54 protein-coding genes and 1 tRNA gene (2 of these 55 running past the window's edge) are annotated in these 57216 nt (G+C 63.2%); 17 read left to right on the plus strand and 38 right to left on the minus strand.

Annotation, left to right across the window (positions count from 1 at the left end):
- Positions 1-179 carry the final stretch of a hypothetical protein gene (locus Q9R31_RS05405; protein WP_311261726.1) on the plus strand. Its footprint begins 1849 nt before the window's first position, so the window shows 179 of its 2028 coding nt (coding positions 1850-2028); the start codon falls outside the window, past its left edge; its stop codon occupies positions 177-179.
- A 728-nt stretch (positions 180-907) separates the two neighbouring features.
- Here the strand turns inward: Q9R31_RS05405 and Q9R31_RS05410 are convergent.
- The 4 genes from Q9R31_RS05410 to Q9R31_RS05425 form a co-directional block, all read right to left on the minus strand.
- Complete coding sequence (locus Q9R31_RS05410; RefSeq protein ID WP_311261727.1) at positions 908-1177, minus strand: Txe/YoeB family addiction module toxin; 270 nt, start codon at positions 1175-1177, stop codon at positions 908-910.
- Positions 1174-1422 (minus strand): type II toxin-antitoxin system prevent-host-death family antitoxin, encoded by a 249-nt coding sequence (locus tag Q9R31_RS05415; protein WP_311261728.1) that lies wholly within the window; start codon positions 1420-1422, stop codon positions 1174-1176. Before Q9R31_RS05415 ends, Q9R31_RS05410 begins: the two co-directional genes overlap by 4 nt.
- Positions 1423-1874: 452 nt before the next feature.
- The gene (locus tag Q9R31_RS05420; protein ID WP_311261729.1) at positions 1875-2798 is read right to left on the minus strand and encodes an aminoglycoside phosphotransferase family protein; all 924 of its coding nucleotides are present in this window, start codon (positions 2796-2798) and stop codon (positions 1875-1877) included.
- 250 nt (positions 2799-3048) lie between these two features.
- Positions 3049-3837 (minus strand): hypothetical protein, encoded by a 789-nt coding sequence (locus tag Q9R31_RS05425; RefSeq protein WP_311261730.1) that lies wholly within the window; start codon positions 3835-3837, stop codon positions 3049-3051.
- 701 nt (positions 3838-4538) lie between these two features.
- Between Q9R31_RS05425 and Q9R31_RS05430 the strand changes: the two genes are divergently transcribed.
- Both Q9R31_RS05430 and Q9R31_RS05435 read left to right on the plus strand, forming a co-directional pair.
- Positions 4539-4664, plus strand: coding sequence for a hypothetical protein (locus Q9R31_RS05430; protein WP_311261731.1), 126 nt, complete (start codon positions 4539-4541; stop codon positions 4662-4664).
- A 57-nt stretch (positions 4665-4721) separates the two neighbouring features.
- Complete coding sequence (locus Q9R31_RS05435) at positions 4722-5108, plus strand: hypothetical protein (protein WP_311261732.1); 387 nt, start codon at positions 4722-4724, stop codon at positions 5106-5108.
- A gap of 25 nt (positions 5109-5133) precedes the next feature.
- Here the strand turns inward: Q9R31_RS05435 and Q9R31_RS05440 are convergent, their stop codons facing one another.
- Together Q9R31_RS05440 and Q9R31_RS05445 are read right to left on the minus strand one after the other, a co-directional pair.
- Complete coding sequence (locus Q9R31_RS05440; protein ID WP_311262189.1) at positions 5134-5928, minus strand: hypothetical protein; 795 nt, start codon at positions 5926-5928, stop codon at positions 5134-5136.
- Between the two features lie 511 nt (positions 5929-6439).
- Positions 6440-6634 carry a hypothetical protein gene (locus Q9R31_RS05445; protein WP_311261733.1) on the minus strand — a complete coding sequence of 65 codons (195 nt, stop codon included), beginning with the start codon at positions 6632-6634 and terminating at the stop codon, positions 6440-6442.
- Between the two features lie 201 nt (positions 6635-6835).
- Here Q9R31_RS05445 and Q9R31_RS05450 point away from each other — a divergent pair, with 201 nt between their 5' ends.
- Complete coding sequence (locus Q9R31_RS05450) at positions 6836-7216, plus strand: hypothetical protein (protein ID WP_311261734.1); 381 nt, start codon at positions 6836-6838, stop codon at positions 7214-7216.
- A 711-nt stretch (positions 7217-7927) separates the two neighbouring features.
- Here the strand turns inward: Q9R31_RS05450 and Q9R31_RS05455 are convergent.
- From Q9R31_RS05455 to Q9R31_RS05475, 5 genes are all read right to left on the minus strand, one after another.
- Positions 7928-9328 carry an MFS transporter gene (locus Q9R31_RS05455; RefSeq protein WP_311261735.1) on the minus strand — a complete coding sequence of 467 codons (1401 nt, stop codon included), beginning with the start codon at positions 9326-9328 and terminating at the stop codon, positions 7928-7930.
- A 229-nt stretch (positions 9329-9557) separates the two neighbouring features.
- A complete protein-coding gene (locus Q9R31_RS05460; RefSeq protein ID WP_311261736.1) occupies positions 9558-11738 on the minus strand; it encodes a glycogen debranching N-terminal domain-containing protein in 2181 nt (726 codons plus the stop codon).
- 242 nt (positions 11739-11980) lie between these two features.
- Positions 11981-13237, minus strand: coding sequence for an amidohydrolase family protein (locus tag Q9R31_RS05465; RefSeq protein ID WP_311261737.1), 1257 nt, complete (start codon positions 13235-13237; stop codon positions 11981-11983).
- Entirely contained in the window at positions 13234-13728 is a 495-nt protein-coding gene (locus Q9R31_RS05470; RefSeq protein WP_311261738.1) for a GAF domain-containing protein, read from the minus strand. The genes Q9R31_RS05465 and Q9R31_RS05470 overlap by 4 nt, the downstream gene beginning before the upstream one ends.
- Positions 13725-15119, minus strand: a complete 1395-nt coding sequence (locus tag Q9R31_RS05475; RefSeq protein WP_311261739.1) for an MFS transporter — start codon at positions 15117-15119, stop codon at positions 13725-13727. Before Q9R31_RS05475 ends, Q9R31_RS05470 begins: the two co-directional genes overlap by 4 nt.
- 107 nt (positions 15120-15226) lie before the next feature.
- On the opposite strand from Q9R31_RS05475, the gene Q9R31_RS05480 reads away from it, so the two are divergent.
- Positions 15227-16108 carry a MurR/RpiR family transcriptional regulator gene (locus Q9R31_RS05480; RefSeq protein ID WP_311261740.1) on the plus strand — a complete coding sequence of 294 codons (882 nt, stop codon included), beginning with the start codon at positions 15227-15229 and terminating at the stop codon, positions 16106-16108.
- A gap of 139 nt (positions 16109-16247) precedes the next feature.
- Here the strand turns inward: Q9R31_RS05480 and Q9R31_RS05485 are convergent, their stop codons facing one another.
- The 4 genes from Q9R31_RS05485 to Q9R31_RS05500 form a co-directional block, all read right to left on the minus strand.
- A complete protein-coding gene (locus Q9R31_RS05485) occupies positions 16248-16886 on the minus strand; it encodes a LysE family translocator (protein WP_311261741.1) in 639 nt (212 codons plus the stop codon).
- Positions 16887-17319: 433 nt separating this feature from the next.
- Positions 17320-18267, minus strand: coding sequence for a phosphoglycerate dehydrogenase (locus Q9R31_RS05490; RefSeq protein WP_311261742.1), 948 nt, complete (start codon positions 18265-18267; stop codon positions 17320-17322).
- Positions 18268-18360: 93 nt separating this feature from the next.
- Positions 18361-19734: a cation:dicarboxylate symporter family transporter gene (locus Q9R31_RS05495; RefSeq protein WP_311261743.1), complete on the minus strand. Its 1374-nt coding sequence runs from the start codon at positions 19732-19734 to the stop codon at positions 18361-18363.
- Between the two features lie 93 nt (positions 19735-19827).
- Complete coding sequence (locus tag Q9R31_RS05500) at positions 19828-20994, minus strand: mandelate racemase/muconate lactonizing enzyme family protein (protein WP_311261744.1); 1167 nt, start codon at positions 20992-20994, stop codon at positions 19828-19830.
- A 225-nt stretch (positions 20995-21219) separates the two neighbouring features.
- Here Q9R31_RS05500 and Q9R31_RS05505 point away from each other — a divergent pair, with 225 nt between their 5' ends.
- The gene (locus Q9R31_RS05505; RefSeq protein WP_311261745.1) at positions 21220-21921 is read left to right on the plus strand and encodes a GntR family transcriptional regulator; all 702 of its coding nucleotides are present in this window, start codon (positions 21220-21222) and stop codon (positions 21919-21921) included.
- A gap of 455 nt (positions 21922-22376) precedes the next feature.
- On the opposite strand, the gene Q9R31_RS05510 is transcribed toward Q9R31_RS05505, so the two are convergent.
- The 14 genes from Q9R31_RS05510 to Q9R31_RS05575 all read right to left on the minus strand — a co-directional run bounded on the left by Q9R31_RS05510 (position 22377) and on the right by Q9R31_RS05575 (position 36424).
- Positions 22377-22868: a ParB family protein gene (locus Q9R31_RS05510; RefSeq protein WP_311261746.1), complete on the minus strand. Its 492-nt coding sequence runs from the start codon at positions 22866-22868 to the stop codon at positions 22377-22379.
- Positions 22869-23143: 275 nt separating this feature from the next.
- On the minus strand, positions 23144-25264 hold the full coding sequence (locus tag Q9R31_RS05515) for a beta-galactosidase (RefSeq protein WP_311261747.1): 2121 nt from the start codon (positions 25262-25264) through the stop codon (positions 23144-23146).
- A gap of 34 nt (positions 25265-25298) precedes the next feature.
- Positions 25299-26210, minus strand: a complete 912-nt coding sequence (locus Q9R31_RS05520; protein ID WP_397428219.1) for a carbohydrate ABC transporter permease — start codon at positions 26208-26210, stop codon at positions 25299-25301.
- Entirely contained in the window at positions 26204-27127 is a 924-nt protein-coding gene (locus tag Q9R31_RS05525) for a sugar ABC transporter permease (RefSeq protein WP_311261749.1), read from the minus strand. Before Q9R31_RS05525 ends, Q9R31_RS05520 begins: the two co-directional genes overlap by 7 nt.
- Positions 27128-27131: 4 nt before the next feature.
- The gene (locus tag Q9R31_RS05530) at positions 27132-28352 is read right to left on the minus strand and encodes an extracellular solute-binding protein (RefSeq protein WP_311261750.1); all 1221 of its coding nucleotides are present in this window, start codon (positions 28350-28352) and stop codon (positions 27132-27134) included.
- A gap of 262 nt (positions 28353-28614) precedes the next feature.
- Positions 28615-29673, minus strand: a complete 1059-nt coding sequence (locus Q9R31_RS05535; RefSeq protein WP_311261751.1) for a LacI family DNA-binding transcriptional regulator — start codon at positions 29671-29673, stop codon at positions 28615-28617.
- A 457-nt stretch (positions 29674-30130) separates the two neighbouring features.
- On the minus strand, positions 30131-30760 hold the full coding sequence (locus Q9R31_RS05540; protein WP_311261752.1) for a DUF1345 domain-containing protein: 630 nt from the start codon (positions 30758-30760) through the stop codon (positions 30131-30133).
- A 354-nt stretch (positions 30761-31114) separates the two neighbouring features.
- On the minus strand, positions 31115-31705 hold the full coding sequence (locus Q9R31_RS05545) for a hypothetical protein (RefSeq protein WP_311261753.1): 591 nt from the start codon (positions 31703-31705) through the stop codon (positions 31115-31117).
- Positions 31706-31730: 25 nt separating this feature from the next.
- Positions 31731-32879 (minus strand): zinc-dependent alcohol dehydrogenase, encoded by a 1149-nt coding sequence (locus Q9R31_RS05550; RefSeq protein WP_311261754.1) that lies wholly within the window; start codon positions 32877-32879, stop codon positions 31731-31733.
- 57 nt (positions 32880-32936) lie between these two features.
- Entirely contained in the window at positions 32937-34085 is a 1149-nt protein-coding gene (locus Q9R31_RS05555) for a glutathione-independent formaldehyde dehydrogenase (protein WP_311261755.1), read from the minus strand.
- Between the two features lie 373 nt (positions 34086-34458).
- Complete coding sequence (locus Q9R31_RS05560) at positions 34459-35091, minus strand: MBL fold metallo-hydrolase (RefSeq protein ID WP_311261756.1); 633 nt, start codon at positions 35089-35091, stop codon at positions 34459-34461.
- Positions 35088-35330 (minus strand): hypothetical protein, encoded by a 243-nt coding sequence (locus Q9R31_RS05565; RefSeq protein WP_311261757.1) that lies wholly within the window; start codon positions 35328-35330, stop codon positions 35088-35090. Before Q9R31_RS05565 ends, Q9R31_RS05560 begins: the two co-directional genes overlap by 4 nt.
- Positions 35331-35408: 78 nt before the next feature.
- The gene (locus Q9R31_RS05570; RefSeq protein ID WP_311261758.1) at positions 35409-36230 is read right to left on the minus strand and encodes an SDR family oxidoreductase; all 822 of its coding nucleotides are present in this window, start codon (positions 36228-36230) and stop codon (positions 35409-35411) included.
- Between the two features lie 65 nt (positions 36231-36295).
- Complete coding sequence (locus tag Q9R31_RS05575) at positions 36296-36424, minus strand: hypothetical protein (RefSeq protein WP_311261759.1); 129 nt, start codon at positions 36422-36424, stop codon at positions 36296-36298.
- A gap of 153 nt (positions 36425-36577) precedes the next feature.
- Between Q9R31_RS05575 and Q9R31_RS05580 the strand changes: the two genes are divergently transcribed.
- Complete coding sequence (locus Q9R31_RS05580; protein WP_311261760.1) at positions 36578-37471, plus strand: helix-turn-helix transcriptional regulator; 894 nt, start codon at positions 36578-36580, stop codon at positions 37469-37471.
- Here Q9R31_RS05580 and Q9R31_RS05585 read toward each other — a convergent pair.
- On the minus strand, positions 37468-38280 hold the full coding sequence (locus Q9R31_RS05585) for a DeoR/GlpR family DNA-binding transcription regulator (RefSeq protein WP_311261761.1): 813 nt from the start codon (positions 38278-38280) through the stop codon (positions 37468-37470). The two genes, Q9R31_RS05580 and Q9R31_RS05585, sit on opposite strands and share 4 nt — an antisense overlap.
- Before the next feature lie 92 nt (positions 38281-38372).
- Here Q9R31_RS05585 and Q9R31_RS05590 point away from each other — a divergent pair, with 92 nt between their 5' ends.
- The 4 genes from Q9R31_RS05590 to Q9R31_RS05605 all read left to right on the plus strand — a co-directional run bounded on the left by Q9R31_RS05590 (position 38373) and on the right by Q9R31_RS05605 (position 41887).
- A complete protein-coding gene (locus Q9R31_RS05590; protein WP_311261762.1) occupies positions 38373-39020 on the plus strand; it encodes a hypothetical protein in 648 nt (215 codons plus the stop codon).
- 67 nt (positions 39021-39087) lie between these two features.
- Entirely contained in the window at positions 39088-40386 is a 1299-nt protein-coding gene (locus Q9R31_RS05595; RefSeq protein WP_311261763.1) for an MFS transporter, read from the plus strand.
- 76 nt (positions 40387-40462) lie between these two features.
- Positions 40463-41062: an AAA family ATPase gene (locus Q9R31_RS05600; RefSeq protein ID WP_311261764.1), complete on the plus strand. Its 600-nt coding sequence runs from the start codon at positions 40463-40465 to the stop codon at positions 41060-41062.
- A 96-nt stretch (positions 41063-41158) separates the two neighbouring features.
- Positions 41159-41887: a PspA/IM30 family protein gene (locus Q9R31_RS05605; RefSeq protein WP_311261765.1), complete on the plus strand. Its 729-nt coding sequence runs from the start codon at positions 41159-41161 to the stop codon at positions 41885-41887.
- Positions 41888-41916: 29 nt separating this feature from the next.
- Here the strand turns inward: Q9R31_RS05605 and Q9R31_RS05610 are convergent, their stop codons facing one another.
- The 7 genes from Q9R31_RS05610 to Q9R31_RS05640 all read right to left on the minus strand — a co-directional run bounded on the left by Q9R31_RS05610 (position 41917) and on the right by Q9R31_RS05640 (position 48437).
- Positions 41917-42957: an AAA family ATPase gene (locus Q9R31_RS05610; RefSeq protein ID WP_311261766.1), complete on the minus strand. Its 1041-nt coding sequence runs from the start codon at positions 42955-42957 to the stop codon at positions 41917-41919.
- 114 nt (positions 42958-43071) lie between these two features.
- Positions 43072-43299 (minus strand): nuclear transport factor 2 family protein, encoded by a 228-nt coding sequence (locus tag Q9R31_RS05615; protein WP_311262190.1) that lies wholly within the window; start codon positions 43297-43299, stop codon positions 43072-43074.
- Between the two features lie 301 nt (positions 43300-43600).
- Positions 43601-44653: a biotin synthase BioB gene (gene bioB / locus Q9R31_RS05620; protein WP_311261767.1), complete on the minus strand. Its 1053-nt coding sequence runs from the start codon at positions 44651-44653 to the stop codon at positions 43601-43603.
- A gap of 166 nt (positions 44654-44819) precedes the next feature.
- Positions 44820-45425: a TetR/AcrR family transcriptional regulator gene (locus tag Q9R31_RS05625; RefSeq protein ID WP_311261768.1), complete on the minus strand. Its 606-nt coding sequence runs from the start codon at positions 45423-45425 to the stop codon at positions 44820-44822.
- A 65-nt stretch (positions 45426-45490) separates the two neighbouring features.
- Positions 45491-46357, minus strand: a complete 867-nt coding sequence (locus Q9R31_RS05630) for an alpha/beta hydrolase (RefSeq protein WP_311261769.1) — start codon at positions 46355-46357, stop codon at positions 45491-45493.
- A gap of 49 nt (positions 46358-46406) precedes the next feature.
- Positions 46407-47405, minus strand: a complete 999-nt coding sequence (locus tag Q9R31_RS05635; RefSeq protein ID WP_311261770.1) for an NADP-dependent oxidoreductase — start codon at positions 47403-47405, stop codon at positions 46407-46409.
- 492 nt (positions 47406-47897) lie between these two features.
- Entirely contained in the window at positions 47898-48437 is a 540-nt protein-coding gene (locus Q9R31_RS05640) for a hypothetical protein (protein ID WP_311261771.1), read from the minus strand.
- A gap of 200 nt (positions 48438-48637) precedes the next feature.
- On the opposite strand from Q9R31_RS05640, the gene Q9R31_RS05645 reads away from it, so the two are divergent.
- The 4 genes from Q9R31_RS05645 (at position 48638) to nrfD (ending at position 54758) form a co-directional block, all read left to right on the plus strand.
- A complete protein-coding gene (locus Q9R31_RS05645) occupies positions 48638-48901 on the plus strand; it encodes a hypothetical protein (protein WP_311261772.1) in 264 nt (87 codons plus the stop codon).
- Positions 48902-49335: 434 nt separating this feature from the next.
- The gene (fdh, locus tag Q9R31_RS05650) at positions 49336-52662 is read left to right on the plus strand and encodes a formate dehydrogenase (protein WP_311261773.1); all 3327 of its coding nucleotides are present in this window, start codon (positions 49336-49338) and stop codon (positions 52660-52662) included.
- Positions 52663-53670, plus strand: a complete 1008-nt coding sequence (locus Q9R31_RS05655) for a 4Fe-4S dicluster domain-containing protein (protein WP_311261774.1) — start codon at positions 52663-52665, stop codon at positions 53668-53670.
- Positions 53667-54758, plus strand: a complete 1092-nt coding sequence (gene nrfD, locus Q9R31_RS05660) for an NrfD/PsrC family molybdoenzyme membrane anchor subunit (protein WP_311261775.1) — start codon at positions 53667-53669, stop codon at positions 54756-54758. Before Q9R31_RS05655 ends, nrfD begins: the two co-directional genes overlap by 4 nt.
- A 15-nt stretch (positions 54759-54773) precedes the next feature.
- Here nrfD and selD read toward each other — a convergent pair whose 3' ends face one another.
- Positions 54774-55799: a selenide, water dikinase SelD gene (gene selD, locus Q9R31_RS05665; protein WP_311261776.1), complete on the minus strand. Its 1026-nt coding sequence runs from the start codon at positions 55797-55799 to the stop codon at positions 54774-54776.
- A 43-nt stretch (positions 55800-55842) separates the two neighbouring features.
- Here selD and Q9R31_RS05670 point away from each other — a divergent pair.
- A tRNA-Sec gene (locus tag Q9R31_RS05670) sits at positions 55843-55937 on the plus strand.
- A 37-nt stretch (positions 55938-55974) separates the two neighbouring features.
- On the plus strand, positions 55975-57216 hold the 5' portion of the coding sequence (gene selA, locus Q9R31_RS05675; RefSeq protein WP_311261777.1) for an L-seryl-tRNA(Sec) selenium transferase. 87 nt of this gene lie beyond the right edge of the window; only the first 1242 of its 1329 coding nucleotides appear in the window; it begins with the start codon at positions 55975-55977; its stop codon lies beyond the right edge, outside the window.

Genomic DNA, 57216 nt, shown 5'->3' on the forward strand with positions numbered 1-57216 from the left:
CCCGGGACGCCTGGGCCGTCACCGGCTTCGAATGGGGCAAACTCGGATACCCGGCTACCGATAACTACGTCATTGCCGATGGCAGCACCGTGCAGGACTACCAGGGCGGCCGCATCACTGTTTCGTCCACCGGCACCGTGAAGATCGAGTACGGGACGGGGCTCCCACCGGTGAAGTAGCAGCAGCAGGGTGAGCGGTGAGAGTGGTGCCGGCAACGGCCCCGGGGTCGATCCCGGGCAGTCTACGGTCTGGAACGGCCTATGCCAGGCAGGACGATGCAGGACGCGAACATTGCGCTAGGCTGGGCCGGTCGACACCACCCGGCTGGATGCGCCTTAAAACCCGAAAAGTGTGAGCGCGGACACCGGTAACGACGCGGCATAGGGATAGGGGTTTCAGCGTCACTACTGACCAGATCAGCACTTAGAGGAACCTGGTTATCGGTCAGCTGAAATGCACTACCCGTCCCTTCTGATTGCCGTTCAGTGAGGCCGGTACAGCGTTGCCGGCCACGTTCCCACCCCTTTGTCACCGTGAAGCCTCGGTGAGGCTTATTCGGGGCTCCGGACACATGGGGTGAGCAGGAAAATCCAAGCCGAGTCGAGTAACCCGACGTGGCTGCCGGGCAGTACGATGTAGGACCCTCCCAGCGCAAGCGGGGCCGTTCGAGGCCGCCTTGCTATCAACGCCCTTGAACCTGAAAAGTAACTGCGCAGTCAGGTTGGGTGGGACTGCCACGCCATCGCCGCCGCAACACCGTCGAACTCCTCGAGAAGTTCGCCGGGGCATCCGATGGTTGCGGGTTGCGGGCTGCCCTCTCAAGCTCATCTTTCCTGCACTGCCATGGGCCCTCTCGTAAGCACATGGAAGACGGCTGGCACAGGCGCATGTGCACCGGTGCCAGCCGTCAGTAGTGATAGCGGGCCTGCAAGATGGTTAGGAACTGGTCATCCGCGATGTAGACGAGTCTGTGTTCCTGGTCGATGCGCCTGGACCATGCTCCGGCCAGCGCGTGCTTCAGGGCCTCCGGCTTCCCGATGCCCTCAAAGGGATCATCGCGCAAGGCGTCTTCGACGAGGGTGTTGATCCGCTTGAGTGTCTTGCGGTCTTGGGTCTGCCAGTAGAGGTAGTCCTCCCACCCTTCGGCGGTCCATGCCAGCCTGCGGCCGGCGGTCACGGCTCGATCAGGTCGTGCTCGGAGACTTGACCATCCCGCACAGCAGCAAGGGATGACAGCAGCCGCTGGGCGTTCTTGGGCGAGCGCAGCAGGTGAGTGGTCTCCACCAGGGCGTCGTACTCATCTTTGGACATGAGGACTGCGGATCCGCGCTTGGACGTGATCTCCACTTCTGTGTGATCGAGGTTGACGCGTTCGATAAGACCGAAGAGGTCCCTTCGTGCCTCGCTTGTTGTGATTGCCACGGCTCCCTCCTTGTTGTACTGGATATGGTACCAGTGGGGCAGTGGCCGGGCTAGTTGTTTGACCGGGTTTCCTGCTCGCAGCCAAGTTCCCAAAAGGGGAACTCTCAGGGGCAAGGTTTGCCGTAGCCGACGAAGGGGTCGCCATGAGCTACAAATATCGAACTGTCCGGGTTCGCGGTACCGAGGTGGTCCGAACAATTGCCAGGAAACACGGGAGTGCGGCTGAGATCTACGAAACGTCCAAAGAGCCGAGTACATCAATAGTTCCGGTGTTCTTCGCGGCAACGGGCGAGATCCGTTTTTTCGACAGTCGAACCTGGTTCGCGGTGATGCGACGTCTGCTGGCCGGCTTGCAGCAATTCGATTTTCCGCGAGCTAGAGTCATCGACGATGGATCCGGGCGGGATCGGGAGCGCCTACGCCCCGTACCAAGGCGCGGATACCGGTCACTGTTACAAGAGCAGCGCCGTGAGCTCTCCAAGTCGCCCAAACAGGTCGGGGAGGCCGCCCAGACCGTTGCGTACGGACTCGTGTGAGAGCGCGAGGTCAGGGCCGGTGCTCGCCTCGACACCGGCGAGGCACCGGAGGATGTTCCACCTCGTGTGGCCCAACCAGCCGCCGATCATAGAGACAAACCAGCTTGGCCCTGGTGGCGGCAGTACTCCGCCTCCCGTGACATAGCCGTCGAGAACGGAGCGGAAAATGGCGGGCTTGATGTCCTCCAAGCCGGGTCCCTTTGCGAGGCTTAGCGCGGTCGAGCCGAGTTCACTGGACAGGTCGAGCATCCCCGAGAGCTCCCAATCGAGCACCACCGGCCGTCCCTCTCGAGCGAGCAGATTCCACGGTTGGATGTCCCTGTGGGTCAGCACGATGGGGCCTGGCCGTTCGCAGGTGTCGACGAAGTGGGCAATCGCGAGGAACGTCTCGACTTGAGAGGCGAGCTCGTCGGCCCATGGCTGTCCGGTTGCCGTCGCCCGCGCGGCGAGCTCGGACCAGTCTTGTGACGCCGGTTCCTCGATCGATACATTCGTCCACGTTACGTCGAGCGCATGGATGCGAGCGAGGATCTCGCCGACCTCAAACGCGTACGCCGCCGACACCGGCGCTTCGGGCACCTTTTCGCCTTCGACCCATCGGTGAACGAGCGTATATTGGCCAGCCGAGATTGGCTCCGGCATCGGAATGCCGGCAGCGAAGGCCGCACACTCAAACCTGAACACGTCCTCGACGCGATAGGTCCAGCGGCGGCCGACGAGGTTTAGCTCCTTTATTGCGAACGACCCTTGGTCGGTGTCGAGCCGATACATCCGGTTGGCGAACCCGCCATGCACGCGGATCATCGGCCCGATCGGGGCGCCGAGATGCGAAAGTTCCACGCACCCATTCTAGGAGCTGGCGCTTCACCGAGGCACCGGGCTTTCCCGCAATGCATGCTGACGATCACCGGCAGGCCGAGGAACGGCCACAGCCCGACCACTTACCAAACACGCCTAGCCCGATACGGTGTCTCGAAACCTCTGCGCCTCGAAACCCCAGGGATTCGAGGCGCCTCGGTTATGAGACATGCAGGTGGGTTCAGAGAAGGAGCCGGCGTCCGCGGGCGGGATCGCCTATCGGATCAGCTGGTCACTTGTCGGACTTGAACACGATCGAGTCGAAGACGGCGCGTGCCTCTCTCATCAGCTCCGGATTGACCGATTCGTCGATATGGGCCACCGCGACGACAGCCCGCTGGCCATTCAGGTCGACCACCCGGTAGGTTTCGTGTTCATTCTGAGTTGAGTACCAGCGGGAGCAGTCGGATCTAGTTTCTGAGTGGATGCATAACTTGCCGCCGTCGCAGGCTTTGATGTCCACGCCGCCCTCGACGGAGTGGTCGAACTCGAAGCCGGAGTAATTGCTCACCAGGATCTTGGCGGGAGGAGTGCTTGTCGTTGATGACTGCGCCGCCATCGCGTGAACGAAGGCCTCGGCCGACGGACCATCATCGGAAAGGGCGCCCCTCCACTTGCATGCGTCCATCGCCACATACTTCGCGGGCCAAAGAGTCAGGTAGACGGCCCATTCAGCCGGGTGATCCGGATCGTCCTTGCCCAGGCTGTCGCCGTCGAGAGCAAACCAACCGCCTGGGACGGTGATCTGGAAAGGCTCCTTGTAGCCGGCAATGGGGACTAGGTATGTGCCGGCGTCGATGTCGCCACTCTTCGGCAGCGGTCGGACCGTGCGCGTGTCGCCACTCTCCGGCAGCGGTGGGACCGTGCGAGCCTCCGTGGTCGGAGAACTGGCGGACGGGAGAGAGATGTTATCGGGCTCATACTGGCAACCGCTGAGACAGCCAATCAGTGCGATAGCCACCAAGGGCAAGAGATGGCGCGACCGCTGACCGGCCTTTTCGGTAGGTGCCATGGAGCTCATCGATCCACCAAGCCGCTACAGGGTACTGTGAGGCCCCGCAGCCGGCTGGCCCCGCGGGCGGCCCCAGGATGGGATGCCGTCGCCTCAAGTCTCCTCCGGCACAGGACCCGTGACAATGAAGAGTTGGACAGTGATCAGTTTCGACTCATGCAATCCCCCGAAGTGACAGGAGCGCCCTGAAGCAGCGGCGAGGAAATGCCAAATTTGAGGCAGCTTTCACCGGCCGGGTCTAACTAGCCAGTAAGATCTGGCCGTCCCTTACGTCTCGTAAGCCTTGGGAAACGAGATGTCTCGACGAGCGGATAGACGTCTGACTTATACGGTCGCTGATTTTCCAGTGAATCTTGGGCGCGCGATAGCAAAGGCGATTTTTGTAACAAGTCTCATAACTTCGTAGCCAATATCTTGTACTCATCCTTGGTTGTGAGACAGCGAGCGGGCGTCGGCTCGAGGAGATTAGAGCGAGGCCGCAATTGAACCCACTTCTGGGTTCAGCAGCGTAGCGTCTTGAAAAACAACAGAGCTTTCCAAGACGCCGCGACCCTGCTCGGGTGAGTCTGGTCCAGTTGGCGAGGCGTGCAGTCCAGTCAAGGGCGGGTACCGTTTTAGTACCACGGCGACATGGCTATGAATTTCCGTGTCCCTGAAGACCTCGATCGGCGGCTGGAAAAGTTGGCTGCGAAGAACAGACATCCAAGTCCGTGCTTCTGTTGCAGGGCGCAGAGTTGGTTCTGCTGCGCCACACGCGCCGGCGCGAAATCAGCCAGGGCCTTGATTTTGTTATGAGTCATGATGCTGATCTGCTGAAGCGCCTTGAGGACGCGTGACAGCGTAGCTAGACATTGAGGATGCACTTCAGGTAGTTGATCGGTACGGCTTCCATGATGGTGCTGCTGCTGTGGATCAACGGTTACCGGCATGGCTTCACCACGGATGAAGGCTTCGACCTCGTCGTCGGAGTCGCCGCGGACACTGTCGACTTGCTGGACTCTGCCGCCGAGATTCCACGCATCTGCTGCCCCGGTAGTCCTCCAGCGTCCCCGAAAGGGGGTGTGGACAATGTCCCTTTCATCTCGTACTGGGCCAAACAGCCTTCGGACTGGCCGGGATTCCGCATGTTGTCGCGGGTTCCCAGTCTTTGCAAGGCATGGAATGTAGTTCGAGTCCCACCTCGGGACAGTGTTAAGCGGCTGCTGGACGCCAACGGCCAGTCTTTCGAAATCGCCCAGCATGCCATCCTCGTCAATGAGAAGCGCACCGACCGTTGCTGAAGTCACTACTACCGGGCCGCGAGCGTCAGCCGACTTCGAGCATGAAATCGGCCATCAGTTGCTGGACAGCGTCCACCATATTGTCGCCATTGGCGGTCCTGCAGCCGGCGGCCTGCGCCGCCGCGAGCAAAGGGATTATTCCGTGCCCGGAGATGACATCGCCAACGAACATGCGAGATGAGAGCAGGCTGGGATCCACGGGGATGGGGTCCGAGTCGCCCATCCCCATGGGGCTGGCGTTAAAGATCAAATCGCATCCGCGAGGGTCCGCCGACCCAATCCGGGCACGGCTCTCGAACCGGACGAGGACCCGGAGGAGCGCCTGAGCTCTCGCCTCGTCTCGGTCGTGGATGATGAGTTCGGCGATCCCTGCCTCCAGTAACGCAATGGCGATTGCGCTGCCCGCCCCACCAGCACCAACGAGCAATGCCTTGGCGCCTTCGACGATTGCCCCGTGTTCTTGCTGCGCCTTGACGAAGGCCAGCCCGTCCAGCATGTCACCGTGCCAGGTGCCGTCGGTGTTCCTCCGAATGACACTTACAACGCCCAGAAGCTTGGCTCTTTCGGAGCTCGTGGTGCAGTGCGTGTAGGCGGCGAACTTATGAGGCATTGTGACGAGGAGGCCGTCGATGTTCGGCGTGGCAGCGAGTCCTGCCATAACGACGTCCAACTGTCCTTCAGGGACTTCCATGGGTATGCAGATGGCGTTCCTGCCACGTTCGGCGAATGTCCGGGTCAGTCTCGCGGGTGACTGCACAGACCGGACAGGGTCGCCAATGATAGGAAACAGCCGCGTGGCCCCGCTGAGTTGGTCAAACATTCTGGTTCCCGTCCACTCTCGCTGTCCGTGCCGGACATCGACGTTGTTGCAATCTTCCTGGCTCTCGCCCCAGACATGCTTGAGGCAAGACCTCTGATTGCAGCGGGGCGCGGAGACATTCAACCACGCCTCGTGGTCAATCAGCACGGGCCAAGGCGCGGTAATCCGCTACGCTTCCGGGCCGCGTACGTGGCGTTGCCGCTGGCCCTGCGTCGCAGGTCATCTGGGTCCGCGGCGCCGGCAGCAGTGATAGGCGCGAGCGTGTTGGCTGTGGGGAAACCGGGCAGCTTTTCCGAAGGCGGCTTGACTGGCATCGCTTACGCAAGCCGCAACGGGGGCGGCTGCTCGACTATCTGAATCTCGTCCCGGCTTTGGCCGAGGGAGGCTCATCCAGGCTATGCAGCATCTCGTCTTTTTAGGGTCCACCCGGCGTGAGGCGATGGGGGCGGGACTATAACTAGGGGCTGCATTCCCGTAGAGAGAACGCAGCCCCTGTCTTAATCATCTGAAACTAGCCCCTGGTGATCGCCGGTACTGTGGCGCTATGGGGGGGTTCCCGGTCGGCGAGGTTTCGCAGAACCATGGAGCAGGCGCTGGGCACTGGCTGGATGATCGCCGCCATGCCTGCTGCGGCGAGCCGCCGGGCCGTGTCGATGAGGGGCCCGCCAACAACGATGACCGCTTCGGCCCTGTCGTCCTCGCTCACTTCCCGTACTGCCGCCAGCAGTTCCTGGTACTGCTGCTCGGGATCCCCGGCTAACGTCAGAGGTTCTGACGGCGTTAGGCGGACTCCAGTGAACCATTGCTTTGTCCGTGCTCCTCAACCGGTGAGGCCAGGGATCCGGCCAGCAATTCGGGTTGCCTAAAGACTGCGGACTGGCTTGTGCGACCCGGTACGCTTCGAATCATGACGCCAGCAATCCCCCTCGCCTTCTGCGCAGTGCTCGGCGTCCTCGCCGTGTTCCAGTTGCTGCTCATCGTCGGGCTTCCCTTCGGAAGGTTCGCGTGGGGAGGTCAAAACACAGTGCTTCCGACGAGGCAGCGTGTGGGAAGTGCAGTTTCGATCGTGATTTACGCGGCTTTTGCCGTCGTTGCGCTGGAGCGGGCCGGGTTGATTTCGATCCTCACTTCCCCCTTTGTTGCAGTGGTCGCGATGTGGGTGATTGCGGTCTACCTACTGCTCAGCCTGCTGCCAAACCTTGCGTCCAAGAGCAAGTACGAACGGCGCGTTATGGCCCCGGTGTCGCTTGTGCTCGCCGGCCTCGGATTCCTTCTCGCCCTGAGTTGAGCTGGCGAGGTGATCGGTGGTCTCGTGAAAATCGTGCCCACGACCGCGATGATGCAGCAGCTCTGGGAAAAGTGGGCGTTCATCAGCTTAGCCGGAGCTCCACCTGCCTGCTACGGAATAATGCGGTCGCGATCCTCGAAGCGGGAGGTCGCCCCCAAATCATGCAAGCCATCGCCGAGGCCGAAAGCGTTGGAGCAGCAGCCGGCTACCCGGTGAGCGAGCCAGGGCATCAGCAGAGCCTGCACATCCTGTCAGCTTCGGGGTCTGTGTTCCCCTCTTCGCTTTACCTGCAAAGGGGCAAGCAGTCGAAGCCGGGCACCTTCTCAGTTCTCTCGCGGCCCGGGCAGGAATCCTGAATGTCGCTACGCCGCTGCTGGATCTCGCCGTGACACAGGTGCGGGCCCACCACATCAACCTCACCGGTGGAGGGATTTTCGACTTGGCCCCAGCCTGAAACATCCTGGAAGCGGCACAACAACCAGAGACCGCGCAGTGTTCAGGTGAATCGTATCCATGGCTGGAGCAATGACTGGGCCAGACCGGAAACCCGGGAGTGAACTTTTGACCGTCACAAACCAATAGTGAAGACCTCTTAGTCGTCGGCTGTGTGTGGTAGCCACGAACCTAAGAGGTCTTCACTCGTCCACGATGTAACGAACGTCCTGACCCAGTACCGCTAGCGCGCGATCGGCTCAGGCGGACGCTACTTCATCACTTCTGCACGCCAGGCTTAACAGTGAGATCGCGCCTGGCCCTGCCCGGGGAGGTCGCGGTCGCGGCCGTGAGGGCGGCCGTCTCCCGCGCGCTCTGCTGCACCTCGTCGAGCTCCTTGAGCGTGTACTTTTTGGTCTCCTTGGCGGTGAGTGCCGAGATCCCTGCCAGGACCATGAACCCGAGCGCGACCATGGACGGGCCGACCCAATCTTTCAGGTCGGGGCCGGCCAATGCTGTCGAGAGAACAGGGCCGATGACGCCGGAGATGGCAAAGCCGATCTGGGTGCCCAGGGCGAGCCCGGAGACGCGCAGCCGGCCAGGGAACATCTCTGCGAAGAATGACGGCCAGGATGCGTTCACCATCGAGTAGAAGAGGGAGTAGTTGATGATGCCGAACAGGAAGATCAGCGTCCAGTTGCCGGTCGTGATCGACCAGAGGTAGGGCACCATGGTGATGCCTACGCCGACCGTTGCGATGAGGAACATCGTCTTGCGGCCGATCTTGTCGACGAGGAATCCTGCCAGGGGGGTGATTCCGAGGGCGATCACTGCCGAGACTGTAGTCGTCAGGAGCATGGTCGGCTTGTCCAGCTTGTATCCGGCGGTTCCGAACGCCACCGAGAAGGTCTGCATCATGTAGCTCGTGCCGGCGATGAGCGCACAGAATACGATCCGCAGCACCGCGCGCCAGTGGAAGCGCAGAAGGTGCCTGAGGGGGGCGACGTTCACCTTGGCGGCCTGGACCTTTACGAACTCGGGGGGCTCCTGGATGTGACGGCGGATCAGGTACGCAGCGACGACCACGACGGCGGACGCCCAGAACGGAAGCCGCCAACCCCATGTCAGCAACTGCTCCGAGGGCATTGCGGCGATCGGGATGAAGACCAACAGGGTGAGAAGCGTGCCCGAGGAGGAGCCCAACGTGGTGAAGCTTGCGAGGAAACCGCGTCGGCCCTCGGAAGCATGCTCCAGGCTCATGGTGATGGCACTGGGCTGCTCGCCGGAAAGGCACAGTCCCTGGATGACGCGGATCAGCACGAGCAGGATGGGAGCAAGAGGACCGATCTGGGCGTAGGTGGGCAGGCACCCGATCAGGAAGGTGCAGCCGCCGATGCCGAACAGTGTGATCATCATGACGAATTTGCGGCCGCGGCGGTCGCCCAATGGTCCCAAGATGAGAGAGCCGAGGGGGCGTACCGCGTAGCCGACCGCGAAGGTGATCATGGCGAGCAGCACGCTGATGCCCTGAGGTAGCTCGGGCGAGAAGAAGAGGACGTTCAGAATCAACGCCGACGAGGTGCCGTACACGGCGAAGTCGTAGTACTCCAGCGTCGTGCCGATCCAGGCCGCGACTGCGGCCCTGACCGGGGTCTTCTTCGGAAGTATGGTTTCAGTCATTTCGTCTCCGTTGGCGATGGGTGAACACCGGCTGCCGCGACACCTGGGCTCTGGGAAAGAGATTTTGCGTGGAATATCCGGGTGGTCCTGCTGTGAGCTGCTCTCGCAAGTCGTGTTTGCGGCTTTGCGGACTGGCCTCAGAAATCAAGTTAACGTTTGCGGTGTGGGTCACACAAAGTCGGGTTTTGTGTCCCTGCATAGCGATTCGTTATGGGATGGAGCCGAATCTTTAACGAAGAGGGTTTGACGTGGGGCGGGCGTTGACACGACGCCGTACCGCTTCCTCAACCAGTTCGGACATCCAGGGTCGGTGGCCACGGTGCAACGCCATCCCCGGGGGTAGTCCCTTGATGGACGGGACGGAGCCGGCAATGTCGATGGTGATGCGGCCGTTGCCAAGCGGGGCGTTGGAGATGTGCAGGTCCCCGAAGGACTGGGGAAGGACGGGATCGAGCCAGACTCCACCGGCTGAAACGACCGGGTCGTAACGCATCAGGCTGGACACGATCTGGATGGGTGCCGTGGCTGACCACGCCTGGGGTGAGCAGGCGGTGGGATACGGAACGGGAGTGGCGAGGTGGTCACGGCTGAAGCCGCAGAACAGCTCCGGGAGGCGGCCGTCGGAGAACTCGGCCGCGTCCATCATCCCGGTGGCGATTCTTTGGGCTTCGGCGACGAAGCCGTACCGGAGGAGCCCGGCTGCAATGATGGCGTTGTCGTGGGGCCAGACGGACCCGTTGTGGTAGCTGGCAGGGTTGTAGGCGCCCATGTTGCTGGCCAGGGTGCGTACGCCCCAACCACTGAACATTTCCGGTGACATCAGGTGCGCGGCGACTTGCGGGGCTTTGTCTTCGTCGATCAGGCCCTGGAGCAGGCAGTGCCCCATGTTTGAGGCGCAGGCATCGACCTGCCGTTTCCTGCCATCCAAGGCAATGGCGTAGTACCCCCGCTCGGGGATCCAGAACTGCTCGTTGAACTGCTTCTTCAGCCGCGCCGCACGGTCGGTGAGGTCGTTGCCCAAGGCCATGTCACCGGCGTCGTAGGCCAGCCATGCCCGCGACAGGTAGGCGACATACACGTAGGCCTGTACCTCGCAGAGCGCGATCGGCGGCTCAGCCAGGGTGCCGTCCGCAAAGTTGATGCCGTCCCAGGAGTCTTTCCAGCCCTGATTGACCAGCCCCTGGTCGTTGAGGCGCTGGTACTCGACAAAGCCGTCCCCATCCTTGTCGCCATAGTTCACGATCCAGTCCACTGCCCGGTCGGCGTGGGGCAGCAGGGCCTTGATGGTATCCGCGGCGAATCCCCAACGGCTGACGGCTCCGAGCACCATCAGAAACAGGGGAGTGGCGTCCACGCTGCCGTAGTAGTTCGACTTGCCGCCCAGGGACAGACCGCTGGAGACATCAAGCCGGACCTCGTGGAGGATCTTGCCCGGTTCCTCTTCCGTCATGGGGTCCACCACGGTGCCCTGGCGGTCGGCGAGGGTCTGGAGTGTGCCCAGGGCCAGCGACGGGTCTACCGGCATCGCCATCACCGAGGCCCACAAGGAGTCCCTTCCGAACAGGGTCATGAACCAGGGTGCACCGGCGGCGACGACAACCCGCTCCGGATGCTGGGGGTCCTCGATGCGAAGTGCGCCGAGGTCATCATAACTGCGGCGCAGGGTCCGTTCCACGGAGCGGTTGGTCACCTGCAGTACGGGGATTTTAGCCACCCACTCCCGTCGGCGGCGGTCTCGGGGGGACAATCCATCCCCCTCGGAATGGGCGAAAGCCGGTGCATGGGCTCCATCGTCGGTGGGCAGAACGGTCAGGACTGTGCTCCATTGCCCATGAGCGGGTACGGACACCCTGTATCGAACGGTCTTACCGGATACGTCGGCCCCAGGAACGTGGATAGCGGTGCCCTTGCGGAGGTCCTGCCAACTGCCCCGAATGGTAAGCATTTGGTCGTCGGCTTCTCGTGTTTCCTCCCACCGTCGCCGGACGCGTGCCTCCTTCACCTCGAAGAGGTCCGCGTAGTCGGCCCCTACTTCCAGGACAATGACGCACTCAGCAGGCTCCTGCGAGTAGTTGTGGACGATGAGCTGCTCCTGGAGGCCGGCCCCGACTTCCCGCAGCCGTTCCACGATAAGTGGGCTGTCCGCGTAACCGTCGGACCGGGGGATCCTTGCAACAAATGCGGCACGGAACGGCTCCTTTGTCTCCGCTGTGAGTGGTTCAAGCGCCTGTCCATCCACTGTCACGCGCCAGATTGACAGGATCCTTACGTCGGCCACGAAGAGGCCATGCGGACGACCGGCCTGAATATCCCCGTTGGATGACGAAATGCAGAAGGATGAGCCCTCAACCAACGTCACAGAGCCAGCCCCTAGTGGACCGGCCGCCGTATCCGCATTCCACCCAGCCATTCCGGCCTCCTCCGCGACTTACCGAAGCGCGGTACAAGCAGACACCATGCTTGCGGCGGCCTCTTCGAAAAGACGCTACGCTTGCTTGCCAGTCGCCGCCAGAGCGCGCATGAAGCTGGATACCGACATCGTGGCGCATGACGTCGCGATAGTGCTGGCGCTTTGCGGCGGTCGCCGAGGCAGAGAGCGGCCCGTCCCCTGAGCCCCTTGGGAACGGGCACCAAAATGGCCATGCATCGGGGTTAGGGACTGACCACCTTCCCGTTCTGGACCAGTACGTCCAGGTGGTCGGCGATGTCAGCCAGCACTGAGATGTCCTCAAGCGGGTCCGCGGACAGCACCAGCAGGTCGGCGTCCGCCCCCGGCGCGACGACGCCGAGCTGGCCTTCGCGCTCCAGCAGCCGGGCCGCCGTCGTGGTGGCCGAGCGGATGGCATCGATGGCCGGCTGGACCTTTCCCAACAGCCGGAACTGTTCGTTCTGGTGGCGGTGCATACCGCCGAGGAGGTCGGTACCGAACGCCATCTTGACGCCCGCTTCGTGCGCGCGGCCGATCGCTTCGAGGCCGCTGTTGAGGACGGAGTCCACCTTGGCCCACATCTCTTCGGTAAGGCCGAAACTCCTGCCTTCCTCCTTGAGCGCCCAGTACGTCACCAGGGTGGGCACAAGGAAGGCGTCCTTTTCGAGGAAGAGGCGGAGGCTTTCGTCGTCGAGCAGGTTGCCGTGCTCAATGGAACGGACGCCGGCCTCCAGAGCGCGGTTGATGGCCCGGGCCGTGTAGGCGTGCGCGGCGACGTAGCGGTTCGCGGCCTCGGCCTCCTCCACGGCCGCCCGCATCTCCTCCATCGAGTACTGCGTGGAATCGATGCGGTCCGTGGGGGACGAGACGCCGCCGGAGGCCATGATCTTGATGTGGTGGGCGCCCTTGCGGATTTCGTCGCGGGCGGCGGCGCGGACGGCGTCTACACCGTCGGCCACGCGGCCGATTCCGCAGCATCCCCGCCCGTTCGGATCGTGGTCTTCACCGGGCAGGCGCATGTCGCCGTGGCCGCCCGTCTGGCTCAGCGCGTGCCCGCAGAAGTGCAGCTTCGGGCCTTCGAGCAGGCCTTCCTGCTGGGCCATCGCCAGACCGAAGTCCGCGCCGGAGAGGTCCCGGACGGTGGTGAAGCCGCGGCGCAGCATCCCGCCCATGATCCGGGCGGTCTGTGCATAGACGTACGACGCCGGCGTGTAGGTCAGCGACCGGAAGTCGGCACTGGAGGCCACCACGTGGACGTGGCAGTCGATCAGCCCCGGAAGGACGAACTTTCCGGTGCCGTCGATGACTCGGGCACCGGAGGGTGCTTCGGCGTCCGGACCGACGTGACTTACTTTCCCATCGATGCTCACGACGTCGGCAATGGAGTAGGTGCCTGCGTCCACGTTCAGCACGCTGGCGTTGCGGATCACCAAGGCGGCCGCTTCTTCAGCGGGGGCTTGGGTATTCGGGGTGGTGCTCATTTAGGGGCGTCCTTCCCTGGGACGTCGTGGGGATGGGCTGCAAAGGCGTGGATGATGTCGGCCAGGTTTGTCTTGACGACGTCGACGGCGGCTTCCACACTTTGCTGCGTGTAGCTGCCTTCCGCGTCCAGCAGGGCGAGGACGCCCGCCACGTTGCCGCCGCCGTCGAGCACGGGAACGTTGATGACGGCGCCGCAGCCGAGCTGCTCGATCAGTTCGGAATCGGCGAAGACCTCGCGGAGCGCGGCCAGGTCCGGGGCCATGAACGGCTTCTTGCCTTCGATGACCGTTCCGAGCCAGCCGGGGGAGATTTCCACGGTCTTCTCACCGCCTACCGGGTACTCAGCCGGATGGCTGGTGAAGAGCCGCCGCAGGCTGGAGCGCTCCGGGATCCACTGCAGCACCGTGAAAAGGATGACGCCGGGATCCTGCCGCATGGCGTCGAAGACCTGCTGGAAGACGACCTCGGATTTCATTGATGTTTCTGTCATTTCTGTCCCGTTCCCGCCGGCGCCGGATCATGCTCGGCGCGGGCGTTGATGTCTTCGAGGGATTTGCCGGCGGTGGAGGCGCCGAAGATGACCACGCCCAGGACGCCGATGGTCAGGACCACCGTTGTCATCACGAACAATCCGCCGAAGCCGAGGGCCACGGAGAAGATGCCGATGATGGACGGGGCCAGGATGCTGCCGATGCGTCCCACGGCACTGGCCAGGCCAACGCCGGTGGCCCGCATCCAGGTGGGGAACAGTTCGGGTGTGTAGGCGTAGACGCCGGCGTACGTGCCGTTCAGGAAGAAGGACAGGGTTGCCGCGGCCACCAGGATCATGCCCGAGTCGTTGGACTGGCTGAGCCAGAAGGCGCTGAGCGCGGATCCGGTCAGGTAGAGGGCGATCGTGTTCTTGCGGTCGATCCGGTCGTTGAGCCAGGCGGCGGAGAAGTAGCCGGGGATCTGCGCGAGGTAGATGATGATCGAGTACTCGAAGCTCTTGGTGACGGTGATGCCGCGGCCCACCAGCAGGGTGGGGATCCAGGAGAAGAAGCCGTAGTAGGAGAACGTGATAACGAACCAGATCAGCCAAATCACGGCGGTCCGGCGGCGCATAGCCCTGGACCACATGAACTTCAGGGCATTCCAGATGCTGATCTTCTGCTCGTGCTTGGTGATTTCCTCGGTGGCTGGCGGAAGCGTGGCAAGGTTCTTGCCGGTTGCCTTCACGACGCTCTGCTCGAAGCGTTCCACCACTTCGGTTGCTTCGGCAATGCGGCCCCGGCTGATGAGGAAGCGGGGGGATTCGGGCAGGCTGCGGCGCCACCAGAGCAGGAGGAGGATCGGGACGGCGGTGACCACCTGGGCCCAGCGCCAGCCGTCCTCGCCCATCGGGACGATGAAGCGGCCAATCAATGCTGCACCCACGAAGCCAAAGGAGAAGAAGCCGGCCAGTGTTCCAATGAACCAGCCGCGGCGCTTCGGCGGGATGAATTCGGACAGGAACGGCGCGATGATCACGCTCTCTGCGCCGGCACCCAATCCTGCAAAGATCCGTGCAATCAGGAAGACCTCGAAGTTCGGAGCCGTGGCGGCAATTATTGACATGAGGCAGTAGAACGCAAGCGCCCAGAGCATGACCTTCTTGCGGCCGAAGCGGTCGCCCATCCAGCCTGACAGGATGGCCCCGAAGAAGAAGCCGAGCGGAGCCGCTGACCCCACCAGGCCCAGGCTTGCGTTGCTGAGGCCCCAGAGTTCCTGGATGCGCGGGAGCAGGAAGGCGACCACTGCTCCGTCCATGCCGTCGAACGAGTAACCGAGGCCTCCAATAAGGAGAAGCTTGTAGTGTGGGCGACTGAGAGCCAGCCGGTCCAAGCGTGCTGTGAGTGACATGGGGTTCCTGCCAGAGTGGGCCAAGTTGTACATTTTGAGAAATATGCACAGATCTGTGCAGATGTGATGTAATCGAAATTACGCCAGAGTGTGAGGTAGGTCAATAGGTGGTGCAACAGGAAACCAACTCGTCGTCGGTCACTGAGTGGCTGGACAGCCGGGTGCAGGGGAGGAGACTTGCTGCCCGGCAGATGCAGGTCATTGGCGTCCTGCGCTCGCAGCCCCGGCTTGCCTCCTACGGTTCAGTCAGCGACATCGCGGCAGCGGCGTCGTCGAACGCTTCCACGGTGACCAGAACGGCGCAGGCACTGGAATTCAAAGGCTGGGCCGACTTCCAGTTCGAGCTCCGATCGCGGTTCCTGGCATCCCTGAGCGCCCTCGAAGTCGCGGCAGAGCACAACGGGCACGTCAGCAGCCCCGCCCAGGCTGCCGTTTCCACGGACCGGGCCAACCTCGCCCACCTGGAGCGGACGCTGGATCCAACTACCGTCCGTTCCATCGCGGAATTGATCGCGGGGGCGCGGCAGACCCTGATCGTCGCCGCGGGCAGCTACGCGATCCCGGGCAAGGCCCTGGAGCACAACGCGGTCATTGCCGGCTACAACGTCCGGCTGCTCGACGCCGACGTCGCCGCACTCACAAATACTCTCGCGAGGGTGACCTCGGAGGACCTGGTGATCGCGATCAGCCTGTGGCGGGTTTACGACAGCACGGTGCGGGCCATGGAGATCGCCCACAATGCTGGCGCCGCCATCGCTTCGATCACGGACAGTGCCGGGTCTCCCGTGGCGGAGCACGCCGAGCAGAGGATTGTCGTTCCCACTGAAGGCGCCGGCTTTTTCCCGTCGCTGACGGGGGCCGTCGCTGCGGTGCAGGCGATCGCCGTCGAACTCGCTTCACTGGACCGGGAGCGGTCCAACAAGAACATCGCCGCATCCGAAAAGACGTGGGACCAGATGCGGATCATGCACCCGCGTTCAAGCTCCTAAGAGGGTGCGGTTCAAGCTCCTAAGAGCCATACGGTCATTTAGCGACCATTCCAATGGAGTTGCTTCATCCAAGAGAATGTGCCGAAATCCTTTAGGTTTTCGAGAAGGGGGCGGGCGGGGCCGAGCCCTATCGACCTGCTTATGTTTTGTTGCCAGTGAGGGCGAGGCCTCCGCCGAGTCCGATCATCATGACTCCGCCGCCGGCGCTCATACGGGCGAGTCGTTTCGGGTTGCGGGCGAACCAGGCGCGTGCGGTGCCTGCGGTGAGGGCCCAGACGGTGTCGCTGGCGAGGGCGATCGTGAAGAAGATCATTCCGAGGGCTGTCATTTGGAGGGGGATGGCTCCGTGGTCGTAGTCGACGAATTGGGGGAGGACTGCGACGAAAAAGACAATGGTCTTGGGGTTGGTCACGCCGACTGTGAATCCTTCGCGCACGAGCCGGAAAGAGGACGGTCGGGTTTTGGCTGTGGGGGAGGTGCCGGTGTGGTCGTTGCGGTGACGGAGGGCTTGGACGCCGAGATAGACGAGGTAGGCCGCGCCGATGAACTTGATGACTGTGAAGACGATGATCGATTCGGCAACGATGGAGCCCAATCCGAGGGAAACGAGGGCGACTGCGGGGAGCATGCCGAGGGCGTTGCCGAGCACACTCAGGAAGCCGCTCTTGCGGCCGAGCGAGAGCGAGCGTCCGATCACGAAGAGCACGCTGGGACCCGGGATGATGATGAGCGCGAACGCCGCGAGGGCGAAGGTCCACACGTTGGTTGCGGGTACCATGTTGAGCTCCGATCCACGGCAGGGTGCTGTGAACTGAATGTAGCGCACTTTGGCTCCGCACTGCTCGGGCTTAGGCAGCGTCTGTGGACAGTTGAGTGACTCCCGTGGCCAGGCCTATGACGGTCCGGGATGCGAGCGGATCTGTCACTGATGAAGGCGGCGGCGATGTCGCCAGCTTAGGGTTCGTCGCGGGTGATGGTCACTTCTGCCACGTGATGTCCTTTCCAAGCTTGATGTTGCCTTAGGCGGTAGCTGCGATTGCTGCTCCGACAGAGCCAATGGGCACGCCCGCCGGGTGATGAGGGTTTCCTGGACCGCGGTTTCGCGGTCGGTGCCTTCGAAGATTTTGCCGCCGATGCTCGAGTATTCGCCTTCGGTGAATGCGACGCGGTGTGGTTTCGACATCAGGGATCCTTCTTTATCTGTTCGAGGGTTAGGGGTCGACCGGATGTGCCGGTTCGCGGCTTTCGAGGACATCGATGACGGCCTGGGCCGCTGCCAGGCCGGCCCGTGTTCGGGCCTGGGCTGTCTGGCCAGCGAGGTGGGAGGTGATGAGCACGTTGTCCAGGCCTCGAAGGGGGCTGTCGCCGGGCAGGGGTTCGCTCTGGAGCACGTCCAGCGCAGCGCCGGCGATGGTGCCGTCGTGGAGTGCTTTGGCCAGGGCCTCTTCATCCACGAGTGAGCCGCGGGCCGTGTTGATCAGGATGGAGGAGGGCTTCATCGCTTCCAGCCGGAGCGCGTCGATGAGCGGGCCGGTGTGCTGGCCTGCCCGCGTGTGCAGGGAGAGGTAGTCAGCGCCGCGTATGACGGTGTCGAGACCGGTGAACAGTATTGCAGTGTTGTCCGGGTCGGGGTGGCGGGTGGTGACCAGGACATTCATGCCCAGCGCGACGCCCAGGTTTGCGGTAGCGCGCCCACTCGGGCCGTAGCCGATGATGCCGAGGGTGGAGCCCCGCAGTTCGTGCCCGGCTTCGCGGGGCCAGCGCCGTTGGCGGACGGCGGTGGTGACCTCGGAGAGGCGGCGTGCCGCCATGATGATCAGCCCGATGGTGAATTCGGCGACTGAGTGGTGGTTGGTTCCGGGCGCGTTGCAGACCCTGACCCCGCTAGCGACGGCAGCAGGAAGGTCGATGGAGTCGTACCCGACCCCGCTACGGGCTATGACTTTGAGCGACGCTGCATCTGCGAGCATGTCGGCAGTGACCGGCTCGCTGGCGACGATGGCGCCGGAGACGCCGTCGAACAGCGCGCGGCGTTCCTCAAAGGGCCGCGGGCCTCGAAATGGCGAGTAGACGGGTTCCAGACCGTGGTCGCACAGCAGTTGGTCGACGGCATCCCCGGGATGGAGGTAATCGGTGGTGATCAGTATGCGAAGGGCCATGGTGTTCCTCGTCGGTGGTGTGGCGGGGGAAGCTGCCGCGTGAAGTGCGCCGGGGGTCAGGGCCGCCGCGGGTGCACGGCGGCCCTGGCACTTTTAGTGGGCGTCGACAGTAGCGGCTTCCACCGGCTCAGGCGTTCTCGCCTGGAGCTGGTTTTTCTTCTGTCCGGAGGCGTGCAGGGCCTTTCGGGCCTGCTCGGGGTCGAAGTCCTTTTCCCATTTGCCGATGACGACGGCGGCCATCGCGTTTCCGAGGACGTTGATGAACACCCGGCCTTCGTTCAGGAGGCGGTCGATGCCGACGATGAGGGCGAGGGCCGCGAGCGGGATGCCGCCGACGGAGCTGAGGGTGCTGGCCAGGACGATGAATGCGCCTCCGGCGATACCGGCGGTGCCCTTGCTGGTGAGCATCATGACGCCGACCATGACCAGTTGCTGTTCCCAGGAGAGGTCCATGCCGACGGCCTGGGCCAGGAACACTGAGGCCATGGTGAGGTAGACGGCGGATCCGTCGAGGTTGAAGGAGAACCCCGAGGGGATGACGATGCCGACGGTGGACTTGCCGACGCCCATGTTTTCGAGTTTCTTGATCAGCTGCGGCAGGACGGCCTCGCTGGAGCAGGTGCTCAGGGCGATCAGGAGCTCGGCCTTGAAGTAGCGCATGACGGTGAAAATGTTCATTCCGCAGGCGCGGGCGATCGTGCCGAGGATGACAAGGACGTAGACGATGCAGGTGGCGGTGAACAGCAGGACGAGGATGCCCAGTTGCTGCAGGCTTTGGGTGCCGTAGTTTGCCACGACGGCGGCCAGGGCACCGAAGGTGCCGATCGGGGCGAGGCGCATGACCCAGCCGACGATCTTGAAAATCACCACGGAGAGGGCCTGGATGCCTTTGGTGAGGAATTTACCGGATTCTCCGGAGACGTTCATCGCGGCGCCGAACAGGATGGAGACCATGAGGGCGGCGATGATCGTGTGGCCGGTCAGGGCGCCGAACAGGGATTCGGGGATGATGTTGTTGACGAATTCGAGGCCGTTGAAGCCCTTGCCGGCGGCGGCGGGGACCTTGCTGGCGTCCAGCTTGTCCGGGCCGATGTTCATACCTGCGCCGGGTTTGAAGACGTTGGCGACCACCAGGCCGATGAGCATGGATACCAGTGACAGGACGATGAAGTACCCGAGCGCCTTCACTCCGATGCGGCCGGCCTTGCGCAGGCTGTCCATGGAGGCGATTCCCAGGGAAACGACGCAGAACACCACGGGGATGACGATCATTTTCACGAGGGCTATGAACCAGTCGCTGAGCGGTGTGAGCTGCTTGCCGACCGAGGGCAGGAGGAAGCCGACGGCGATGCCCAGGACGGCGCCCAGGACGACTTGGAACCAGAGTTCGCGCAGCAGGCGCCCGAACCTGGAGCGCTGCCGCGGCGGGGAGGAATGCTGCGGGTTCTTGACAGTGTGGGACGACATCTAGGGTGCTCCTTTGCACGTCAGACTTGGGTGGGAAGAAGGGTGCGGTCCCGGGCAGTGGTGCTGCCCGGGACCCGGCACGAACAGCTGGTCTTACTCGTGCAGCCCGCGGAGGACCTTGTAGAACTCGGCCTTGCCTTCCAGGCCGATACCGGGAAGGTCGCCGGGGGCTACGCGGCTGTTGACGATGACAGCGTCGTCGGTGAAGCCGCCGGTGGGCTGGAACTCCCCGGGGTAGGACTCGTTGCCGCCGAGTTTGAGGGCGGCGGCGATGTGCAGGGAGAACTGGTGTCCGCCGTGCGGGATGCAGCGGCGGGAAGACCAGCCGTGCTGGGCGAGCATGTCCTGGATCCGGCGGTATTCGGTCAGGCCGTAACTGAGGGCTGGGTCGACCTGGATGAAGTCGCGGTCCGGCCGCATGCCGCCGTAGCGGATCAGGTTCCGGGCGTCCTGGAGGGAGAACAGGTTCTCTCCGGTGGCGATCGGGTTCCGGTAGTGCTCGGAGAGGGTGGCGTTCAGGGCGTAGTCCAGCGGGTCGCCGACTTCCTCGTACCAGAACAGCCCGTACTGGTCGATCGCCTTGCTGTATTCAAGGGCTGTTTCCAGGTCGAACTTGCCGTTGACGTCGACCATGAGGCGGGAGCCGTCGCCGTCGAGGACCTCGAGGACAGCTTCGATGCGGCGGAGGTCTTCGGCGAGGTCGGCGCCGCCAATCTTCATCTTGACAACGTCATAGCCCTTGGCCAGGAAGCCCCGCATTTCGTTCTGCAGGTCCTCGAGGCTCTTGCCTGGCGCGTAGTAACCGCCGGCGGCGTACACGAAGACGTCCTTGTCCGGGTTGCCGTCGCCGTAGTGGTCCGAAATCCAGCGGTAGAGCGGCACGCCGGCGATTTTGGCGGCGAGGTCGTGCAGTGCCATGTCGGCAACGCCGACGGCGACGGAACGTTCACCGTGGCCGCCGGGCTTTTCGTTGGACATCATCAGGTCCCACGCCTTCTCCGGCGAGAGGCCGCCGTCGTCATCGAGAAGGTCCTCCGACGGCGCGTCGAGCAGGCGGGGGAGAATGCGCTCTTCCAGGATGGCAGTCGCGTTGTAGCGGCCGTTGGAGTTGAATCCATAGCCGACCAGCGGCTTTCCGTCGACGAAAACATCGCTGACCAGCGCAATGATGGTGCAGTCCATCTTGGTGAAGTCGATGAAGGCATTGCGGATCGACGAGCTGATGGGAATGGTGCCTACGTGGGCGGAAACGATTTTCATCTTTGAATCTCTCTTCATTGGGAATCTTATTTCTTATAAGACTGAGGGCTACACGTTGTTCCTCGAAAAGCGAGGGAGTGGCGCTCAGCGAATATCTTATAAGACCTTGGCTCAAGCGTAGAGGGTCAGTGACGGGCAGCACAAGCTATTGGAACGAAGTTCTTATAAGATGTTCACACGAGGAAGCTGGGATGCCACTTTCCCCATGAGAGAAGCGGAGCAGCGATGGACACCACGAACGTCTTTTCGAGTAAAGGCAGTCTGGCGTACAGCGAACTTCGCCAACTGATCCTCTCCGGGAGCCTGGCCCCGGGGTCGCGCATCTCCCAGTACGAACTCGCAGACAACATGCAGATGAGCATCACGCCCCTGCGTGAAGCGATCCGCCGGCTCTCCAGTGAGGGTCTGATCATCATGGACACCCACCGCGACTCCCGCGTGGCTGACATGAGCGCCGCCGAGGCCCGCGAACTGCTGGAGGTCCGTTTGTCGCTGGAACCGTCAGCGACCGAACTGGCCGCGTATCGCCGGACCGACGCCGACATTGAGGCCATCCGGATAGCTGCTGAAAAGCTGCTGCCGGTCACTCGGGTCTGGGGCGAGGACGCCATCACCGCCCACCGCGACTTCCACCGCGCCGTCTACAGCGCGTCCCACAACACCACGATGATTAAGCTCCTTGATGACCTGTGGGACAAGTCTGACCGCTACCGGCGTATCGGGCTCGAGCTGCCTTCGGGCGATGAGCCCCGCACGATTGACCTGAACCAGCACCACCAGATCCTTGAACTCATCGTTGCCCAGGATGGGGCGGGCGCAGCTGAACTTGCCAGGGTTCACATCGCCCACAGCCTTACAGCTGCAGCGACGGGAGCCTTGGAAGACCGCGAGAACGATCAGTCGCCGACTCTGAACAGAACTGCCTAGCATCACGCCAACTTTTTTCGTTCGCGGAACCGGAGACTGCCCGCTGCCCCGTACGACAGCGCCGACGGTTACAGGCCGAGGGGGCGGTTCCCCTATCTTGCCGTTGCGTGCGGCTACTGCCTCACCGTCGTCCTCAGTGATGATTCAGGTCAAGCAACCCGGCTTTCGGGGCAATGCTGTCGACGCTGGACCAGTTCGGGGTTCCTGCGCGGAAAGAAGAGTGTGGACATTGTCCAGATGCCCGGCTTCGGATCGGGCTGTACACGGTCCAACCGCCTCGGATTCCGCTTGTTTTCGCGAAATCCCATTGTCCTCAGGGGTTGGAGTACTGTTCGAGTTCCACCTCGGGCACAGTGTTTCCGCACGTCAGAAGGCCATTGTCCTATTAATGTTGACGAATCTTGACGTTTTCAAAGGCCGGGATTCCAGTCTTTTGGTCATAGGATTTTGCAGGGTCACGGCGAGTTCTTGCGCATGGTAGCTTCACCGAGGGTGGGCCGTCCCCGCCGGATCTTCCCGGCAGATATTCCGGGCCAAGTCCGCCCCTCGTTGTACTTGCGTTGCAGTCGTTTGACTTCCTCCATCGTCGCGGCAACGACTAGATCAGAGAGCGACGCGTAGCCTTCCCCCGGCCCGGCCGCGTGAAATGCCGCACGGACCTGGGCGGCCTGATCGGCAGTGAAATATGGGTTGATGTGAGCAGGCGATTTCGCCTTTGGAAATCCATGCCTTTCCCACTCGGTCGCCGGGGCGGGGTTAGATTTCGGTCGGCGTGTCCGCTGGTTTTTGTCCGAAGGCCGTGTCACCTGCGGGACCGGTGTGTATTGCAGGGCGAGTATCGCCTGCCTTACTTTCTCGCGAGTACCGGGAGTGACAACGTCCGGCTGGTTGAGAACATTGGAAACGGTGGCCACTGAGACGCCTGCTGCCACTGCGACATCTGCCATTCGTACGGTAGTTTGCAATTGTTACCCCGTGAGTTCTTGATGGAGAGCGACCTCAAAAACGATCGTTTGCGGATGGGAGCACGCGACGGTTCATAAGACTTGCGAGCTGGAGCTGCGGGGCGCACGTCCTCGCCGTTGCGAGTCTCTGATTCGCCCCGGCAATCGAGGGCCCACCCTTTTCGTCGGGCGGCACTGTCGTGGCGCCAGCATCGAAGCGGACGGGAAGGTAGGGAGGAGGTCCGGAGTGCCGGGCCTCCTCCCTGTGCTCCAGCCAGTTAGCTATTAGTTTCCTGCTTGGAAGTTTCTTTAAGGACTCGCACGTCCCAGGCCGCCAGTTCAATCTTGGTGAGATTTTTCTGTTCGGGGTCGAGGAGGTCGTCCACGGAAGCCGGCGCGGCAATCGTGACGGGTTCCCACCCCCAGTTGTGCACGAAGTGTAGACGCTGACCGTCGGCACTTGTCGCGGAGTGGATCGTGACGTTCTCAGGCAAGTCCTCCCAGCCTGCGTTGCGTTCCGGGGTGAGCCACCGAACCAGGTCTGCGGCCAGTTCGGTATTGGGCAGCGTTCCGATCGTGGTGATCCTGCCGGCGCCCGCCGATGTGGTCGTGATGGTGGGGTAGCGGCCGAACTGCGGGTGGACGTAGTGGGCAAGGGCGGTGCTGTCCTGCTGCTCGAGATAGTCGATCCAGCGGGTAGCGAGGCTTCCCGGTGAAAGCTGGAATCCTTCGGCAGGCTCCAGTTCGATCGGGCCGGCGAGCTGGGAGAATTCCTGGTAGCTGACCCCTGCTTGTTCAGCCAGCCGGGAAGGTTTGGTTTCGAGCCTGGCACGTGCCTCGTGGTCCGCGTACGCGGTGCGCATTCCCAGGACGAGGTGTCCGCCGGCTTCCGCGTAGGCCCACAGCCAGTCCAGGAGCTCGTCGTCGGCAATGTAGAGGCCCGCGGCGATCAGGACGGGCAGTTCCTTGGCAACCTGGGCAGGGTCCAGATGCTGGCTCTCGTTGCCGAGGATTTGGCGGTCGTGAAGGATCCTGACCGGTGCACCGGCGCGGAAGGCTCCCTGGTAGAAGGCTTCGAAAATCTTCTGGTAGGAGCGTTCGTCTCCTGTCATGGGGGCTTCGGCCAGGAAGCAGGGCTGGCCGGCGAGTCCCCATTTGGAGTCATTGGAGTAGATCATGCCGATGCTTGCATCGGGTGTGAGGCCGACCAGGGCCTTGTCGGCAGTTTTGAGCTCGGCGCCAATTTGGGCAAGTTCGCGGTAGACGCGTCCGGGTTTCTGGTCGTGGGGTAGGACGCCGACCCAGTAGGTTTCGGTGCCATAGTGGTTAGTGGCCCAGTGCCAGTATTCGATCATTTCTGCGCCGCGGGAGATAAATGCGTAAGCGGCCTGCCGCCACTGGCCGTCGAACGCCGGGTACTGCATCGCTGATCCGCCGATGGCGCCGGCGTTGGTTTCTGTGACCAGGAACGGGGCCTGTTTGGATGAGTACATGCGGTCGCCGCTCTGGAAGAGGGTCCAGGACCCACTGGTCGCCCACCCCTGGGGTGTGCTGGCCGACGGCGGGACGGCGAAGGCCTCCTGCATGGCGTAGTACGGATTTCCTGCCGTGATGTCGAAGTCCCGGGTCATGTCCTGATCGTGCTGGGAGGGCCGGTCGTACGCGATGCAGGTGGTGACGAACTGCTCGGGGGTGGAGTATTCCCGGACGATGGCACTCTGCCATTGCAGGAATTCGGTGGTGAGGCGGGCCTGGAACCGGCGCCAGGCGAGGTCGTATTGCGGCTGGGCATTGTTGTCAGGCGTCCAGAGATCCGCCCACGTGGATAGCTGATGGGACCAGTAGACCAGGCCCCATTCCTTATTGAGGTTTTCCACCGTTCCGTATTGGTGCCGGAGCTCGTCCGCGAAACGCTGGAAGACGCCGCGGTTGTGGAAGGCAAGCAGGCCGGGTTCGTTATCGACCTGGTAGCCGATCACCGCTGGGTGGGTTGCGAAGCGTTGGACGATTTTGCGGATGATGCGTTCGGCATGGAATTTGAAGGCCGGGTGGGTGTAGTCGACTTCCTGCCGGGCACCCCATCCCAGTGGCTGCCCGGTCTTGGGTTCTCCAGCAATTTCCGGGTATCGCCGTGCGAGCCACATGGGAATGGCGTAGGTCGGGGTGCCCAAAATGACGGAGATGCCGCGCTGATGGGCGCCATCAAGGATTGGGGTCATCCATTCCAGGTCAAACGCGCCGTCCTCGGGTTCCCACTGGGACCATGTGGATTCGCCGACGCGGATGACGGTCATGTTGGCGGCTGCCATGAGGTCGAGGTCCTGCTCAAGGCGGGGGGAGGGCTGGTATTCGTGGTAGTAGGCGGCGCCGAAGAGTACTTTGCGGGGTCGTTCAGACATGAATTTCATACTTTCGTTGAGGAATGGGATTGCGTCAGGCTTTGACGGCGCCGCTGCCGAGGCCGGACTGCCAGTAGCGCTGGAGGAACAGGAAGGCCGCCATGAGCGGTAGCACTGAGACCAGGGATCCGGTGATGACGGTGGAGAAGAGTGCCTGGGACCCGGAACCGGCCGCGGAAGCTGCTTGCCACTGCGCCAGTCCGACGGGGAGTGGGAACAGTTCGGGGCTGTTGAGCATGATCAGGGGTAGGAAGTAGTTGTTCCAGGACGCCACGAGTGCGAAAAGCAGCACAGTGATGGAACCGGGTACGAGGAGCCGGAGAACGATCTGTACGAAGATCCGCATTTCGCTGGCGCCGTCAACGCGTGCCGCTTCGATGAGAGAGTCCGGGACTGCGTCGGCGGCGTAGACCCTCATGAGGTACACGCCGAAAGGGCTCACCAGCGAGGGCAGGATCACTGCCCAGGGGGTGTTGGTCAGGTTCGCACCGGCAAAGAGCAGATACGTGGGGATGGCAAGGGCCGTCATCGGAATCATCACGGCGCCCAGCACGATGGTGAACATTGTGTTCCCGCCCGGGAACTTGTATTTGGCGAAAGCGTAGCCGGCGGCCGTGGCCAGTGCTGCTGCGCCTACGCCACTGCTGATCGCGTAGATGAGGCTGTTGATCATCCAGTGGCTAAAGACCCCATTCTGGAAGGTGAAGACATTGTGCAGGTTCGCCGCCAGGTTCATGTTAGAGAACCAGAGTCCGAAGCTGCTGAACAAATCCTCGTTGGCCTTGGTGGAGGCAACGACAAGCCAGAAAATGGGCAACAGGAAATAGACAAGGCACAACAGCATGGCGACGGTGAGAAGCGTGCTCCGGCCCGAGCGTCTGCGCCGCGGTGACGCTGCATCGTTGTTTCGGGTTGCCTGCCGGTCAGCAAGGGTGGCGGTCACGATGCCTTTTCCCTTCTGTTGACTGTCAGTTGGACCCCATAGCTGACCGCCATGATCACGATCCCGAGCAGGAAGGCGATAGCGGCTGCGTAATTGGAGTCCTGGTTCACGAAGGACAGTTGAAAGGCGTACATGTTCGGCGTGTAATCCTGGCTGATGGCCGCAGGGGCGATGACGCGCAGGAGGTTCGGCTCATTGAAGAGCTGGAAGGAGCCGATGACTGAGAAGATCGTGGTCAGTAGCAGGGCACCCCTGATGGCGGGGATCTTGATCGACCACGCCACTCTCCACTCGCCGGCCCCGTCCACCCGTGCCGCTTCGTACAGTTCAGCGGGGATGGACCGGAGGGCCGCGTACATCACGATCATGTTGTAGCCGACGAATCCCCAGGTCACGATGTTCATGATGGAGAACAGGACGTTGCCGCCGGCGAGGAAGTCCGGTGCCGGAAGCCCTGTCGACTTGGCCAGTTGAGCGAACGGCCCAAAGTCCTTCCCGTACAGGTAGCCCCACATCAAGGTGGCGATCACGCTGGGAATCGCGTAAGGCAAAAACACTCCGAGCCGGATGAACCGTTGCAGGCGCAGCATTCCGCTGTCCAGGATGAGAGCGAACAGCAGGGACAGACCCAGCATGACCGGTACCTGGATGACGAGGAACAGCGCCATGCGGCCGACGCCGCCCAGGAAGGACGGGTCGGTGAGCGCACGTGCGTAGTTGTCCATGCCGACGAACGAGACCCCGCCAATGAGCTGCTTTTTGAAGAGGGAGAGATAGCCGGCGTAAATGAGCGGGACGGCGATCATGAGAGCGAACGCGAGCATGAACGGCATGGACAATGCGTAGGCCGCCAGATATTGGCGCCGCTTTGCGATGTTCGCCGTCTTTCTGCGCAGGGGTGGGGGCGCTTGCTGGGGCACGGTCTCAGCTTGCAATGGTGAATCCCTGTCCCTTGGCGTACTGCACCAGGTCATCCTGCCAAGCGGACAATGCGGCATTCAGGTCACCGCGGTCGCCTATCGCCTTGCCCATGGTCTTGTCGTAGCTGCTCGCGGCATAGTCGTTGAAGGGCAGAAACTGGAAGCCCTCCTGTACGGTCGAAGAGATGTCGGTGAACTGCTTGTTGACCTTTTGGCCACCGTAGAAACTGGCAGGGGCGTCAGCGAACGCTGTGTTATTGAGGGTTTTCGTCGAGGGCGGGAACAGGAACTGTTCATTGGCCAGGGTCAGCGCGGCTTTGTCATCCGTGTTCACGAAGCGGGCCAACATGGCTGCCGCGATCGGGTTCTCGGTGGACTTTAGGACCGCGTCCGTTGAACCGCCGTAATTGCCGCTGGCCGGTTTGGACGGGTCCCACTGCGGTAGGGGTGCGGCCCGCCACTTACCTGCCGTGCTCTTCGCCGTTCCCTGCAGGAAGACCGGGCCCCAAGCCCCCGTCAGCCACGCTGCGTACTTTCCGTTGTTCAAGCCTTGGTACCAGGCGTCGGCGAAGTCGGGTTCGTTGCCGATGTTCCCGGACCGGAAGAGATCGTTCCAGAAGGAGGTGACTTTTTTGCAGGCGGCGTCTCCGGTGAGGTTGATCTTGACGTTCTTTGTCCCGTCATAGGAGAAGGGTCGGCCGCCGGCCTGCCAGAAGAGACCGAGCATGTTCGCCTCGGAACTGGGAGCCCAGTTAACGAGCATGCTCGACGGGTTCTTTCCCCGGTAGGTCGAGACTGCGGCCGCGAACTCATCCCACGTCTTGGGAGCGGTGATGCCTGCTCCCGTGAACAGGTCTTCGCGGTACAGCATCCCCATGGGACCGGTGTCCTGGGGCACGCCGTAGATCCCCTTGCCCCCGGGCGTGACCCCGCTCCAAACCCACCCCGGGTAGTCTGATTTCAGGTCTGCGATGCCATACGGGGTGAGGTCAAGGAGGTTGTCGGTCAGTGTGAATGAAGGCAGTTTGTCGAACTCCATTTGCACCACGTCAGGGGCACCCTTCCCGGCCTGAATCGCTGCGCGCAGCTTCTGGTAGTGGGCTCCACCCTGGCCGACGTTCACCACCTCGACTTTCACCGCAGGATACTTGGCCTGGAACAGATCGACTTCCTTCTGGATGTCGGGCACCCAGGTCCAGAAGGTCAGCTTGGTGTCTTTCTTCATCGCAGCATCAATATCCGCCTGGGAAATAGGGGATGCAGGACCGCCAGGGGCAGAGGACGAGCTGCCACCGCACGCAGTGAGAGCGCTAACACCTAAGGCAGCAAGAGGGAATGCAGCCAGGATCGAGCGACGTGAAATTTCTCGTGACATGATTCTGCTTTCAATGGGTGGGTTGGTGTGGTTGCGGCAGGCCTGTGAGGGTCGGCGCGCCGCTGCGCCGGGGAACACCGGGATGCTCCCTCTCACAGGAATCAGGGCTGGTTCAGCTGGTGCCGAGAGTTGGGGCGGGAGCGGTCGACGATCGCGCAACAAGTTCGATGGGAAGGTGAATGCTGTTGCTTTCGATGTCGAGTTTTTCGATCAGATGGATTAGTTCGCGGACGGAGCGTTCCGCCACAGCGGAAAAGTCTTGATGGACCGTCGTCAAAGGGATCACCTGGTAGGCCGCCTCGGGAACGTCATCGAAGCCCACTACCGACATGTCATCCGGGACACGGATGCCCCTTTCGGTGAAGGCTCGAATGGCGCCCATTGCCATGTGGTCATTGGCCACGAAGATGGCAGTCGCTGCGGTCCGATCAATCGTGAGCGCCGCGTCGTACCCGGATTTCGGGGACCAGTCACCTTCCAGGACAGGGCCAGGGACCAGACCCAGGACCTGCACCTCTTCCAGCCACCCATCACGGCGCCGAGCGGCGGCATCCCAAGTCAGTGGCCCGGCGAGATGGCCAATGCGGCGGTGCCCCAGGTCGTAAAGATGACGGACGGCGGCCCTCGCCCCAGCCACCTGATCCGAGTCGACCAAAACGTGGTTTGCTGAGTCCTCCGTGAGGGGGCCGGTGCTGACCACGGGCATGCCGGCCAGCGTCGAGGGTGCCAGGCGGACGATGCCAGCCACACCCGAAATGATCACACCCTCCACGCCGCGCATGACCAGGTACTGGATAGCTTCTTCAAGTTCCGACCCGGAGGCCTCCCTGACGGTTGTCAGCGTCAGGGAGTACCCGGCCTTCCACGCCGCTTGCTCCAGGCTGAACAATCCGGCTGTGGGACCGTAGAGTGAGCTTGCCGTGGCGATAACCCCGATCTGATGAGTGCGCTGCGTAACCAAAGCGCGCGCCGCAGGATTCGGCCGATAGCCCAAGGCCGCAACCGAACGCATAACCTGCGCCCGGACCTCGGGCCGCACATTCGCTTCGTTATTCACCACGCGTGACACCGTTTTGGAAGATACGCCAGCATGAGCTGCCACATCGGAAAGGCGGGGAAGTGCCCGCCTCGGTGCTTCTTTAGCCGCTGGCTCGACAGCGCTGTCATTCATGATTGTGATCTAACTCTCAGACCGACAGCGCTGTCAACGAACGTCAGCGTTCGTGATCGATCCGTTACATTTCCTCGGCGCAGAGGGAGAACTTTCTTTATCGTGTTGACATGGCTTATGGTGGCGTCCCTCCGACGCTAGCTGCGCTGGCTGTGGCCAGGTCGCCGCCCTGGCCTACTCATGTGTTTGGGGTGGCGTGCCCAAGTCCGAGGCTGGTGGGCCCTCCGCCTGCTGTAGAGGCGAAGTGCTTCCTCGTTTCGGTTGCGGCCGCAGACAAGAGAACTTCAAGTCCACGGGAGGCGTTCCAGCTGAAGTGTCGCCAACTTCACGGCTCAAGACGGCCTGGTTGGTCTCGCTGCCCGTCGTAGAGCACAATGCGTGTGGCACTGTTTCGAACTTCCGGAGACCTCCGTCGAACGACCCGACGTCGCAGCACGTCACCCACACCGTGTCGGAGTCAACCGGACTGGCCGAGGCTGACGACAAGGTTGATCGCCACTGCGACCACGAAGGTGGCGAAGAAGTAGGAGAGCAAAGCGTGCCCCAGGGCGATCCTGCGGGAGGGAGTGGATGACTCGTTCACATTGCTCGCGTTGTATGACATGCCGATGGAAAATGCTGCGTAGGCGAAGTCGCTGTACGACGGGTCCTCGTCCTGGTTGAAGCGGAAGCGGTGGCGGTCGTCGTGGTAGTACATCCGAGCGTACTTGAACGCATAGACAGTGTTGACGAGAGCCCATGCGAGCACCACGCCGAAAGCCGCCAGGAGCGCCGAGGCCACGCCGATGGCGTCCTTCTGCTGGCTGCGGATCAATGCCAAGACGACCGCCACGAGGCTGACGAATGTCGCGCCTATGATGAGGGAGTCAACGAGCCGTCGAGACCGACCTTCGTGACGGGCGAGTTCTCCCGTGGCGTCCGGACCAGCGGGCCACGCCTTAGTCCACGCCCAGACCAGGAAGACGCAGCCGGCGACAGCCCATCCGATCAAGGGCGCGAGTTCGGGAGCACCGAGCAACACCGGAACGAATGCGATAACGAGGCCGATGACGGCCGATACTAGAGCCTTGAGATCTATGTGCGACATTGAAGAAGTTGCCCTCCAGCCTCGATTGACCGTGAAAGCGTCCGATGGCCCGCCGCCTGGGTCAGAGCGAATCTCAACATCACGGAATATTCAGGACCTACGGATTCCTTTGTATTCACGAGGAAGCGGGCGGCTCACTGCCCCGATTCTACGCGGAAATGCTCGGCTCCTTCATGATTCATATTTCCTCGGCACAGTCCTGATCGCGGTCTTCATCATTCTCGTCACAAACCTCGGCCAAGGATGACGTGCGGATGTCACCAGCACATGCGTTGCTGGTGACACCCTTGCTCCGGCCAGTGGCGGAACAGCCGTCAGGCTGCGCACTGTTTTCGCGCGGTCATGGGGACGGAGTCATCTCCGCCCCACAGTCGCCCGCTTGAGCGCCCGCACTGCGACGAGACCGCCCAGCCCGGCCAATACCCACGGCCCGCCCACCACCAAAGGATCCATCCAAAGGTGGTTGAGGTCGGCGCGCTTGTGTCCGAACCGTGAGCGGACACCGTGGCGGGAGAACTCGCTGAGCACTCCGGTCTCCGTGACGGGGTTGTCCGGACGCAGGGTGGCGAACGACCGTAGGTGATGTTCCCACGCGTCCACCCTGTCCGCAGCGACGAGCAGCAGCCAATGCGCTGTCCGGCCCTCGCTGTATTTGTAGGCGTACTTCCGGATGGCCCCCGACGCGCCCTTGGGAGGGGTGGAGGTGCCGAAAACGGGAGTCAGGAAAGCGTGCTCGACGGACCGTTCCCGGGGCCATTTCTCGGGCTGGCGTTCGGGAAAGTCCCAGTGCGCTCCGGTTTCGATGCCGGGCTGTTCGCGGGGGTAGGAGGGCCTGTCGGCCGGGTCGAGGTCCACGCCCCATCCCGGGATCCTGGCGCGCAGGTCTTCCGTGGGCTCTTTCAGCGCTGGTTTGCCGGCGATGTACGCCGCAGGTATCTCAGTCATGATGTTCTTTCCTTTCAGGCCGGGTTTAGGCGGCCGTGGGAACGACGAGGGGCTTGATGCAGTTATCAAGCTTCGAGGAGAACATGTGGTATCCCTCGGCGATGTGCTCCAGCGGGATGCGGTGGGTGACGATGTCGCTGGGCTTGAGGTACCCGTTCCGGATGTGTTCGAACAACCGTGGCCACTGCCGCTTCACCGGGCACTGGTTCATCCGCAGCGTCAGGCCTTTGTTCATCGCATCGCCGAACTTTACTGCGCTGAACAACGGGCCGTATGCGCCCACCACGGACACCGTGCCGCCCTTGCGGACGGAGTCGATGGCCCAGTTCAGGGCAATCGGGGAGCCGCCCTGCAGCTTCAGCTTCGCGGCAGTGACGTGTTGGAGGAAGTTGCCGTCCGCTTCGGCACCCACGGCATCGATGACGACGTCGGCGCCCAGGTAGTCCGTTTCTTTCTTCAGGTGCACCACAATGTCGTCGTACTCCGCAAAGTTGTACGTTTCGGCGTGTGCGAACGAACGCGCCTTCTCGAGCCGGTATTCCAGGTGGTCGATCACGATCACCCGTCCTGCGCCCATCAGCCAGGCGGATTTGGCGGCAAACAGGCCCACCGGTCCGGCGCCGAACACCACCACGGTGTCGCCTTGAACGATGTCGCCGAGTTGGGCGCCGAAGTAGCCGGTGGGCAGCGCGTCGGTGAGCAGGACGGCGTCCTCTTCGTCCATCCAGTCAGGGATCAAGCCTGGCCCGACGTCGGCGAACGGCACGCGCACGTACTCGGATTGGCCGCCGTCGTACCCGCCGCAGGTGTGGGAGTAGCCGTAGATTCCGCCCACGGCAGTCGCGTTCGGGTTCACGTTGTGGCAGTTGGAGTACAGCCCGCGGGCACAGAAGTAGCAGGAGCCGCAGTACACGTTGAAAGGAACCATCACGCGGTCCCCGACGGCCAGGTTCTGCACCGACGGGCCAACCTCGTGCACCACTCCGATGAATTCGTGTCCAAAGGTCATGCCCACCCGGGTGTCAGGCATCATGCCGTGGTAAAGGTGCAGGTCGGAGCCGCAAATTGCAGCCCTCGTCACCCGCACGATCGCATCATTGGGATGCTCGATAACCGGGATGTCCTTTTCTTCCACACGCACCTTGTACGGCCCGCGATACACCATTGACCTCATCAGTACCGCCTCCGGAAAATAGTTGGTTCTGGCATTTCTAATCTCCTGTCCTGGCTTTCAGGCGTTGGCCGGGTGGAGGACGACTTTGGTCCAGCCGTCTTCGCGGCTGTCGAAGTTCCTGTAGCCCTCGGGGGCCTGATCCAGTGGCAGCTCGTGGCTGACGATGAAGGACGGGCTGGCCTTTCCGCCGGCGATGAGGTCGCGCAGGGCCCGGTTGTATTTTTTGACCGGGCACTGGCCCGATCCCATCGTCTGTCCCTTGAACCAGTAGTTGCCGTAGTCGAAGGCCACCTGCCCCTGCTTGGCAAGTTCGTCCGGGGCTCCAGGATCCTGCGGCAGGAACACTCCCACTACGCCCAGGCCGCCGACGAAGCGGACGGAATCCACGAGCCGGTTAAGGGTCTGGTTGGGCTGTTCGTTTCCGCCCGGGTCGTGGGCCTGGTAGCCGACGCATTCGCAACCCCTGTCGGCCCCGAATCCCATGGTCTGGTCCTTGACGAATTCGACCGGGTCCACTTCCGAATCATCCACGGGGATGGCGCCGATCTGATCGGCCAGCTTCAGGCGGTCGCTTTGGCGGTCCACCACCATGACTTTGCCGGCGCCTTTGATAATGGCCGAGTAGGCTGCCATCAGGCCCACAGGTCCTGCACCGTAAATGACGACGGAGTCTCCCGGGTAGACCCCGGCCAGCTCTGTCGCGTGCCAGCCGGTGGGGAAAATGTCCGCGAGCATGACGTAATCGAGCTCCTTTTCAGCGGCGTCCTCACCGAGACGCAGGCAGTTGAAGTCCCCGTACGGCACGCGCAGGTATTCAGCCTGTCCACCCTGGTACGGGCCCATCTCCGCGAACCCGTACGCCGCGCCCGCGAGCTGGGGTTCGGGCTGCATCGTCAGGCAGTAATTGGTGAAGCCCCGCTCGCAGTTTTTACAGAAGCCGCAGGCGACGTTGAACGGCAGCACGACACGTTCGCCCACTTTTACTTTGCTGACTGCCGGGCCGGTCTCGACCACCTCGCCCAGGTTCTCGTGTCCGAAGGTGCGTCCGGGTTCAAAGCTCGTGCGGCCCTCGTACATGTGCAGGTCCGAACCGCAGATATTGGCCGATGTAATTCGCACCAGCACATCGGCAGGATGCTCGATTTTGGCGTCCGGTACGTCCTCCACACTGACGTCGTTCGGTCCTTTGTAGACTACTGCCTTCACTTTTCGCTCTTTTCTTTTATCCCATCCCGTTCGTTGGCCCAGTAGTGGTATCCCGGGCGCAGCAAAGCAGAGGGTCTGCAGGAGGCGGCCCGGAAGGGGGCGAAGTGTCACCCGATACGCGTATTGGAGCTGGCGTGGGAAGGGGGAACAAGGATCGTGGCCCCTGAACCCGCCTAAGGGCTCGGGAGGCCAAAGGTTTTCAGGCCGGCAGCTGGTTCCGGGAGGTCCCGGCTGGCCGGTCTGTACGCAAAGAAACTGATCGAGCCTTAATGCTAAGCAGACTTAGTAATGGTGTCGAGGGGATATCCCCGAATTCTTCCCCCGAATGTGGATTGGGTGTGTCCTCCCGCCCGGACGGCATTGACATGGTGGCTCAGTGGGAGGCTTTGGTTTCTGGAGTCCATGGATTGTGTTTGTGCGTGAGCCAAACCATGGCGGGGTTTAGGGAACGCACGAGTTTCTGGCCCTCCGTGCGGGGGTTGTCGAGTTCGTCGAACCAAACTGCGGTGTCTCCAGCGATGATCGTCGGGCCTTCAGTTCCGTCGATGACAACGACTTGTGAGCCCCGGGTGTGGCCTGGCGTTAAAAGGAGTCGCAGCCCGGGAAGCAGTTCCAACTCGCCGTCGACGGGAATGTAGTGCATCCCGGGCGGGTCCACCCATTCAGGGATGGTGTAGTCATTCTGGTTGCGCGCGTCGTCGAGTTCCTGACGCTGGACGTAGATGGGCTTGCCCGCGAAGAGGTGGTTGCCTCCGCAGTGATCGAAGTGCAGGTGGGTGTTTACGACGATGTCGACACTTTGGAGGTCGAAGTCCTGTTCCGTCAATAGGTAAAGCCGGGGATCCATGTCGGCGACCGCTGGATGAAGCTGCGTCATGCCCGTGTCCACCAGTACACGCGCTTCGGGGTGGTCAATGATGTGCACGTAGACGGGCATCGGCTCGCCTTCGGGAAGCAGCTCGGCCACGCGAACGGCGGTTACAGGGATTGCAGCGGTGAAATTCACTTCTTTACCTCGGTTCCAGATGGTGGCCTTGACGTCTCCGGGAGCAACAGACCGACGAGCCGAGTCCCGCCTGCTGCCCTGGTCCAGAATCCCATCCGGCGACGCCTTCGTCGAGCATTCCGCGCCAGGTCCCTGATGCAGGCCTGGGCCAGCCCCACTTCCATGCGGCCGTTACTGGTGACGTGCCCGGCGCTGCCGGTGGCTCCCACAAAGAGGATGGTGAGTGCTTCTTTTGTCATGGTCAATTTCTGTTCTGGCGGCACCAGGTAGAGGCGTCCTTACCTTTGGCATCATGGGCAAGGAAGTACTGTCTGTTCTCAGAGCTGGCCGGCGCGCATTGCTGCGATGACGCCGCCGTCCATGAGGAGGTCTGAGCCGGTAATGAAGGCACCTTCGGGTCCGAGGAGGAACCCGGCAATGGCTGCCACTTCCGCCGGGGTGCCCATGCGGCCGGCCGCTGAGGTGCGGATCATGTTCCGGTAGCCTTCGGCGAAGGGCCCGGACATCTCGTCCTGGGCCAGGGGCGTGGAAATGATGCCCGGGCTGAGGGAGTTGATGCGGGCCCCGCGCGCGCCCCAGGTGGTGGCTGCTGCCTGGACGCGGAGGGCGTTGCCGCGTTTTGCCAGGGTGTAGGCGGCGCCTGAGTTGCCCACCTTGTCGGCCGCGAGGAACGGCAGGTCCAGCAGCTCGGCCGTGGGGGTGTAGGCCAGTGCGTGTTCGATGTCGCGCGGGTAGCCTTCTCCCATGTGGCCGGCCATGCTGAAAATGACGACGCCGGAACCACCTTGGGCGATGACCCGGCCGAATTCTTCCAGGACGTACGCCGTGCCGAGAAGATCAACGTGCAGGACCCGTTCGGTGGTCGCCTGGACAGGGGACACACCGGCCGCGATGACCACGCGGGTGATGTCTCCGGCGGATGCGGAGGTGTCGGCCAAGGCTGCGACGGCGTCGTGGTCTGAGATGTCGACCTGGTGGGTGGTGACGTCGTAGCCTTCGCCGCGCAGCTGGCCGGCGACGGCGTTCATGGTTTCCTCGCTGTAGTCGGCGAGCAGGACGCGTCGGCCGATTCCGGCGACACGGCCGATCGCTACTCCGATGCTGCCTGAGCCGATGATGACTGCTACTTCTTGTGCCATGGTGTGTTTTCCTCTACTTGTTGTGACTGTCTGTGGTGGGCTGATGAGCTGGATTGGTGCTTCGACTAATACGTGCGTGCCCGGGAGTGTTGGGCTTTCCATGTCACCATCAGTTGGGCGATCGAGATGAAGACCAACGCGGTCCAGCGCCTCCTGGTGACGTCCGCGGGGTGGGCGGCAAGCGTGTCTGCCATGCAGGGTTCTCCGTAGAAGTGTTGGACGTTGAGGCGCTTTCGCGTCCCTTCATCAACAAGTCAACCGTTGCCCCTGTTGCCGAGGTAGTGGCTGGTGTTCCATGTAATGCCAGTACCTCCCACCGGGCATCTGGTGGCGCGTAGCGTGGAAACGTGACGAACAACAGCGAAGTCCGTGAATTCCTCAAATTACGACGTGCCCGGATCACCCCGGACATGGCCGGGCTGACGGTCTACGGTGGATTGCGCCGCGTGCCCGGCCTGCGCCGTGAGGAACTCGCCATGCTCGCCGGGATGAGCATCGACTACTACAACCGCCTCGAACGCGGGAACCTCACCGGCGTTTCCGACAGCATCCTCGAATCCCTCGCCCGCGCCCTCAAACTCGACGACGCCGAACGTACCTACCTCTTCGACCTCGCCCGCGCCGCAAACCAAAAACGCCCCAGGCAGCGCAGACGCGGTCCGCAGAAACTTAGCCCCAGCATCCAGCACCTCCTGGACGGCATGACGGGCATACCGGCCTTTGTCCAGAACGGCCGGCTCGACGTCCTTGCCATGAACGACCTTGCCAAAGCGCTGTACCATCCCAACGGCGATGAGGTTGAACAGCCGCAGAACTTTGCCCGCTTCGTTTTCCTCGATCCCGTGTCTCCCGGACAGGTGGCGGACTGGGAATCAACGGCGCAGGACGTCGTCGCGATCCTCCGGCAGGAAGCCGCACGCGACCCCCGCAACCGCGACCTCACCGACCTCATTGGGGAACTCTCCACCCACAGTAAGGACTTCAGGACCATGTGGGCCGCCCAGAACGTCCGGCTTCACCGCTCCGGGACAAAGCCCTTCCACCACCCCGTGGTGGGCGACTTCGAACTGACCTTCCAGGCAATGCAACTTCCAGGGGACGATGGCCTCACGCTTATCGCCTACAGCGCCGCGCCTGGCACGCCTGGGCACGACGCACTCAACCTATTGGCGACGTGGTCGGCCACAGTCCGCAGAGAGGCCGGCGCCAACGCGACGGACATCCCCGCCCGCCATGCCTAGGAAAGGGCCGGCTTTTGAAGCCCTGCGACATGGACCGCAACACCGAGCTCGCGGATGTTCTCCTGCATTTCGGGGGGCAGCTGATCGTCGGTGACGACGGCGTCCAACTTTTCGATCGGGGTGACGCGGAACTTCGAGGCGGTGCCGAACTTCGTGCTGTCCGCCAGGAGGAAGCACGACGATGACGCCTCGAGGGCCGCGAGCTTCACCTCCACTTTGTCCATCGACGGTGTGGTGACACCGCGGGACATGCTCCAGGTTCCGGTGCTGAGGAAGAACAGATCGATAGTAATGCCCTTTACCGCCTGGGCTGCGATGCGCCCTGAGCTGGATGCGCTGGACGGGTCAACCACCCCGCCGGTGTGGATGGCCTCGATGTGGGGATGCGTGAAAAGGCTGGTGACAACATAAAAGTCATTCGTGACCACCGTGAGGTTCTTACGCGCGCTCAGATAAGGCACCACCGACTGGCAGGTGGTCCCGGCGTCAAGGAATACCACCATGTCGTCTTCGACGAATCCGGCGGCAAGCTCGGCGATGGCCTGCTTGCGGGGCAGCTCAAGCTGCGCCCTGAACTCCCGCTCGCGGGGAGGGGCCTGTCCGGTCCACTCCGCCAGGCGAACTCCACCCTGTACTGAGACGACCTGCCCCGAGTCCTCCAAGGTTGTGATGTCCCGCCGGACGGTCATGTGGGAGACATTCATGTAGTCGGTGAGGCTGCGGATGCTCAGGACTCCTTCGCGCCGCAGGAGCCGCAGGATTTCCTGGTGGCGCTGCTCGGGGATGAGCGGTCTGGCTGTCGGATTCACGCACGGGCTCCTTCGCTAGGCGGGCACTACAACCTTAACAAATTTTCACGCACTGTTCCTATATGTGAAAATTTGGGATAGGATCTTAAATCATGTTAACCAAGTTTGAAGTACTCGAAACTCTCGTCACGTCCGGCGCCCTGCTGATCGCGAGGCTGGATTCCGCTGACGAGGCCTACCGGGTGGCCGAAGCTGCGATCGAGGGCGGTATCCGTGCGGTGGAAGTTCCGCTTACCGTCCCGGGAGCACTTGGCGTCATCGGGCGGTTGACCGACAAGTACGGCGAGCAGGGAATCGTCATTGGTGCCGGCACTGTCCTTGACGCCGAGGCGGCCTTCGCTGCAATTTCCGCCGGTGCACGTCTGCTGGTCAGCCCCCAGCTCAATCCCAGGATGATCGCTACGGGAAACAGGTACCAGGCGGTCACTGCCAGTGGGGCGTTCACCCCAACCGAGGTCGTGAACACTCTAGAGGCGGGGGCGGACATCGTGAAGTTGTTCCCCGCCGAGCTTGGAGGGCCGGGGTATGTGAAGACGATCCTGGCGCCTCTTCCGCAGGCGCCGATCATGCCCTCCGGGGGAGTAACCCCGGAAAACGTCAGCGCATGGTTTGCAGCCGGCGTCACCGCCGTCGGCGTCGGCAGTTTCGTTACCAAAGCCGCGCAAGGCAACGGAGACTACGAACTCGTAACCAAGGCCGCCCGGACGTTCCTCGACGCCATCAACGCCGCCCGCGGCTAATACCCGGACTTACCCAGACCAGAACCGACAGCGACCGTCGGAATCAGAACACAAAGGAGTGAGCTGCATGAGCCAGGCCTCAGCAGAAACCAACGCCCCTGAGGTGGATGCCTCACGGAAGAGCGTGAAGATCAGGTGGTACCTGATCGCCCTTCTCGTCATCGGCGGAATCATCAACTATTTGGACCGCAACAACCTCAGCATCGCCAACACCACCATCGCCAAGGAATTCGGCCTGAACGCCCTGCAGATGGGCCTGCTGCTCTCGGCCTTCTCCTGGCCCTACGCCATCGCCAATCTTCCCGCCGGTTACCTGGTGGACAGGTTCGGACCGAAGCGCATGTTCGCCTGGGCGGCAGGGCTGTGGTCCATCGTGTCGATGCTCTCGTCGCTGGCCAACTCCTTCGGCTTCCTGTACGCCGCCCGTGTAGCCTTGGGCATCGCGGAATCCCCGTTCTTCACCTCCGGGCTGAAAGTCGCCGACAAATGGTTCAACAAGACCGAGCGGGCCCTTCCCGTATCAATTGTTAACACCGGCTCCCAGATCGCCAACGCCATCGCACCCCCACTGCTGACGTTCCTCATGCTCACCATGAGCTGGCGCGGTATGTTCCTCGTCATCGGCGCCCTGGGAATCGTCATCGCACTTGTCTGGCTCCGGATCTACCGCGACCCCACACTCAAGGAACAGTTCCTGATCAAGGGAGAACAGCTTGAGGATGAGCAGAAGCCCAAGGAGAAGCAGGCCGGCTGGGGCGAGCTCTTCAAGCACAAAAACACCTGGTTCATGGTCCTTGGCGCCTTCGGCATCTTCTACACCGTCTGGGTGTACCTCACCTGGCTGCCGAGTTACCTCCAGACCGCCCGCGGCTTCAGCCTGAGCCAGATCGGCTGGCTTGCCGGCCTGCCCTTCCTCTGCGGCATCATCGGCGTCCTGACCGGCGGCATTCTCTCGGGGAGGCTGATCAAACGAGGCGTGCCCACCATCACCGCCCGTAAAATCCCCATCGTCGGCGGCGCGCTGCTCGCAGCCGCGGCCGTCCTTCCGGTCGCCTACGTGGAGAACACCGCCCTGGCTATCGTCCTGCTCTCCGTTGGCTACTTCGCAGCACAGGTTCCCATCGGCGTCCTCTGGACGCTCGCCTCCGACGTGGCCGAACCGAACCAGGTAGCATCCCTCGGAGCGATCCAGAACTTCGGCGGGTTCCTCGGCGCCGCCGTCGCACCCATCGTGACCGGATTCATCCTGACCGAGACCGGCGGCAACTACACCATGGTGTTCCTCATCGGTGGCATCCTGTTGATCATCGGAGCCCTTTCCTACGGCATCTTCGTCAAAGACCGCCGCATGACCGCATCGGCCTAACGGAAATCACCCACCGCCGTGGCGGGTGCCACCGGGCACCCGCCACGGCAACCCGAGTTCAAGGGAGAACAGGCAGTTGATCACCACCATTCCCAAAGTCTTCATCGTGATCGGCCCCGCCGGTTCCGGAAAGTCCAGCGTCAGCCAGCGGATCGCCCAACGATTCCGGGCCGCATACATCGACAAGGACACCGCCGCGACCGGATTCACCGAGCTGCTGCTAAAACTCAACGGCTCCGACCCCAACGAACGCGACAACAACGAGTTCTACCAAACAACCATCATGCCCCTGGAATACGCCACAATCCTTGACCTGACCAGGGACAATCTGCAGGCCGGCAACTCCGTGGTCCTGGACGCACCGTTCGGAAAATACTTCTCCGACAACAACTACCTCACCAAAATACGCGCACACCACAAATGGCCAGAGGCCGAACTAATAGTCGTCCACGTCAAACTGGCCGGAGAGGCCCTCCGGGAACGCCTCATCTCCCGCGGCTACCCACGGGACGAATGGAAACTCGCAAACTGGGAGACCTTCTGGGCCGGAGCCCAGGCAAACTCCTGCCACTGGCAAGGCGCAATACACATCGACTTCGACAACACCGCCTCAGAAACCGACCTCACCGCTTTTGAAGCAGAACTGCCACGACAGAAAGCCTCGTTTGCCCGCTGAGGGGCACCGGTTCTGGCTCGGCACAGCATCGCCGATACTGGTCTCGGCGCTGCCCTGCACATAAAATGTGAATTCCACCGCCGATAGAAAGACCCCGTGAAGCAGAGTATTTTCGCCCGCGTTGCCCAGTTGGCGAAGGCCAACCTGAACGCCCTTTTGGATTCCGCCGAAGACCCGCAGAAGATGCTGGACCAGATGGTCCGGGACTACTCGGAGAACATCCGTGAAGCCGAGTCCGCCGTCGCGCAGACAATCGGCAACCTCCGGATGGCCGAGGACGACCACGCCCGCGCCGTGAACGACGCCAACACCTGGGGGAACAAGGCCATCGCAGCGTCCCGCAAAGCTGACGAGTTCCGGGCCGCCGGGAACAGCGTGGACGCCGACAAGTTCGATGCCCTCGCCAGGGTCGCCATCGGCCGGCAGATGACCGCCGAATCCACCGCGAAGGCCCAGGAACCGAACCTGGCAGCGCAGAACCAGGTCGTCGACAAGCTCAAGCAGGGCCTGGACCAGATGAAGGGCAAGCTGCATGAGCTGACCGCCAAACGCAACGAGCTGGTCAACCGCTCCCGCGTCGCGGCCGCGCAGTCCCAGGTCCATGACGCGCTCAAGTCCCTCGACGCCGGCGATCCCACCTCTGCCATCGGCCGGTACGAGGAGAACATCCGCCGGCAGGAGGCGACCGTGCGCGGCCAGCAGGAACTCGCCGCCTCATCACTGGAGGCCCAGTTCGCCTCCTTGGAAGACCTCGGAGAGCAGACCGAAGTGGAAGCACGCCTCGCTGCTCTCAAGTCCATCGATCGAAAGTCCATCGACTACTAGGAGGGCCCTGGCAGCCGCCGCGGATCCGGTCAGACCAGCCAACGCCACCAGCGTGGCTGCTCCGGTTCCGCCGTCGGTTCCGGCTCTGGCTCGGGCTCCTCGCCCAAGGCCAGCGCGGCCTCCACGATGTCGTCCGCGGTGAGCGTCATGACGGCCTCACGATCAAGCGCGTCAAGACTTTGTTCCTCGTCGCGCGACAGCCGCAGCGCCTGGCGGTTGAGCGCCTGTTCGAACAGCGTGCGGGCGAACCGTGCGTTGCCGGAGTCCTCGCCCGCGTGGAGTCCGATGAAGATGCGGCGCAGCATCTGGTCCGCACCCGGCTCCAGCATGTACTCGTGCTGGGCCAGCATCTGGTGGAAGATCGTCTGGAGTGCGTCGACGGAGTAGTCGGGGAACGTAATCTCGCGGGCGAACCGGGAGCGCAGCCCGGGGTTCGAGAGCAGGAAGGCTTCCATCAGCCGCGGGTACCCGGCCACGATCACGACAAGGCGGTGGCGGTGGTCCTCCATCCGCTTGAGCAGGACCTCGATCGCCTCGGGGCCGAAGTCCGTCCGGCCGTCCTCCGGCGCCAGCGCGTACGCCTCGTCGATGAAGAGGACGCCGTCCAGCGCACGCCGTATCACCCGGTCCGTCTTGATGGCGGTCGCGCCGACGTACTGCCCCACCAGGCCCGAACGGTCGACCTCGACCAGGTGGCCTTTCTGCAGCAGACCGACCGCGCGGTACATCTCGGCCAGGAGCCGCGCCACGGTGGTCTTGCCCGTGCCCGGGTTTCCGAGGAACACCAGATGCTGTGATGTGGCCACCTCCGGCAGGCCGTGCGCCTTGCGGCGGGCCTGGACCTGGAGCAGTGCGACGAGGGCCCGCACCTGTTCCTTCACGGTCTCCAGTCCGACCAGCGCGTCCAGCTCGGCCTGCACCTCGGACAGCGGTCGGGACGGCCCGGGCCTCGCGCCAATGAGATCGCCGACCAGGTCGTCGACGCGCTCAGAACCGGGCAGCTTGAGCTGATCGGCCAGGTGGCCGATGGTTTCACGCAGGTCGTCGAGCGGATGGCGGCTGGGAGCCATGAATACACTGTAGTACTCAATGCGATCTGACCGGTGGGCTGCGGCGCATCGGCCTGGAATCTTGTCTATGACCTACTCGAGGATCGGGCGTACGCGCTTGACTTGGCACTGCTGTTAGGCGGCCACTGTGTCGCCGTGCCGGTGAGCGACTTTCCATTGGCCGTCTTCACGGCGGTAGATCTGCGTGGCCCGCAGGATGTAGGTGCGTGGTTCACCGTCAACCGGGACGGAGGGGTGTTCAAGGCCAGCCGTGTAAGCCATGTCGCCCAGTACGTCGCAGGCCAGGAGCTCAAAGCGGTAGGACGTGCAATTGGAGAACTGCTTTGCGATACCGATGAACAGCTACTGTCCGTGACGCGCGACGGCCATCATCGAAACTGCCGTCCGCCTGCTAGAGACAGTGAGGAGGAGCAGGCCGATCATGGCGTGAGCACGCCATGGCGGGAGCATTCGGCCGTCCACCCCAGCGGGGTCACCTGGACTTTCATGCGTCGCCGGCAGGCGGCACAGTACCGCGGCGGCTCCATCGCCAGACGGTCGCGGCAGCGTTGGTGAGCGTACGACGGCGGGCGATCACCGTCGTCGTACGCCTCCCCGCAGTGCCCGCAAAAGTTCCCCGTGGTTGACCTTGTCGAAACCTCCGTCACAGCGTCTTCTGAAGTTCCTTGATGGGCATGTTGAGGTCCACCAGCAGGTTCAGGTCTGCGGTGGCGGGGCGGCCCAGCGTGGTGAGGTAATTGCCGACGATGACGGCGTTGATGCCGCCGAGCAGGCCGTCGCGGGTACCGAGGTCGCCCAAGGTGAGTTCGCGCCCGCCGGCGTATCGAAGGACGGTGCGGGGCATGGCCAGGCGGAAGGCGGCGATGGCGCGCAGGGCGTCCTTGCCGTCCATGATGCCCTGGTTTTCCAAGGGAGTTCCGGGGCGGGGGTTGAGGAAGTTGAGCGGGACTTCGTGGGGTTCAAGGGCAGCGAGCTGTGCCGCGAGTTCAGCCCGCTGCTCCAGGCTTTCGCCCATCCCGATCAGGGCGCCGCAGCACAGTTCCATGCCGGCATCCTTGACCATGGTGCAGGTCTCCAGCCGTTCCGCATAGGTGTGGGTGGTGACTACCTGCGGAAAGTAGCTTCGCGCTGTTTCCAGGTTGTGGTTGTAGCGGTGGACACCCCAGTCCTTGAGCTGGTCCACCTGGCGCTGCGTGAGCATGCCGAGGGAGCAGGCGATATTGATGTCCACCTCTGCATTGATGCGGTCGATGGCGAACTTGATCTGGTTCATCAGCTTGATGTCGGGGCCGCGGACGGCTGCCACAATGCAGAACTCGGTGGCTCCGGTGGCGGCGGTTTCCTTGGCGGCCTTGACCAGTTCCGGGATGTCCAGCCAGACGCCGCGCACGGGGGAGTCGAAGAGGCCGGACTGGCTGCAGAAGTGGCAGTCCTCCGGGCAGCCGCCGGTCTTGATGGAGATGATCCCTTCCACTTCCACGTCCTCGCCGCAGTGCCGGAGCCGGACCTGGTGTGCCAACTCCAAGGCCGCGGGAAGCGCCTCGTCCGGAAGGCGCAGGACCTCTTCGAGCTGGGCCTGGTCCAGGCCGACGCCGTCCTCGAGAACCTGCCGGCGCGCGGTCTCAAGGATCTCGCAGCCTTCGCCGGTGCTGGTGCCGCGGCCCGCTGCGCTGGAAAGGTTTGCCTGTATCGCCATGATGTGGTCCTTCACGTCTACTTGGAATATCCCTCAAAGCAGACGCTAGTTCCCGTTTGACGACTCCATTTTGGAGGGATTCAACAAGAATGCGGCGGATGGGCCCAGGAACGCCTTGAATCAAGTCCCTGATCCGCAAGACGGACAGGCACAGGACTTTCCTGCGTCAAGGGGAACGAAGAAGCAGGCGGACCTGGCTCCGGACGTCCTGCACAATGTCCTCGACGCGGCTAGCGGGATCAGCACTCCCTGCCATGCCGAGGAACATGATCGCCGAGATGACGTGCGCGGCGGTGGCGGCATCAGCGGCGCTGAGCATTCCACCGCGGGCAAGGACGGCAGCGATGGCCTCCTCTGTCTGAGCGACTATGTGCAGGGCTTCGCTGTGGCGTGGCTCCGTCGGGTCGCCGAAGACCATCTCCTTCAGATAGGTGCGCCCGTTGTCGACCTGGACCCGGTTGCACTCCACGATCGGCTGCAGGATGGCCATTACGGCATCCAGTACATCCGGAATGGTTTCAGCATCAGCCCGGCCCCGCTTGAGCGCCTCGGCATAGTGCGCATTCTGCACCAGCAGAAGGAGCTCTCCCTTGGTCTTCGCGTAAAGGAAAAGGGTTCCGGTGCCGATATCGGCCTTGTCGGCGATTTGCTGCGTCGTTACATCGTCAACGCCATGCTCGGCGAACAGCTCACCGGCCGCGGCCGTGATGCGGTCCAGCTTTTGCTGCTTGTTCCGCTCGCGCCGCGTGGGCTGTGGGGAAACGGCAGGCATGAGGACTCCTTGGCAAATAACTGAGTGGGCTCAGACATGAGTATAAGGGCACCGGTGCGCCTGGATCAGTTCCGAAGGAATACGACGGCGGCCGGAGCGAAAGCAGCATGGTGTTGGAAGATGCCTCCATGGCCGGAGTCGGGGTAGATGATCAGTTCGGACCCTTTGATCCGCCGGTGCAGGTCCCCGGAGAGGACGGAGGGCACCATACGGTCGTTGTCGCCGTTGGCGATAAGGGTGGAGTGCGTAAGCACGGACAGGTCGGACGGCGCGGAACGGCCAAACTTCTGGATTGCCTTCAGCTGGGTCTGGAATGCACCGGTGCTGATCGGCTTGTCGCGGTCCTCGGTGCGTTCCTTTAGCCGCTGGATGAAGGCCTTTGCCGCAGCTTTGCCGGTGGCGTTGCGGTTGAAGAACAGGAACTCCTTCGGGTCCGAGCGTGTAAGGGTTGCGCGGAAGATGTCCCAGTAGGTGGTGAAGACCACCTTGTCCATGTCCTTGCCGCCGCGCGGGCCGGTTCCCGCGAGTACTAGCCTGCGGACAAGGTGGGGATGCTTGAGGGTCAGGTCCTGCGCGATCATGCCGCCCATGGAGAAGGAGAAAATGTCGATCTTGCTGAAGCCAAGCGCCGTGATGAAGCTGTAGGCGTCGTCGGCCATTGCCTCGATGCTGTCGGGAACGCGTCCGCTGGAGGCGCCGACACCGGGGTGGTCGAAGGTGATGACGTGGCGGTTCCGGGCAATGGGGTCGATGATGCGTGGATCCCAGTTGTCCATCGTCGCCGCGAGGTGCACGAAGAAAACGACGGGGATTCCTCCCTTTGGTCCCAACTCGCGGTAGGCATAGGTGTTCCCATCCGCGGTGATGGTTTTGGCAGGTGCTTTCGCGTACGAGGTGACGACGGAGTCGTCGGGGGTGCCGGTATTGTCCATGGCGGTTTTCTCCTGGATGGTCTGATAAAGGGTGGATGGTCGACGGCGGTCAGCCGGCGATGGTGATCACTGCTTTGCCGCGGATTCCGCCCGTGGCGAGGGACTCCAGTGCCTGCGGGGTGTCGTCGAAATCGAAAACCTCGCCCACCACGGGGCGCAGCACGCCGTCGTCCACCAAAGTGCTGATCCGGCGCAGCTGGTCACCACTGGCACGCATGAAAAGGAACTCATAACTGACGCCGAGCTTCCTGGCCTGCCGCCGAACCTTGCTGCTGAGCACAGCAACCGCCAGGCGCAGCACGGGGTTCAGGCCGGCTTTGCGTGCAAACGCCGGGTCGGGCGGCCCGGAGATCCCGATCGCCTTGCCGCCAGGTTTGAGGATGCGCAGTGACTTCTCCAGGTTCTCTCCGCCGATGCTGTCCAGCACAAGGTCGTATCCCGTGAGGACCTGCTCGAAGTCCTGGTTGCGGTAATCGATCACGATGTCCGCTCCGAGATCACGGACGAAGCCGGCGTTGGCGCCGCTCGCAGTGGTTGCAACGGTGGCGCCAAGGTACTTGGCGAGCTGGATGGCGATCGAACCCACCCCGCCGGCTCCGGCGTGAATGAGCACCTTCTGCCCCGGCTGCACGTTGCCCCGCTCGACGAGGGCCTGCCACGCCGTGAGCGCAACGAGCGGCAGTGAGCCGGCCTCCGCCATGCTGACCGTTTCGGGTTTCAGTGCCAGGTCCTCCTCAGCGACGGCGATACGCTCGGCAAAGGTGCCTATGCGGTCCGTGGCGGGGCGGGCGTAGACGTGGTCGCCGGGCTTGTAATCCCGCACCTTTGGCCCGGTGTGGATAACGGTACCGGCGAGATCATGGCCGAGGACCAGCGGGAGCTTGTAGGGGAGGATCTGCTTGAACCCGCCCAACCGGATCTTGTCATCCAACTGGTTCAAGCCCGCCGCCTCCACACGGACCAGAACATCCCCATCCCCGACGACGGGTTCCGCGATATCCGCTTCGCGCAGTGGCTCCTTGTATTTGGTGATAGTGAATGCACGCATGCCCTAATGCTCCTCTTGGGTCCAGTGTTGATTGAGTAGTTGCTGCCGCTGCCGCAGCGGTATCGGGCAGTCTCAGGGCCTGCTGTGGGCAAGCTGTGGGTACACATCGCCCTGATGGTGGCGCTTAGTCCCGCCTTGAGCTGCACGGAGGTTTCGCCGGCTGGAACCTTGTTCCCGCCGGCTTCGACGGCATCCATGACGGCGCGAACGAAATCGGCCGGATCCAGTGAGGGATCCGGGCATCGTGGACGAAGCAGGTTCCGATGCTGCCGTTTGCACCGGTAGCCAGCACGACTGCGTCCTTGAGTGAGGGCATTTCGTAAACCTTCTTTGATGAGCTCCAGGCACGCCGGACGGCGCAGATTCAGCGGATTCTTTTCCCTGAAGGGATCCAGGAGGGCCATTAATACTGACACCACTCATAACTGAGTGTACTCAGATTCTATTCCCGGCAGTAGAAGCTGGACAAGGTCTCGTGTGGAGGGCAGCCCGTCAGCCGGTCACACGTACTCCGCCCACTGCACCTGTCCACGGCGAAGGGCCTGGGGTGGGCAGCACCAGATGCACAAAAACGTACCCCTGCTCAAATGGGATGATCCGGGAGGCGGCTTCGGTGCAATCCAGCGCCAGCTCCACCGGCTGAAAGGGGGCGCCGGGATGCTCCTGTCCAATGGAGACCGTAGCTCCGGAAGCACCGACGCAGGCTGAGGTGACGGTGTACTGCCCGGCCGCCGGCACTTTTGCCATCGTGCCAAAGCCCCTCACCGGGCCATCGAGGGGTCCTTCCTCAAAAAGGAGCACCGGCCCAGGGGCAGCCTTAAGAAGCAGATCCAGCTCCGAGTAATTCTGAACCTCGCGCTCCAGGACCAGCGGGTCAACGTACGGAACAGGGGACTCCGTTACTATTGCCGGGGCGGTCGTGGGGCTGCGCACAGGCTCGTTGTATTGGTAGGCGCATCCAGCGGTTCCGCCAAGGGCACCCAGCAGGCACAGGGCAAGGGCGCGTCCGGGTTCCCTGTCCGTCGTTCCCACCTTTCCATGGTGGTCATCCCCGCGATCCAAAGGGAAGGGTGCGGCCGTTGACAGGAGCCTCAGGCGGGAGTAACACGGCCGGTGACGGTCCAATCCCGGACTGCCGCAGATGGTTGTGCATGCGCAGTCACAGCAAAGGTGCCGTTCCACCAAGCACCTGCTCAAATAAACAGTGCGGCACGCTTCAAAGGAGAAGCACCATGACGATTGCCCATATCCTTCACCGTGTCGCCGACTACGACGCCTGGCGCAAAGTCTATGACTCCGTAGGCGACATGCAGAAAGACGGCGGGGTGACCCAGGAATCTGTACACCGTATGGTCGATGATCCGGACAATCTCTTGGTCATTCATCACTTCGACACTATGGAAAGCGCCAGGGCGTTCTTCGGCAGAAGCGACCTGCGGGACGCTATGGAACGCGGTGGCGTCCAGGGTGAACCGCGTGTTGAGCTGTTCGAATAGCCAAAGCTCAAGATTGAAACAATAAGTCCCTACGCTGGACGTAATACCTTCCGCCTGCACCCCGGGTCTTCCTAGAGTGTCCGTACAGGAACGGCCGGGGGACTCTTCCCGGGTGACCAGATAAAGGGGGGCGCATGAGCACAAGCGATCCGCTGGCAGGCATGGAAGCACAGACTGCGGTCCCGCCGAGGGGCGGATTCGCCGTGCCCGCCCCGCCCAGGAAACCCTTGGCAAGGCCCACAGCAGTACAACCGGCTTCACGATCCAATAGGCGGGAACATGAGGTGCAGCGCCTGATCCGCGACCTCGCCGCCCTTTCGGCTACGCCTCGCCCAGAGGTCTCGTAAAGCCTCCGCTGCTGCACCGCATTGCGGGGGAGGACGCGCCCAACTTTGTTCTGTCACTGGCGACGTCCTGTGGGATATGCTCCTGAAATGGCACCGCGAAGTTTTCTTCAATGGCCGGTCGTCCGTCAGCTGACCACGGGCGATCTACTGGGGCGCGGGCCATCAGTTACCTCGCCCCGGACACAGGCAATCGCCCCCCGCACAGCCACCGCGGACCGCGTCGTGCAAAGTGTGTGCCCGTACTGCGCTGTGGGATGCGGCCAGCGTGTTTACGTCAAAGACGAAAAAGTAATCCAGATCGAGGGCGATCCCGATTCGCCCATTTCCCGCGGCCGGCTGTGCCCCAAGGGCTCTGCCAGCGAGCAGTTGGTCAATTCACCGGGCCGCCAGACTAAAGTGCTTTACCGCGCCCCGCGTTCCGCTGAATGGAAACACCTGGACTTGGCCACGGCTGTCGAGATGGTGGCGGACCGCTTCATCGAGACGCGGCGCAGGACCTGGCAGCAGGAAGACGACCAAGGCAGGCTTCTGCGCCGGACCATGGGCATAGCCTCGCTGGGCGGGGCCACCCTGGACAACGAAGAAAACTACCTGATCAAGAAGCTCTTTACGGCTGCAGGGGCGGTGCAGACCGAGAACCAGGCCCGCATATGACACTCCGCTACGGTTCCCAGTTTGGGAGCCTCGTTTGGACGCGGTGGTGCCACGCAATCACTGCAGGACATGGCCAATGCCGACTGCATTGTCATCCAGGGTTCGAACATGGCCGAATGCCATCCTGTGGGGTACCAGTGGGTGGCAGAGGCGAAGGCCCGCGGAGCGAAGGTTATCCACGTGGATCCGCGGTTCACGCGGACATCGGCGGTTTCGGATAAGCACATTCCGATCCGGGCGGGCTCTGACGTTGTGCTGCTGGGCGCGCTCATTAATTACGTCATCACGAACGAGCTCTGGTTCAAGGAGTACGTCAGCGCGTACACGAATGCCGCGACGCTGGTTCATGAGGACTACCGCGATGCCGAGGACCTGGGCGGCCTGTTCTCCGGCTTCGATCCGGAGAAGCGGGCGTACGACACGTCGTCGTGGTCTTACGCGGAACAAGGGGACGGCACTATTGATGACCCCGGGCCCGGCTCGGAACACGGCGCGGATGCCACGGCCCGTGCCGCTGGTCATGCGTTCGGCAGCGGCGGGCCGCCCTTGGAGCACGCCGAAGTGCAGCGTGACGATACCCTGCAGGACCCCCGGACGGTCTTCCAGATCGTAAAGCGGCACTACGCCCGCTACACCGCGGAGATGGTCAGGGACATGTGCGGTATCGACGTCTCTGACTTCGAGTACCTGGCTCGCGCTATCACGGAAAACTCGGGACGCGACCGGACCACCTGTTTCGCCTACGCGGTCGGTTGGACCCAGCACTCCCTGGGAGCCCAGTTCATCCGCGCCGCAGCCATCCTGCAGCTTCTGCTGGGTAATGTGGGACGCCCGGGCGGCGGAATCATGGCCCTGCGCGGTCACGCCAGTATCCAGGGGTCCACCGACATCCCCACCCTGTTCAACCTGCTGCCCGGATACCTGCCGATGCCCAGTGCCGGCCGCCATGACAGCCTTGGCGAATACCTGGAAGCTGTCGGGTCGAAACAGCAGAAGGGCTACTGGGCTGATGCCGACGCCTACACCATCAGCCTGCTCAAGGCCTGGTGGGGCGACGCCGCGAACGAGGACAACGATTGGGCCTACGACTACCTGCCCAGGCTCACCGGAGCCCACGGTACCTACGAGACGGTCATGGGCATGCTCGAGGACGAAGTGGAGGGCTACTTCCTGCTCGGACAAAACCCTGCAGTGGGCTCGGCCCACGGCCGCATGCAACGGCTGGGCATGTCGCATTTGAAGTGGCTCGTGGTGCGCGACCTGAATCTCGTCGAGTCGGCAACCTGGTGGAAAGACGGTCCGGAGATCGAATCCGGCGAACTGCGCACCGAGGACATCGAGACCGAGGTGTTCTTCCTGCCGGCAGCAACCCACGTGGAGAAAGCCGGCTCGTTCACACAGACCCAGCGGCTGCTGCAGTGGCGCCACCAAGCCGTGGCACCGCCAGGGGAGTGCCAAAGCGAACTGCAGTTCTTCTTCGAATTGGGCCAGCGGATCCGGGAGAAGCTGGCTGGTTCAGAGGACGAGCGCGACCGTCCGCTGCTCGACCTGACGTGGGACTATCCGGTGGACGAACACGGCGATCCGGATGCGGAGGCGGTGCTTGCCGAGATCAATGGCCGTCACCTGGATGGTCCGGAGGCCGGAAAACCCCTCTCCGCCTACACCGAACTCCGCGCTGACGGTTCCACGTCTGCCGGCTGCTGGATCTACACCGGCGTGTACGCTGACGGCTTCAACCATGCTGCAAACCGCAAGCCGGGCCAGGAGCAGGGGCCGGCGGCTCCGGAATGGGGCTGGGCATGGCCGGCCAACCGCCGGATCCTCTACAACCGGGCGTCGGCCGACCCCGCGGGTAAACCGTGGAGCGAACGGAAGAAGTACATCTGGTGGGACCAGGAGCAGGGTAAATGGATCGGGGACGACGTGCCCGACTTCCCGCTGGACCGGGCACCGGGCAGCCAGCCGGACCCCTCCGTTGGTGGTGCAGCCGCCCTCAGCGGTGATGATCCCTTCATCATGCAGGCGGACGGCAAGGGCTGGCTATTCGCCCCGAAGGGACTCATGGACGGGCCCTTGCCAACCCATTACGAGGCTCAGGAATCGCCGGTGGCCAACGCGCTGTACCCGCAACAGCAGAGCCCGGCGCGGCTGGTGTTCCCCCGCGCCGATAACCTTAGTGCGCCGAGCGCCGGAACTCCGGGCGCCGATGTGTACCCGTACGTCTTCACCACCTACCGCCTCACCGAGCACCATACAGCGGGCGGAATGAGCCGTTGGCTGCCGTATCTGTCAGAGCTGCAACCGGAGATGTTCTGCGAGGTCTCGCCCGAACTGGCCGCTGAGCGCGGACTGGAGCCCTACGGGTGGGCCACCATCATCTCGCCCCGTTCGGCAATCGAGGCGAAAGTACTTGTCACTGACCGGATGAGGCCCCTGGCCGTCGGCGGCCACACCGTGCATCAAATCGGCCTGCCCTACCACTGGGGCGTCGGCAGCAATGCCGTCGTCAGCGGTGACGCGGCCAACGATCTGCTGGGTGTGACGCTGGATCCCAACGTACAGATCCAGGAATCCAAGGTGGCCTCCTGCGACATCCGGCCGGGCCGCCGGCCCCGCGGGGAGGAACTGCTTGCCTTGGTTGCCGAGTACCAGGAACGGGCCGGGGTGACCGTCGAGACCGGGAACCGCGCCGTCACCGATCCGGCAGCGGAAGGCATCACACCCGCTCCGGATACCGATCCCACAAGGGAGGACTAGATGGGCCAGCTGTCCGGACCGACGGACCCTACCGCCGATGCACACTGGGAGCACAACCATCCGCGCAAGGGGTTCTTTACTGACACTTCGATCTGCATCGGCTGCAAGGCCTGCGAAGTTGCCTGCAAGGAGTGGAACCACAACCCGCAGGACGGAAACCTGGAACTGCTCGGGTCCTCCTACGACAACACCGGCGCCCTGGGCGCCAGCACCTGGCGGCATGTCGCCTTCATCGAACAGGGCCAGGAACGCATTGTTGAGGCGCGGGAATCAGGCCGTGCCCTGGTCAACCTGGGCATGCCGCGTATAGGTCCTCCCCAGGCGGCGCCTGCTGTGACGGACTTGGCGGACGCGGATACCACGCCGCCGGACACGGCAGACTTCCGGTGGCTTATGTCCTCTGACGTCTGCAAGCATTGCACGCACGCCGGCTGCCTGGACGTCTGCCCCACGGGCGCGCTGTTCCGCACCGAATTCGGCACGGTAGTAGTACAGGACGACGTCTGCAACGGCTGCGGCACGTGCGTGGCCGGATGCCCCTTCGGTGTGATCGAACGCCGCAGCAATGGCACGGTCAAGGTCGCCAGCAGCAGGGACGAACAGCACGCCAAGCATCCCGCCGTCCCCAACGTGGGCATCGCCCAGAAGTGCACGTTGTGCTACGACAGGCTGGTGGCCGACGAGACGCCCGCGTGCGCCAAGGCCTGCCCGACGACGTCGATCAAGTTCGGGGACCATGACGACATGGTGGAGGCGGCCCGGGAACGGGTGGCCGACCTGCATGCGCAAGGCCTTACCGAAGCAAGGCTTTACGGCGCGAACGAACACGACGGCGTTGGGGGTACCGGATCGGTCTTCCTGCTGCTCGACGAACCTGAGGTGTACGGACTCCCGCCGGATCCGCGGGTGCCCACGGCGGATCTGCCCCGGATGTACCGGCGGGCCGGAATGGCGGTAGCGGGCATGGCCGCAGCAGCTGCACTGGCTTTCCTGGGAGGACGTGCGTGACCCTTTCAGAGTTTGACAGCTTCCGGCCATCCGAGCCTGCCCGCCGCAGCCGGCAGGGCGGTAAACGCGGTATGGGGCGCCGACGCGACAACAGTGACGGCTCCCGGGAAATGCCGATGGTGCCGGAGCCGGAGTTCACTTCTTACTATGGACGTCCGGTAGTGAAGCCTGCTCCATGGGGCGATGACGTCGCCATCTACCTCTTCCTGGGTGGCGTGGCGGCAGGTTCGGCCCTCCTTGGCCTCGGCGGACAGCTGACCGGACGGCCGACTCTGTGCCGCAATGCCCGCTTGAGCGCCTTGACGGCAGTGAGTGCCGGTGCCGTTGCCTTGGTGAAGGACCTGGGGAGGCCGGAGCGTTTCCTGCACATGTTGCGGACCTTCAAGGTGACCTCGCCCATGAGTGTGGGTTCATGGATTCTCAGCGCTTTCAGCGCCGGCACAGCCGTCACGGCTGTGGCGGAAATCGACCGGATGAGCGGGCGCCGGCTTCCGCTGGGTCCGTTGCGGAATGTCCTGCAAGCCGTCGAGGGTCCGGCTGGCTTTGAGGCTGCACTCTTCGCAGGACCGCTGGCGGCCTACACCGCGGTCCTGCTTGGCGACACTGCCACGCCCACGTGGAACGCTGCCCACGAGGAACTGCCGTTCGTTTTTGTGAGTTCGGCCTGCCTCGCTTCTGCCGGGCTCGCCATGGTCACCACACCCGTGCGCGAGACGGGTCCCGCCCGGAAACTCGCCGTGCTCGGCGTTCTGGGTGACGTGGCCGCCATGAAGGTGATGGAGCGCCGGATGGATCCGGTAGCAGCCGAGCCCCTGCACCAGGGCAAGGCTGGCGCCATGCTGAAGTGGAGCGAGCGGCTGGCGGTAGCCGGCGGCTTGGGGACACTGCTTGGCGGACGTTACCGCGTGGTGGCGGCGGCTTCGGGACTGGCATTGCTGGCCGCATCGGCCCTGACCCGCTTCGGTGTGTTCGAAGCGGGGCTCGCCTCTGCCAGGGATCCCCGGTACACAATCGAACCGCAGAAGAACCGGCTGGCGGCCCGCCGTGCCGCCGGTGTTACCGGCGACGCGATCACTACCGGCAGCTGATCGGGCGGGCCGGCTTCAGCGCACCTCGATGCCTTGCCCCGCGGTGGTGTGGCCGATCACGGGATGACCCGGCAGCTCGCCGACCACCAGCAGGCCGCCGGAGGTCTGGGCATCGGCCAGAACCAGCAGATCGTCCTCGGTGACGCCGGGACCAGACCCCAGGTGCGGCCGCACCCAATCGAGGTTGCGCCGGGTCCCGCCGGAGACGAAGCCATCCCGCAGCGCCTCCCGCGCCCCCTCGATCAGCGGTACCGCTGATCGATCGATCACTGCGCCCACATTCGAGGCGCGGACCATCTTGTACAGGTGTCCAAGCAGGCCAAAACCCGTCACGTCTGTCGCTGCCCGCACGCCGGCGGCCACCGCGGTCTCGGCTGCGTCCCGATTGAGCCCCGCCATCGTCTCCACCGCTTCAGCGAACACCTCACCCGTCTGCTTGTGCCGGTTGTTGAGAAGTCCGACGCCGATTGGCTTGGTGAGAGTAATCGGCAAACCGGGGCGGGCGGCGTCGTTGCGCAGCAGGCGGTCGGGGTGGGCCACCCCGGTGACGGCCATCCCGTACTTTGGTTCCGGATCGTCGATAGAGTGCCCACCGAGCACCGGACACCCGGCTTGTGACGCGACGCTCAGGCCGCCGCGGAGGACCTCAGTCATCAACTCCAGCGGCAAAACTCCACGGGGCCAGCCCACGAGGTTGATCGCCGTCACCGGCCGGCCGCCCATCGCGTAAATATCCGAGAGGGCATTGGCGGCAGCTATGCGGCCCCAGTCAAACGCATCGTTGACGACGGGAGTGAAGAAGTCGGCGGTCGTAAGGACCGCCAGATCGTCGCGCACCAGGACGGCCGCCGCGTCGTCGCCGCTGTCAAGACCAACCAGCACCTCCGCCCCCTGTTGGCCGATGAGGCCGCGGACCGCATCTTCGAGCTCGCCGGGCGGAATTTTGCAGGCACAGCCTCCGCCGTGGGCATAGTCGGTGAGCCGGACTGCGCTGGCGGGGGCATCATCGAGTTGCTGGACTGACGTCTGAGCCTGATTCACCCGCTTAGCGTACCCCCACAGACGACCTGCTATATTGAGGCGCGGTGGCGTCTGGGTCCTGGTGGGCCCCCCGGTCTTCAAAACCGGTGCGGCTGAGTATCTCGGCCTGGCGGGTTCGATTCCCGTCCGCCACCGCCAACTACCGGCACGCGCTGCCGCGAAATGAGGAGGGGCTGTGGACCAGGTCGATCCCCGGCGCCTTATTCCCCGCACGGATGACCTGCTGGCACTGCCGGCCGTCCGGGAGGCCCGGACACGGCTGAACGAGCGCGTCATCCGCGAACTGGTCCGGAAAGTCCAGGAGCAGGCCCGGCGGGGCGACCTCCCTCCCGGCCAGGTGGAACCAGCCCTGCTCGCCGCGCTGGCTTCACGCACGGCCACGACCCTGCGCCCAGTGCTCAACGCTACCGGCGTCATCGTCCACACGAACCTTGGGCGTGCCCCCCTTTCTGCAGGCGCGGTGGAAGCTCTTGTCGCCGCCAGCGGCTATGTTGATGTGGAGCTGGACCTGGCAGACGGCACCCGCTCCCGCCGCGGCGCGGGCGCCCGCGCCGCATTGCTCGCCGCCTGTCCCGCCGCCGAGGACGCCCTGGTGGTCAACAACGGAGCTGCAGCGCTGGTGCTGGCAACGACAGCCCTGGCCGCCGGCCGGGAAGTGGTGGTGAGCCGGGGGGAACTTGTCGAGATCGGTGCGGGCTTTCGGCTGACCGACCTGATGGAGTCGACGGGCGCCACACTGCACGAGGTGGGCACCACCAACCGGACACACCTGCATGACTATGCGGGCGCCCTCGGACCGGACACGGGGTGCGTACTCAAGGTGCACCCCAGCAACTTCCGCGTGGACGGGTTCACATCCGCTGTTCCGCTGGACGAACTGAGCCGGCTTACCGTGGCACATGGGGTGCCACTCGTGGCCGACCTGGGCAGCGGGCTGTTGGCACCCGACCCGTACCTGCCAGATGAACCCGATGCTGCCTCCGCTTTGGCGAGCGGGGCCGACGTCGTCATTGCCAGCGGTGACAAACTGCTGGGCGGCCCCCAAGCGGGCTTGCTGCTTGGCCGCAAGGAGATCATCGGGCGGTTGGCCCGCCACCCGCTTGCCCGTGCGGTCCGGGCAGACAAACTTGCCCTTGCCGCCCTGGAGGCAACCGTCGCAGGCGGGCCGCCGCCGGTTGTCCAGGCGTTGCACGCCGACGCCGGGCAGTTACGGCGCCGTACGGACAGGCTGGCCCAAGCCCTGGCCGTACCCGTCGTGGACCATGACGGCCGGGTGGGTGGCGGCGGTGCTCCCGGTGTTCCCCTGCCGGGGTGGGCGCTGCGGCTCCCCGAGGGAATCGCAAGCCGCCTGCGCACAGGCAACCCGGCCGTGCTGCCGCGCGTCCACGACGGCTCCTGCCTGATCGATTTGCGCTGT

Source organism: Pseudarthrobacter sp. BRE9, assembly GCF_031844305.1.
Classification (GTDB): Bacteria; Actinomycetota; Actinomycetes; order Actinomycetales; family Micrococcaceae; genus Arthrobacter.

Excerpts from the sequence above, each read along its gene's own strand:
- bioB (WP_311261767.1), bottom strand. The coding sequence starts at position 44,653 with ATGGCGATACAGGCAAACCTTTCCAGCGCAGCGGGCCGCGGCACCAGC.
- Q9R31_RS05460 (WP_311261736.1), bottom strand. The coding sequence starts at position 11,738 with ATGGCTGGGTGGAATGCGGATACGGCGGCCGGTCCACTAGGGGCTGGC.
- Q9R31_RS05505 (WP_311261745.1), top strand. The coding sequence starts at position 21,220 with ATGGACACCACGAACGTCTTTTCGAGTAAAGGCAGTCTGGCGTACAGC.
- Q9R31_RS05515 (WP_311261747.1), bottom strand. The coding sequence starts at position 25,264 with ATGTCTGAACGACCCCGCAAAGTACTCTTCGGCGCCGCCTACTACCAC.
- Q9R31_RS05425 (WP_311261730.1), bottom strand. The coding sequence starts at position 3,837 with ATGAGCTCCATGGCACCTACCGAAAAGGCCGGTCAGCGGTCGCGCCAT.
- Q9R31_RS05490 (WP_311261742.1), bottom strand. The coding sequence starts at position 18,267 with ATGGCCCTTCGCATACTGATCACCACCGATTACCTCCATCCCGGGGAT.
- Q9R31_RS05550 (WP_311261754.1), bottom strand. The coding sequence starts at position 32,879 with ATGAGGTCAATGGTGTATCGCGGGCCGTACAAGGTGCGTGTGGAAGAA.
- Q9R31_RS05595 (WP_311261763.1), top strand. The coding sequence starts at position 39,088 with ATGAGCCAGGCCTCAGCAGAAACCAACGCCCCTGAGGTGGATGCCTCA.
- Q9R31_RS05655 (WP_311261774.1), top strand. The coding sequence starts at position 52,663 with ATGGGCCAGCTGTCCGGACCGACGGACCCTACCGCCGATGCACACTGG.
- Q9R31_RS05470 (WP_311261738.1), bottom strand. The coding sequence starts at position 13,728 with ATGACAGAAACATCAATGAAATCCGAGGTCGTCTTCCAGCAGGTCTTC.
- Q9R31_RS05565 (WP_311261757.1), bottom strand. The coding sequence starts at position 35,330 with ATGACAAAAGAAGCACTCACCATCCTCTTTGTGGGAGCCACCGGCAGC.
- Q9R31_RS05435 (WP_311261732.1), top strand. The coding sequence starts at position 4,722 with ATGGTGCTGCTGCTGTGGATCAACGGTTACCGGCATGGCTTCACCACG.
- Q9R31_RS05645 (WP_311261772.1), top strand. The coding sequence starts at position 48,638 with ATGACGATTGCCCATATCCTTCACCGTGTCGCCGACTACGACGCCTGG.
- Q9R31_RS05485 (WP_311261741.1), bottom strand. The coding sequence starts at position 16,886 with ATGGTACCCGCAACCAACGTGTGGACCTTCGCCCTCGCGGCGTTCGCG.
- Q9R31_RS05530 (WP_311261750.1), bottom strand. The coding sequence starts at position 28,352 with ATGAAGAAAGACACCAAGCTGACCTTCTGGACCTGGGTGCCCGACATC.
- Q9R31_RS05455 (WP_311261735.1), bottom strand. The coding sequence starts at position 9,328 with ATGACTGAAACCATACTTCCGAAGAAGACCCCGGTCAGGGCCGCAGTC.
- Q9R31_RS05510 (WP_311261746.1), bottom strand. The coding sequence starts at position 22,868 with ATGGCAGATGTCGCAGTGGCAGCAGGCGTCTCAGTGGCCACCGTTTCC.
- Q9R31_RS05575 (WP_311261759.1), bottom strand. The coding sequence starts at position 36,424 with ATGGCAGACACGCTTGCCGCCCACCCCGCGGACGTCACCAGGAGGCGC.
- Q9R31_RS05590 (WP_311261762.1), top strand. The coding sequence starts at position 38,373 with ATGTTAACCAAGTTTGAAGTACTCGAAACTCTCGTCACGTCCGGCGCC.
- Q9R31_RS05535 (WP_311261751.1), bottom strand. The coding sequence starts at position 29,673 with ATGAATGACAGCGCTGTCGAGCCAGCGGCTAAAGAAGCACCGAGGCGG.
- Q9R31_RS05500 (WP_311261744.1), bottom strand. The coding sequence starts at position 20,994 with ATGAAAATCGTTTCCGCCCACGTAGGCACCATTCCCATCAGCTCGTCG.
- Q9R31_RS05465 (WP_311261737.1), bottom strand. The coding sequence starts at position 13,237 with ATGAGCACCACCCCGAATACCCAAGCCCCCGCTGAAGAAGCGGCCGCC.
- Q9R31_RS05495 (WP_311261743.1), bottom strand. The coding sequence starts at position 19,734 with ATGTCGTCCCACACTGTCAAGAACCCGCAGCATTCCTCCCCGCCGCGG.
- Q9R31_RS05635 (WP_311261770.1), bottom strand. The coding sequence starts at position 47,405 with ATGCGTGCATTCACTATCACCAAATACAAGGAGCCACTGCGCGAAGCG.
- Q9R31_RS05625 (WP_311261768.1), bottom strand. The coding sequence starts at position 45,425 with ATGCCTGCCGTTTCCCCACAGCCCACGCGGCGCGAGCGGAACAAGCAG.
- Q9R31_RS05475 (WP_311261739.1), bottom strand. The coding sequence starts at position 15,119 with ATGTCACTCACAGCACGCTTGGACCGGCTGGCTCTCAGTCGCCCACAC.
- Q9R31_RS05450 (WP_311261734.1), top strand. The coding sequence starts at position 6,836 with ATGACGCCAGCAATCCCCCTCGCCTTCTGCGCAGTGCTCGGCGTCCTC.
- Q9R31_RS05540 (WP_311261752.1), bottom strand. The coding sequence starts at position 30,760 with ATGTCGCACATAGATCTCAAGGCTCTAGTATCGGCCGTCATCGGCCTC.
- Q9R31_RS05610 (WP_311261766.1), bottom strand. The coding sequence starts at position 42,957 with ATGGCTCCCAGCCGCCATCCGCTCGACGACCTGCGTGAAACCATCGGC.
- Q9R31_RS05440 (WP_311262189.1), bottom strand. The coding sequence starts at position 5,928 with ATGTTTGACCAACTCAGCGGGGCCACGCGGCTGTTTCCTATCATTGGC.
- Q9R31_RS05570 (WP_311261758.1), bottom strand. The coding sequence starts at position 36,230 with ATGGCACAAGAAGTAGCAGTCATCATCGGCTCAGGCAGCATCGGAGTA.
- Q9R31_RS05545 (WP_311261753.1), bottom strand. The coding sequence starts at position 31,705 with ATGACTGAGATACCTGCGGCGTACATCGCCGGCAAACCAGCGCTGAAA.
- Q9R31_RS05630 (WP_311261769.1), bottom strand. The coding sequence starts at position 46,357 with ATGGACAATACCGGCACCCCCGACGACTCCGTCGTCACCTCGTACGCG.